This is a genomic window from Aquamicrobium segne (genome assembly GCF_042656785.1).
In the GTDB taxonomy this organism is placed as follows: Bacteria; Pseudomonadota; Alphaproteobacteria; order Rhizobiales; family Rhizobiaceae; genus Mesorhizobium; species Mesorhizobium segne.
Window position 1 is genome coordinate 57,007 of the sequence record NZ_JBHSLL010000011.1, and the last position, 41,370, is coordinate 98,376.

Consider the following 41,370-nt stretch of genomic DNA (forward strand, 5'->3'; position numbering starts at 1 on the left):
CCTCACCGGCGCGAATGGCCGCAGCACGACCAAATACCACGAGGTCAATCAGCGAATTGGACCCCAGACGATTGGCGCCATGCACGGAAGCACACCCCGCCTCACCCACAGCCATCAGGCCCGGTGTGACGCGATCAGGATCGTCAGCGGTCGGGTTGAGCGCCTCGCCCCAGTAGTTGGTGGGCACCCCGCCCATATTATAGTGAACCGTCGGCTGCACCGGGATCGGCTCACGGGTCAGATCAACACCGGCAAAAATCTTTGCCGATTCTGAAATTCCAGGCAGCCGTTCATGCAGAACCGCCGGATCGAGATGGTCAAGATGCAGGAAAATATGATCCTTGTTTCGGCCCACGCCGCGGCCTTCGCGGATTTCGATGGTCATGCAGCGCGAGACCACATCGCGTGAGGCCAGATCCTTGGCGGAAGGCGCATAACGCTCCATGAAGCGTTCGCCTTCGGAATTGACCAGATAGCCGCCCTCGCCGCGCGCGCCTTCCGTAATCAGGCAGCCTGCGCCATAAATGCCGGTCGGGTGGAACTGAACGAATTCCATATCCTGCAAGGGCAGACCGGCACGCGCCACCATGCCACCACCATCGCCGGTGCAGGTATGGGCCGATGTGGCCGAGAAATAGGCACGGCCATAGCCGCCAGTGGCCAGCACCACCATCTTGGCCGAGAAGCGGTGAATGGTGCCGTCATCAAGATTCCATGCCACCACGCCGGTACAGGTGCCGTCTTCATCCATGATCAGATCAAGGGCGAAATATTCAATGAAGAACTGCGCCTTGTGCTTCAGCGACTGGCCATAAAGCGTGTGCAAGATGGCGTGGCCGGTGCGGTCGGCAGCCGCACAGGTGCGCTGCACGGGCGGGCCATCACCGAAATTCTGCATATGGCCGCCAAACGGGCGCTGATAGATCTTGCCTTCCTCGGTACGCGAGAAGGGAACGCCATAATGTTCCAGCTCATAGACCGCAGCAGGCGCTTCACGCGCCAGATATTCCATGGCGTCCATGTCGCCCAGCCAGTCAGATCCCTTGACCGTATCGTATAAATGCCAGTGCCAGTGGTCCGGCCCCATATTCTTGAGCGAGGCGGCAATGCCTCCCTGGGCAGCCACTGTGTGTGAACGGGTTGGAAAAACCTTGGTGATGCAAGCCGTTTTCAGCCCCTGCTCAGCCATGCCAAGCGTGGCGCGAAGACCGGCGCCACCGGCCCCCACAACAACGACATCATATTGGTGATCGACATAATTATAGGCGGCCATGCTCAGCCTCCGAATGCAAGCTTGAGCAGCGCAAACACCGAGACGATGCCGATTGCTGCAGTAAAAAACGTATTGAGAAGGAAAAGCACAAGCTTTGCGCCTTCGCCGTGAACATAGTCTTCAATGATGACCTGCATGCCAAGGCGCATGTGATAAAGGCCGGACCCAAGCATGGCGATCATCACCAGCGCGACCGCCGGATGCGCAAGGGCTGCGCGCACTTCTTCATAGTCTGCGCCATTCATGACAATTAAAAAGCCGACGAAGAACAAAAACAGCGGAATATTGGCGACCGCAGTAACGCGCTGGCGCCAGAAACTCATGGTGCCATCACGGGCAGAACCCAGACCCCGCACTTTTGCCAAGGGAGTGCGCATATCCTTCAATGAAGTGCTCATGCCCAGCCTCCCCGCACCATCAGGCCAATGACCCAGACGGCAATCGTCAACACAACAGAGCCGATCAATGTCGCCCAGCCGAATTTCGAGGCCGTGTGCTTATCAAGCCCTTTGCCTGCATCCCAGATGAAATGGCGGATGCCGCCCAGCATGTGCAGCATCAGCGCCCAGGTGTAGCCAAGCAGGATGAGCCTGCCGACAATCGTCCCGAAGAACCAGTTGACGCACTCAAAAACTTCCTTCGACAGGGCAGCCGCACCCAGCCACAGTGCAACCAGAAGCGTGCCGACATAAAGCGCACTGCCGGTGATGCGATGCAAAATTGACATCGTCATGGTGATTTTTGGCCAATAGACTGACAGATGCGGCGACAAGGGCCGGGGCTTTGGCGGTGTGCGGGTAGCTGGTGAAGGGCTCATGGTTCCCCCAAACTGAGCTTTGCCAAAAACAATACCGTGACGCAAATTACATCATGGCCAGATTGGCAAGCAACTTAAGGACTGCCGCGTTCTAGAACGCTTTTTGCACCGCGTCAAAGCCGGAAAGCTGTTTCTTATTCATAATTTAGTCTGAAAAACTGATTTCTTTTAACTTCAACCGATTAGAAAAGCTCGCAAGTTCCGCATCAATGTTAAGTTGAGTAAATCACTCATCTTGTACAACTCAGCGGCGACTGACGCCCCTTCATGACAAGCGCTTCACGCCCGTCAAGAACAATGGCATCCACCCCAAGTCCATAGCGGCTGCGCTGATTGGCGGGCGAGGCTGGCAGTTCTTCTTCCTCATCCGGTCCCATGACACGGATTGATGTTCCCAGATTGCGAATGGTCATCAAGGAACCATCGGCGCAATTATAGGTGGAAAGACCCGGCTGGGCTGCTTCCTTCTCGGCAATAATGGCCATGGCATCCTGCTTGCCGTCAGGGCCGGTCAGCAATTTGTCCTCAGGAGCCTTCCCCCCCTGACTTGAAACACAAGCGGCAGCAATCAGCGGCAAGAAAATTATGGACAGCCTTGTCATGCGGCGCAGCTTCATGGAGCGTCCTTTTTTGAAAAGTGCAGATCAATCATGATCGTCTCTTTGCCCTTAACAAAGGTTAAAAAATAGTTAATTCTAACGCATGAGGCCGGGACAAGCATCGTTCCGCCATTTCGGGGGAGTGCCGATCATGCGTAAAAGCACCTGTATGGCCGCAGCCGCCATTGCTGGTTTTATCCTGTGCCAGCCAGCCATAGCCGGACAGCAGGGCGACCATATCTATGCCGATTCCTTTGGCAATCTCGTGGTTGACAGCACTGCCGGCTATAAGCGCATTGTCGTTGGCCAGGGCCACATGGCCAGACAGGTTGCCGCCTACACCGCCTCAAACGGGCCAAAAATCATCTATCTCGACAGGGTAGAAGAAAACAAGAAAACCTGGGCTACTGATTGCTACCGCCCACCGGTTTTCATCAAGGGCCGCAGCCATATGTATGGCCTGTCCGATGGCGAGATGCCGCAAATCAGCCCCTGTCAATAAAGGCAAGATACCCGCCACCATATGCAATAAAAAAGCCCCGCAAAAATACGGGGCTTTTTTTTATTGCTGCGGGTGGAAAAGTTATTTCCAGTCGCGAATATCGACAAAATGACCGGCAATGGCGGCAGCAGCAGCCATGGCAGGCGACACCAGATGGGTGCGCCCCTTAAAGCCCTGCCGTCCCTCAAAATTGCGGTTCGAGGTTGAAGCACAGCGCTCATAAGGCTTGAGCCGGTCATCATTCATGGCAAGGCACATGGAACAGCCCGGCTCGCGCCAGTCAAACCCGGCCTCGATGAAAATCTTGTCCAGACCTTCAGCCTCAGCCTGCTCTTTGACCAATCCAGAGCCGGGAACAATCATGGCACTGACAGTCGGGGCAACCTTCTTGCCCTTGGCCACATCAGCCACGGCCCGCAGATCCTCGATACGGCCATTGGTGCAGGAACCGATGAACACGCGGTCGATCTTGATGTCGGTGATGTTGGTGCCAGCCTCAAGGCCCATATATTCAAGGGCGCGTTTCTTGGAGTTGCGCTTGTTTTCATCTTCGATCAGGTCCGGGTCAGGAACCGTTCCGGTGACGGAAACCACATCTTCGGGCGATGAGCCCCAGCTCACAATTGGCGGCAGCCTGGCCGCATCCAGCACCACGACCTTGTCGAAATGGGCGCCTTCATCGGTCTTGAGCGTCTTCCAATATTCAAGCGCCATATCCCACGCCTTGCCTTTGGGCGCGCGCGGCTTGTCCTTCACATAGGCAAAAGTGGTCTCATCAGGCGCAATCAGACCGGCGCGGGCGCCACCTTCAATCGACATGTTACAGATCGTCATGCGACCTTCCATGGACAGCGAACGGATCGCCTCACCAGCATATTCGATAACGTAGCCGGTGCCGCCAGCCGTGCCAATCTCGCCAATAATGGCAAGAATGATGTCCTTGGCGGTGACGCCTTCGGGCAATTGCCCGTCAACGCGCACCAGCATGTTTTTTGCCTTGCTCTGGATCAGCGTCTGGGTGGCCAGCACATGCTCCACTTCCGACGTGCCGATCCCATGCGCCAGCGCACCAAACGCCCCATGGGTGGAGGTGTGGCTATCACCGCAAACAATGGTCATGCCGGGCAGGGTAAAACCCTGCTCAGGACCGATAATGTGGACGATGCCCTGACGGCGATCCTTTTCCGAATAATACTCAACGCCGAAATCAGCGGCATTTTTCGCCAGCGCTTCAACCTGAATGCGGCTTTCCTCATTCTTGATGCCGTGGATACGGTCCGGCGAGGTCGGCACATTGTGATCGACAACAGCCAGCGTCCGCTCCGGGTGGCGCAGCTTGCGGCCAGTCATGCGCAGACCTTCAAAAGCCTGCGGACTGGTCACCTCATGCACGAGATGGCGATCGATATAGAGCAGGCAGGTCCCGTCTTCCTGGCGGTCGACCACATGGTCATCAAAAATCTTGTCGTAAAGGGTGCGCGGTGCGCTCATGTTCATAAATCCAGCAATCATGGAAAGGATAAGGCCCTCAAAGCCGGGCCGACGAGGGTCAGGCGCGCCTTAGCGAAGCCGACTGGTCCGTGAACCTGAAACCCGCGCAAAAAACCGTGCCGGCAGGCGTTTTTTATCCTGCAGCACAAAGCTCTTATAGCTCGGGTTTCCAAACAGCTCTTCCATCCCCTGTTTCATACCAATATTTTGGCCGTGCGGCAATTGCCCTGTCTCAAAGCCAGCCCTGAAACGAAAAAGGCGGCCGGAGCCGCCTTTGGTCTGCTACACGCAAAAACTGCTTATTCAGCCGATGCAGTCTCAGCCGCAGCAGCTTCAGCAGCAGCCTTTTCAGCGGCTTCCTGTGCAGCCTTTTCAGCAGCCAGCGCCTGGGCAGCAGCAATCTTCTCAGCCTCGATGCGGGCCTTTTCAGCGTTGATGGCCTCGCGCTCGGCTTCGTTCAGCTTGCGGGCGCGCACGCCGGTATTTTCGGTAATACGTGCCGACTTGCCGCGGCGATCACGCAGATAATAAAGCTTGGCGCGGCGAACCTTGCCGCGGCGAACCACATCAACGCCCTCAACCATTGGCGAATAGACCGGGAACACACGCTCCACGCCTTCGCCATAGGAAATCTTGCGGACGGTGAAATTCTCATGCAGGCCAGCACCGGCGCGCGCAATGACAACACCTTCATAAGCCTGCACACGCGTGCGGGCGCCTTCGGTAATGCGCACATTGACGCGCACCGTGTCACCGGGCTGGAATTCGGGCAGCTTACGCTTTTCTTCGATTTTGGCGACCTGTTCGGCCTCGAGCTGACGGATAATATCCATCTTTAAATCCACTTCTTGTTCTTCCGACAGTCAGAGCGCCCTGCACTTGCCACAGCAGTTTTTTTCACCGCTGGGCTATGCCGTCAGCCCGCAAGGCATCTGGCAGGGGCGGCTACACCGTACCTCTATGTGACGGGTTGACCTGAACCAAAGGACACTTCATTCCTTCAATCCCGGTCGGGCGATACACTATTGCAAAGACTTTGTCACGGGGCAGTCTCTATCTTTATTGTCAGTTAGCACCAGCAGCCGCCGCCAGCGCAATCAGACCCAGTGCAATTACGGCCAGTTTCCAGAAATCCGCACGCCGCCTCAAACCGGGCAGGCCAAGCGGCCTGATGAGATGAACTGCCATCATGGCAAGGATCAGATAAGCAAAAATCTTGGTCATGGTCTGTTTGAGCAGCGGCTGTGCAATCTGTCAAAGCCTGTATTGAACCAGCTCATATATTATGATGCAGCTTGACATCAGCGTCCCGGCATAATCTTTCCTTGGCAGCAACCCAACGCCCATAACGGCGTTTTCCTTGGAATTTGGGAAAACCATGCTGACACTGCCCCAGACACTTTCTTTTTCCGTCATCATTTTGATGATGGCCGCCTTCATATGGGGGCGGCTGCGCTATGATCTGGTGGCTGTCCTGTCGCTGCTGACAGCCGTTGCTGTGGGCGTGGTGCCCTTCAATGAAGCGTTTTCCGGGTTCAGTGACGATATTGTCATCATTGTCGGCAGCGCCTTGCTGGTCAGCGCCGGTGTGGCGCGAAGCGGCATCATGGAATATGCGCTGCAACGCTATGTGCCCGGTGTCAGTTCGGTGCGCATGCAACTGGCGCTGCTGGTCATCACCGTAGCGGTTTTGTCGGCTTTTGTGAAAAATATCGGCGCATTGGCCATCATGATCCCGATTGCCTTTCAGTTTGCCCGCCGCTCCAATGTCTCGCCCTCTGTCTTTCTGATGCCGATGGCCTTTGCCTCATTGCTGGGCGGGCTGATGACCCAGATCGGCACCTCGCCCAATGTCGTTGTGTCGCGCCTGCGTGAGGAATTGACGGGCGAATCCTTTAGCATGTTTGATTTTACACCGGTGGGGCTGGCGCTGACGGCTGCCGGTTGCGTCTTTCTGACCCTGTTTTATTTTCTGGTGCCAACACGTGAGCGCAGCGACAGCGGCCTTGATACCGCACTGGCCATCGAAAACTATTCGGCTGAAGCCCATATTACCGCGGATTCAACGGTCGCCGGCAAACCGCTTTCCGCCCTGTTGAAAATTGCAGCAGACGAGGCGGCCATCACCGCCATATTGCGTGAGGGTGGCGTGCGCATCGCCCCCTTGCCGGATACGATACTGCATGAAGACGACATTGTGCTGATTGAAGGTGGGCAAGAAGCCCTCGACCGGCTGGTGGCACAAGCCAAGCTGCGTGTGGGTGTGGGCCGCACCCAGAAAACAACCGATGAAACCATGACAGTTGAGGCTGTGGTTACGCGCAATTCCAGCCTTATCGGCTGGTCGGCCCAGCATCTGATGCTTTATGACCGCTTCAATGTGAATCTTCTGGCCGTATCGCGCAAAGGCACAAGGCTCAACCAGCGGCTGGGCAGCATCACGCTTGATTTCGGCGATATTGTCATGCTGCGCGGTGACAGTCACACCCTGCCACAATTTCTGAAAGATTTTGAACTGCTGCCACTGGCTGAAAGACAGGTGCTTTTGGGCAGTGTCCGGCGCGGCCTGGTGCCGGTGCTGATCCTGATTGCCGCCATGGGCACCACCGCGCTTGGCTTGCTGCCCATTGCCCTGGCCTTTTTTGCAGCAGCCGTCGCCATGGTGTTGTTTCGCGCCATTCCCTTGCGCGAGACTTATGATGCCATTGACGGGCCAATTCTGGTGATGCTGGCCGCCCTGATCCCGGTCAGTGATTCCTTGCGAACCACAGGCGCCACCGATGTGATTGCCACTTTTCTTGCCGATTTCGGCCAGATACTGCCCGGCTATGGCGCGCTGGCCTTGATGCTGATTGTGGCGATGATGGTCACGCCCTTCCTCAACAATGCGGCAACCGTGCTGGTCATGGCCCCGATCGCTGCCGGTTTCGCCAGCAATCTGGGCTATCAGCCCGAAGCGTTTCTGATGGCGGTTGCCATCGGGGCCGGTTGCGATTTCCTGACCCCCATCGGCCACCAGTGCAACATGCTGGTCATGGGCCCCGGCGGCTATCAGTTTTCGGATTATCCGCGCCTTGGCCTGCCGCTGTCCCTGCTGGTGATTGCGGTCGCCATTCCCATGCTGATGCTGGTCTGGCCGCTATAAAACCGCTCGCTTTACGGTGCCGGAATACCGCCTGAAAGCACGGTGGCATAATCATCGGCATCAATATTGCCGCCTGAAATAACGCACACCACATTGCCCTTCACATGCGGGCTGGCAAGGGCGGCCGCCAGTGAGGCCGCACCCGCCCCTTCAGCGACCACCCTGGCTTTTGAAAACAGAATGCGCATGGCATCTGTTACCTGTTCAAGGCTGACGCTGACCGCCCCGTCAATCAGCTTCTGTGCCACCGGCCAGATTTGGGGAAGAAGCGAAGGCCCGCCAATGCTTTTGATAAAGGACGGATTCATCTCGACATCAACAATGTGGCCTGCCCTCAAGGCAGCCGCAACCGGGGCGGCATTCTCATCCTCACAGGCAAAAATTTTTGCTTCTGGCTTTAGATATTTCAGGGCGCTGGCCAGACCCGTAATCAGCGATCCACCCCCATAAGGTACAAAAACGGCATCAATGGCGGGCAAATCCTGCGCAATCTCCAGCCCGATCGTGCCATTGCCGTCCAGCACCGCCTGGTCGATCACCGGATTGATCAGCAGTTCCTCCAATAGGGGACGATCAGCTTCGGTAATGTAGCGCCACCAGTCATCCATGCCGATAAAACGCACCTCACCGCCTAGCCTGCGCACACCATCGATCTTGGTCTGTGGCGCGCCTGCAAACATGTAAGCGGCCATTTTTACGCCAAGCACATGACTGACATGGGCCATGCCATAGGCCATATTGCCCGAACTGATGGTCGCCACGCCTTTTGACAGGCTGGCGCGATCACGCGACAGCATTGCATTGAGCGCGGGCCGCAGCTTGAAAGCGCCGATAGGCGACAATGTTTCGAGTTTTAAAAAGATGCGCCGGTCTGGCAGATCAAGATTGAGCGGCACCAGCGGTGTCGGCTCCATCCAGTCAAGCAGACGAAGTCTTGCCGCCTCCATTGCCTGCATGGTGGGACGTTGCGGATGGCTCATGCTGTCACTTTCCTGGAATCATGGCTTCAGAATATGGGCCAGCGTCGTCTTCATCGCCATCGGCATGAATATAAGCGCGCAGCGTATGGCCGATATGCTCTTCCATCAATTGGCGTGAGCGCTCAATATCACGATCAAGTGCGGCTTCCATCAATGCTGTGTGATGGTCAATGCCCATGGCCTCACGCAAGGCCACAACGGCCTTTTCATAGCCTTGTTGCCGTCCTTTGGCGGCGCGCAGTGTGGGCGCAAGGCCAAGGAAACGGTGGTGACGGCGGAGCTGGTCGGAAATCGTGGCATGAAAGCGCAACAGCCAGTCCGAACGTGCCGCGCTCAACAAGGCGTCATGAAAGGCTGTGTGTTTTTCATCCCAGTCATCAACCGCCGCTTCCGAGGGGTCATCGGGCGCTATTGCGCAGCGTGACAGGCGATAATGGCTGGTGACAACCGCCGCCTCCCATTCGCCATCGCCATGGGCGACCGATTCCAGCAGAAGCGGCAATTCCACCACCATGCGCGCCCGCGCCAGATCTTCCAGTTCCCTGCGCGATACCGGCGCAACGGCAAAGCCGCGATTGGAAATGGCCGTAACCAGTTTTTCAGCTTCCAGCCGTGACAGCGCCTCGCGCAGCGGTGTCCAGCCAAGGCCGTAAGCATCCCGCAATGCGCCAAGCTTGAGCGAAGCGCCCGGCTTCAGGCGGGTGGTCAGAATATCGCGCCGCAGCAGGCGATAGGCCGCTTCCGTCTTGCTTGGAACAGGTGTTTTTTCCTCCATCGCGCCATCCGCCTGCATCCAGCCCTCCCGCCGCACCTGCCCGCTGCGCCTGTACGACATGTATCGCAAATATATATAAAAGGCCATTTTGCCAGATTATATATGATTTAAGTCTTCATCTTGATCTATATATATATGTTTGACAAGGCATCCGAAGCCGCTATGATCGCCGACCAAGGCGAGGAAAAGCGCCGAATACCTGCATTTTGGGAGGGTTACTAATGATCAGGTCAAAAACCGGCTTGCTGTCCAGCTTGGCCATTGCCAGCGCCATGCTGGCCAGCGTTGCAGCAGCCTCTGCCGATCCTGTGCGCATCGGCGTCGCCAATTTTGGCGAGCACTCGCAGCTTAACATTGCCATTGAAGGCTTCAAGCATGCCTTGACCGAGGCTGGCTATGAAGAAGGCAAAGACGTTACCTACACCGTCAGCCACACCAATTTTGACGCCTCGCTGGTGCCGCAGATGATCGCCAAGCTGCAATCCGAGCAGCCCGGCCTGATCTACACCGTTACCACCCCGGTTTCACAGATTGCCCAGAAGGCGCTGGCAGGCTCGGGAATTCCGATTGTCTTTACCGCAGTCACCGATCCGGTTGCCGCCAATCTGACCCCTTCATGGGATGAAGGCGGCGAAGGCATTACCGGCTCATCCGACCTTCAGGATCTTGCCGCAGTGATGCAGTTTACCCGCGAATTGATGCCTGAGGCCACCCGTCTTGGCATTCCCTACAATCCGGGCGAGGCCAATGACGTTGTGCTGGTTGAAAACGCACGTGAGCTTGCCAGTGCTGCGGGCTTTGAGATCGTTGCTGTGGGCGTTGACAATATCAACGACATCCAGCAGCGGGTTGCCTCTTTTGCCGGCAAGGCCGATGTCATCTATGTGCCGACCTCCAACCTGTTGCAGCCAGCCGTTGCAGCCGTTGCAGCCGCAGCCCGCCAGGCAGGCATCCCGATCGTCAACGCCGATGATGGCGCGGTTCGCGATGGTGTGGTCCCGGCAAGTTTTGCCGTCAACTACACCAAGGTCGGCGAGAACGCAGGTAAAATCGCCGTGCGTATTCTCAAGGGTGAAGATCCCAAATCCATCGCCCCTTCCAAGCCTGCCTATGAAGATCACGTCATGGTGATTTCACGTAAAGCGGCCAAGGAATTCGGCCTTGAAATTCCCGCCGCGCTTGATAATTGCGAGTGCTTCGTCGACTGACGAATAAAATCATCCAAAAAGGCGGTGCGCTGACAGTGCCGCCTTTTTCCTGAAACCGCTCAACGCGCAGGAGTAGCGGATGCTGGAAGTCAGATCCGCGCGCAAGATTTTTTATCAGGGGCAGCCCGACGAGAAAATTGCGCTCGACAATCTCGATCTCACCCTCGCGACAGGCGAATTTGGTGTTGTCATCGGCTCGAACGGAGCTGGCAAGAGTTCCATGCTCAACGCCATTTCAGGCTCGCTGGTTCTCGATTCCGGTAAAATCCTGATCGATGGCGATGATGTGACCGCCATGCCGGTACACAAGCGCGCCGCAAGGCTGGCGCGGGTCTTTCAAGACCCGATGCGCGGCACCGCCGCCTCCATGACCGTTGCCGAAAACATGTTATTGGCTGAATTGCGGGCAAAAAGCCGCTCCCTGCGCCCCGGTCTTGATGCGACCCGTCTCGCCCGCTATCGCGAGCGTCTTTCCGTGCTTGGGCTTGGTCTTGAAAACCGGCTTGACACCAAGGTTGAACTGCTTTCGGGCGGTCAGCGCCAATCGCTGTCGCTGATCATGGCGGTCAGCGACCGGCCCGCTGTCCTGCTGCTGGACGAACACACCGCAGCCCTTGATCCACGCACAGCCGATATTGTCATGCAGGCCACGATCCGCACCGTTTCTTCCCTCAAGCTGACCACCTTGATGGTCACGCATAACATGCAGCACGCTGTCGATTATGGTGATCGCGTCATCATGCTGGATTCTGGCAAGGTGAAGCTGGAAATTGCCGGTGAGGACAAAAAAAATATAACGGTGGCGGACCTGATCGGCCATTTCTCGGTCAAGACTGACCGCATGATGCTGGCGAGCTGAAAAGACCATGGGCTTTATTGAAACCACCTTGTCGAGCTTCCTCTCGCTCATTCCCGTCACGCTGGCGCAAAGCCTGATCTTGAGCTTTGTCGTGCTCGGCATCATGATCCCGTTTCGGATGCTGAGCTTTCCCGATCTGACCAGCGAAGGCGCTTTTCCGCTGGGCGGCTGCGTCTGCGGTGTCATGCTGGCAGCCGATTTTTCACCAATTCCTGCCATTGCAGGCGCGTTGGCTGCGGGCTTCATTGCCGGTTGCTGCACGGCATTCATCCATCTGCGCTTCCGCATTCACACGCTTTTGGCCGGTATTCTGGTCATGACCATGCTCTACAGCGTCAATCTGCGTATCATGGGCCGTTCCAACCTGTCCGTCTTTGGCAACACCACGGTCTATGACTGGGTGCCCGGCCTTCAGGCAGGCTTTCCGGCTTCCAAAATCGTGGTGGCCGGCATTGTGGTTCTGCTGGTCTTTGCCTTGCTTTATTTTTACTTCAAAACCGAAAAAGGCACCGCCATGCGCGCCGTCGGCTCCAATCCCGACATGGCCGAAGCACAAGGTATCAATGTCTGGGCAGCCACCATTGGCGGCATCGGGCTGGCTGGCGCATTTTCCGCCACTGGTGGTGCGCTGATGGTGCAAAGTCAGGGTTTTGCTGACGTCAATATGGGCATTGGTGTGCTGATCAACGGCCTGGCGGCCTTGATGATCGGCGAAGCCATTACCGGCAAACAGACAGTGCTGCGCCAGCTTCTGGCGCCCTTTGTCGGCGCAATCGTCTATTATCAGCTTGTCTCGCTCTGCCTTGCTGCCGGTATGCCGCCGCCCGACCTGAAACTGGCCACCGGGATATTTGTGCTGGTCATGCTGGCGCTGCCCAGCATCAAACGGGGCCGCGGCCCTGCCATGGCAAAAGAAACATTCCGGGAATAGGGTCCGTTACACCCGCAAGGTCCTTTTTTTTTGAAATGCATTCGCACCACCAGATGATCCAGTCTGGTGGTAAAATGCTTCAGGAGGTTTCATGTCCGTCCTTCCCGATCTTGCTGCGATTGAAGCCCTCGACGCAGCCGACCCCTTACGTTCATTCCGCAACCGTTTTGTGCTGCCCGAAGGCGTGATCTATCTTGATGGCAATTCGCTGGGGGCTGCGTCGTCTTCCGCGCTGGCTGAACTGGAGCAGGCTGCCCGTCAGGAATGGAGCCAGGGTCTTATCCGCTCCTGGAACAAAGCTGGCTGGTTTGATCTGGGACTCAAGCTTGGAGATCGCATTGCGCGCCTGATCGGTGCGGCTCATGGCCAGACTGTGGTTGGCGACACCACCTCAACCAACATCTACAAGGCCTTGCATGCAGCGCTTGCCTTACGCCCTGACCGCAAGGTCATTGTTGCCGAAAGTGGCTCTTTCCCGACCGATCTTTATATGGCCGAAGGTGTGGTCGCCACCCGTGCAGGCACCTCATTGAAGCTGGAAGGCGTTGATGCAGCGTCAATCGAAGAGTTGATTGATGAAAGCGTGGCCGTGGTTTTGGTCAACCACGTCAACTATAAAAGCGGCGCATTGCGCGATATGGCCGCGCTGACCAAACGCATCCACGATGCGGGCGCCATCGCCGTCTGGGATCTGTGCCACAGCGTTGGTGCCCTGCCGGTGGAGCTTGATGCTGCGCAAGTCGATTTTGCCGTTGGCTGCACCTATAAATATCTGAATGGCGGACCGGGGGCACCAGCCTTCATCTATGCCGCCCACCGCCATCACAACCATATCCAGCAGCCGCTGTCGGGCTGGTGGAGCCATGCCCGCCCCTTTGCCATGGAAACCACCTATGCGGGCGCTGAAGGTATCAGCCGTTTCCAGTGCGGCACCCAGCCAATCCTGTCCTTGCGAGCGCTCAAAGGCGCGCTCGATGACTGGGACGATGTCGACATGCAGGCGCTGCGGGAAAAAAGCCTGGCGCTGACCGATCTGTTCATTGCGCTGGTTGAGGCCCGCTGTGGTGCTTACGGCGTATCGCTTGAAACGACACGTGAGCGGGAACGGCGGGGCAGTCAGGTGTCTTTTGCCCATGAAAACGCCTATGAGGTGATGCAGGCGCTGATCGAACGCGGCGTGATCGGCGATTTTCGTGCACCTAGCACTTTGCGCTTCGGCTTCACCCCGCTTTACACCAGCTATCGCAATGTGTGGGATGCGGTCATCATCCTGGAAGACATTCTTTCAAGCGGCATCTGGAAAGAGCCGCGCTTTGCCGTGCGCACCACTGTGACCTGAATTTTGCCGACCTGAATTTTTCCGACCGGAGAAACCGCCATGCTCAGCCGCCAGATCAGCAACTGGGACGATGCCTATACCAATGGCATTCATATCCCCGACGGTGACCGCTGGCCACAAGCCTGGGAAGAACCGGCACATCAATTTCGCACGCAGCTTGTCGCACAGGGTCGCGCCCAGCTTGACCTTGCCTATGGCGACAAGAAACGCAACCAGCTTGATCTGTTTTTGCCTGAAGGCGCACCGCACGGGCTGGTTGTTTTCATACATGGCGGCTTCTGGACAGCGCTCGACAAAAGCTACTGGTCGCATCTGGCCGCCGGGCCTCTTGCCCATGGCTATGCGGTGGCCATGCCTTCCTACACGCTCTGCCCGGATATTCGCCTCTCAGGCATTGTCGATGAAATTGCCTGTGCCATTGCCTTTGCCGCCAGCAAGGTTGATGGCCCTCTGATGCTGACCGGTCATTCGGCTGGCGGACATCTGGCAGCGCGCATGGCCTGTATGGATGCCCCGCTGCCCAAGCCGGTGCAGGCACGTATCCGCCATGTCGTCTCGATCTCCGGCCTGCATGATCTGCGACCGCTGATCCATATTCCCTATAATGATACAATCCGGCTGGATGAGGAAGAAGCACAGGCGCAAAGCCCGGCACTGTTACAGCCTTGCAAAAATATACGCCTGACCTGCTGGGCAGGGGCGGCAGAGCGCGCCGAATTCCTGCGTCAAAATGAATTGCTGGCCAATATATGGATCGGCCTTGGTGCGCGTACTCTTGCCGTTACCGAGCCGGATCGCCACCATTTCAATATCATTGATGGTCTGGCTGAACCAGACCATCCGCTAACGCTGACACTGCTTGAAAATTAAAAACGGATTGTACGAAAAACTATTCGTCGTCCCCGCCTTCGTCGCTATCGGCACCTTTGAGGGCCGAAAGCTTGGCAAAGACGGCATCAGCATCCAGTTCCTCATCTTCACTGCGCGGTGCCTGTGCCTGCGCCTGCGCCTGAGGCTCCAGACGCTCGGTCAGTGAAGCCGGAAGCAGCGTTTCACCGGCATGCTGGGCCACTTCGCGATTACGCGAAGCCCGCTGCACTTCAATATCGAGGTCGATCTGCGAGGTCAGGCCCAGTGTCACCGGGTCCATTGGCGCCAGATTGGCCGAGTTCCAATGGGTGCGGTTGCGGATCTGCTCAATGGTTGCCTTGGTGGTGCCCACCAGCCGTGAAATCTGCGCATCCTTCAGTTCAGGATGGTTGCGCACCAGCCACAAAATGGCATTCGGGCGATCCTGACGCTTGGACAGTGGCGTGTAACGCGGGCCCCTGCGCTTGGTTTCAGGCACACGAACCTTCGGCTCGGACAGTTTCAGGCGATGATTGACGTCCTGTTCGCCCCGCGCAATCTCATCGCGGCTGAGCTGGCCGGTCATCACCGGGTCCATGCCCTTGATGCCCTGTGCCGACTCGCCATCGGCAATCGCCTTCACCTCAAGCGGGTGCAAACTACAAAACTGAGCGATCTGATCAAAGGACAGCCCGGTATTATCGACCAGCCAGACAGCGGTCGCCTTTGGCATGAGAAGCGTATTTGCCATTGAATAAAATCCTCTCGTTCGCCCGCGTCCCTTTACGCGGGCGGTGGTTTGCAGGCCACCAAAATTGGGAAAATCTGTTTTTCTATAGCTGTGTTCCAGCCCAAGAGCAAGAAAATCCGCTACAAAACACCTGACACACAAGCGCCGGAACAGAAAGCCGAGAGGATGCTTTTATGTCAGGAAGGTTAGCAAGGTCAGGAATTCCGCTTATGCGCACCGCAGCATAAAATAGAAGATGCAGGCACAAAAACAAAACCCGCCAGACAAGGTCTGGCGGGCCTGGAGCCGGAGGCGCTGTTACCAGCGCCAGACATCAGCTCTTCTAAAGCCTGTCTCCCGAACTGGGAACCAGTTTCGGGATAAAGACATGCGTAAAAACAAAGGTTTAAAGCGGGTCTCGTAAATCTGAAAGATTGCGACACGCTTTAAAACACTCTGTAATCAAAGAGCAGCGCGGGCTACCGAAGGAATTTCCGAGCGGCTGATGCCCAGATCATTAAGCTCACGGCTGTTAAGACGGTTCAGCGCACGCACGGTTTCACTGTAACGGCGCCAGTTCTTGTAAGATTGAATGATATTCATACTTGCCTCCATAAGGTGTAAATCTGATACACCTTATATAGGCTTTTCCAGCCCTTACTTGAATGGACGCTTTTGCATAGCGTCCATGCGATTGTGCATTGCAACATAAGCCGTCATGCAACCTCAAGCACAATCTTGCCGATTGCCTGACCGCTTTCCAGCCGCTCATGTGCCTGCTGTGCCTCCTGCAAGGGAAAGATCATATCCATGACCGGGGCCACACGGCGGCTGGCAAGCAATGGCCAGACTTCTGTTTCAAGGGCGAGCGCCAGCCTGCCCTTGAACACATCGCTGCGCGGTCTCAATGTCGAGCCTGTATGCACCAGCCGCTTGGCCATAAGCCGTGCAAAGTTTGCACTTGTCTTTGCGCCGCCCAGAACAGCAATCTGCACGATGCGCCCTTCAATGGCTGCTGCGATATAATTGCGCTCGACATAATCGCCTCCCACCATATCAAGAATGACATTTGCACCCTTGCCCTGTGTTACTTGCCTGACCACGGATACAAAATCTTCCTCGCGGTAATTTATCACGCGCTCTGCGCCGAGCTTGACACAGGCTGCGCATTTTTGTGCCGAGCCTGCCGTTGCGATGACGCGCGCCCCACGCGCTTTGCCAAGCTGGATGGCCGTGGTGCCAATGCCGGAAGAGCCGCCATGCACCAGCAATGTCTCGCCTGCCTGCAATCTGCCGCGCTCAAACACATTGTGCCAGACCGTAAAATAAGTTTCCGGCACGGCTGCCGCCTCGTGAAAACTGAAGCCTGAGGGCAGTGGCAGAACATGACTGGCATGAACCGCCACATATTGCGCATAGCCACCACCGGCTGTCAGGGCGCAAACAGGATCACCAATGCGCCAGCGCCCGGCATTTTCGCCCAATGCGGCAACCTCCCCGGCCACCTCAAGGCCCGGAAGATCAGAGGCTCCGGGCGGCGGCGGGTAAGACCCGTTACGCTGGGCAATATCGGGGCGGTTGACACCGGCTGCCCGCACTCGGATCAGGATTTCATCCGGCCCCGCCTGCGGCACGGGTCGAAGCTGCGGTTTCAGCACTTCCGGCCCGCCCGGTTGTGAAATTGCAATTGCCGTCATTGTTTGCGGCAGTTCAGTCTTGCCTGTCATATGAAGTCCTCCTGCCAGTCCTGACCTTAAAGCGTGTCGCAATCTTTCAGATTCACGTAACCCGCTTTAAGCTTTTGTTTTTACGCATGTCTTTATCTCGAAACTGGTTCTCAAGTTTCGAGAGACAGGCTTTAAAATGACCAAAGCTATTTTGGAAGATCGTGGCAAGGCAGGATTTGAAAAGAACAACCATGGCAATCTTCAGCTTCGTCAAAGCTGATCCGGGCCTTGCATCAAAAGCGAAGGCCATCGTCGTCAACCGGGGAGACGGCCACGCAAAAGCCTGAAACAATCTGTGTGAATATCATCGAACGTGATTCGCTATCGGGCTGCCCATGTTTTCAACCTACAGACCTGTCTTGTCGCTTCTGCGCGGCACCGCTTTCCTGCTTGCGGCCTCCGGCCTGCATGGTCTGCTTTTGCCGCTGCGCGGCCAGATGGAGGGATTTTCCACCACTGCGCTTGGCCTGATCGGCACCGCCTGGGCGGCAGGCTTTGTGCTTGGCTGCTATTTTGCCCCGCGTATTGTGCGCCGTGCCGGTCATGTGCGTGCCTTTGGCACCTTTGCCGCCTGTGCAGCCATTATCGCCCTACTCACCGGACTGATCATCGATGAAGTGGCCTGGATCATTTTGCGCGTCTTCACCGGCTTCGTCATGGCCGGCGCCTATATGGTCATCGAAAGCTGGCTGAACGAAAAATCCACCAATGAAAACCGTGGCACTGTTTTTGCCCTTTACATGATGGTCACCTATGCCTCCGTCATGAGCGGGCAGATGATGGTTGCCGTTGGCAATATCAGTTCTGCCTCGCTATTCATGATCACCGGCATTTTCTTTTGCCTTTCCCTCATTCCCACTGCGGTTTCTACAGCCTCCCACCCGCTCCCCCTTCAGGATGTGTCGCTCGACCTGAAAGGCCTTTACGCCAATTCGCCGGTGGCCGCCTTTGCCTGCCTGCTGCTTGGTGTGGCCAATGGCGCCTGGGGCACGCTTGGTCCCGTCTATGGCGCCCGCATCGGGATTACCACAGTTGAAATCGCGGTGATGATGAGCATTGTCATGATTGCCGGCGCCTTTTCACAATTGCCCGCCGGTCGCCTGTCAGACCGCACCGACCGGCGCTATGTGCTGGTGGGGGCCTCCATGGGTGCCGCCCTGCTTGGGCTGCTGATTTTCCTATTTCAGCCCCGCTCGGGCGCCATGGTCTTGACCATGACAGCAATCTACGGCGCTTTTGCCTATACGCTGTATTCAATCGCTGTCGCCCATGCCAATGACCATGCAAACCCGGAAGAATTCGTCAAAGTCTCCGGCGGGTTACTGATCCTGTACGGCTTCGGCACGATGATCGGCCCCATGCTGGCTGCCGGCATGATGGAATGGTGGCGGCCTGAAAGCCTGCTTTTAACCACAGCACTGGCGCATCTTGCCATTGCCGCCTACACCATGTTCCGAATCAGAAAACGGGCGCCCATCCCGATTGATGAGCGTGAGGCCTTCACCACCTTGCCTGTCGAGCGGTCGATTACGCCCCAGTCTCTGACGCTCGATCCGCGGACAAAAAATGAAACCAATGGTTGAGTATTAAATTTATTTGACGCACATTAAAGCATGATGCTTGCCTATGCTTTCGTCGCAATCGCCGATCCGAACCGGCGTTACATTCTGGAGGAGCTTCGGCGCCACCCGAGAACTGTGACTGAACTCGCATCCGGCCTGCCAATTTCAAGACCTGCGGTTTCCCAGCACCTGAAAGTTCTGCTTGATGCCGGCCTGGTCAGCGTGGAGGCGCAAGGTACTCGCCGTGTCTACAGCATCAGCAGTCCCGGCTTCACGCAACTGAACCTGTGGCTTGATCAGTTCTGGAGCGGCAACCTTGTCGCAAAATAAATATCAATGAAAAAGGCCACCCAGAGGCGGCCTTTTTAAAGCTTGTGTTTTTACGCTCGTCTTTATCTCGAAACTGGTTCTCAAGTCTCAAGAGACAAGCATTAAAAAATCAGCCTTCCTTCGGCGTCAACACCTGACGGCCACGATACATGCCGGTTTTCAGGTCAACATGGTGCGGACGACGCATTTCGCCCGAATTCTTGTCCTCGACATAGGTCGGTGCCTTCAGCGCATCGGCTGCACGACGCATACCGCGCTTGGACGGAGAGGTTTTTCGCTTTGGTACGGCCATTTATATGCTCCGCTCTTGTTCGACAGCCTGCTTTGCCCTTAGTGCCAAGGGCCATCTGCAAGGCCAAATTCCAGATGAAAGTGGCGTGCCTATACACGGCCTGCAGTCTTTTGACCAGCCGGGCACAGTAAATTTTTTAGCTCTGCGTTGATTTCAGGCAGCCTACATAGGCTCCTGAACGCGCACTACGGCGTTCTATCAGATTGGCCAGCCTGCGCAAGCCGGGCCCCGGCTTGGCCGGATTGCGCGCTTGCGGATTGGGCAATGTGACAGCCAGCAAAGCCGCCTGGCGGCGCGTCAGCTTTGATGCGGGCACGCCAAAATAATGCTGTGCTGCCGCCTCAATGCCGTAAATTCCGGGGCTCCATTCAGCGATATTGAGATAAATCTCCATGATCCGCCGTTTCGGCATCACCAGATCGACATAAATCGCCAGCGGCAATTCCACGGCTTTACGCAAGCTCGTCAACGGCTTTTGCCAAAGATAAAGATTTTTTACCGTCTGCATGGTGATGGTGGAAGCACCACGTGTGCTTTTGCCCGCCAGCGCATCATTGATGACGACCCGCAATTCGCCCAGATCCACCCCGTGATGCGCGCAAAACTGCCCGTCTTCAGACATGATGACCGAATGGGCAAGCACCGGCGCAATCTGATCGAGCGGCACCCAGCGGCGCTCATAGCCGGAAAAGCTGATCAAATCTTTCACCATCAGGGTCGAGACCGGATGCACGAAAGGCGGCAGATACAGCAAGGTCAGCACGACGGGGAACAAGACGACAAGCAAGACAGACTTCATTACCAGACGAAGCCAGTTGCCACGTTTGCCTGCACTTTTATGACGCAAAGCCATACTTCGTCCCTGATGGGTCAACCCTTCACCATTCTGCTTTATGATCGGTTCCGACATGATGCCGCTCCCCACCTGCCCCTCTCCCGCATAAAGGTGCTTGGCTGCTTGCGCAATGTTTGCGCGTCGGCTACCGCTCCTCATATGGAAAACGACGCCCGAATTGACTTTGAAAACCTGCTCGACAATCAGGCGCAGGCCATTGAAACGCTGCTGCGCGATATTTTAGGCGACGGCCCGCTGCCGGGCGAAATCATCCGCCCAAAACAGTTGATGGCCGCCATGCGCCATGGCGCGCTTAATGGCGGCAAGCGCCTGCGGCCTTTTCTTGTTGTGGAAAGTGCCGCCCTGTTTGGCGCAAAATCCCGCCAGCGCGAAGCCATGCGTGTGGCCGCAGCCCTTGAATGCGTACATTGCTATTCGCTCATTCACGATGATCTGCCAGCCATGGACGATGACGATATGCGCCGCGGCCAGCCAACAGTTCATAAGGCTTTTGACGAGGCTTCGGCCATTCTTGCAGGCGATGGCCTGCTGACTTTGGCTTTTGACATCATAGCTGACGATAGCGACGACAGAAGCCCCTCAGCCATGCCACCTGCCGCACGGCTTGCACTCATACGCGGTCTGGCGCGCGCTTCAGGCATTGGCGGCATGGTGGGCGGCCAGATGCTTGATCTTGATGCCGAACACAAAAAACCCGACGAGGCGGGCATTATCCGCTTGCAGGCGATGAAAACCGGGGCGCTGTTTCGCTATGCCTGCGAAGCAGGCGCCATTGTGGCAGGTGCCGCCGATGGCGACCGCGAACGGCTGGCCGAATTCGGCTCTGCCATCGGGCTTGCCTTCCAGCTTGCCGATGATCTTCTTGATCTGACGGCCGATGCCGACCAGCTTGGTAAGGCAACCGGCAAGGACGTGGCTGCCGGAAAGGCCACGCTGGCCGCACTTCACGGAGCAGACTGGGCGCGCCGCCAGCTTGACGGGCTGGTGGAGCAAGCCTTGGATCTGCTTGAACCTTTTGGCGAGCGGGCAGCCGTGTTGAAACAGGCCGCCCATTTCGTCTCCTGGCGTGAGCGCTAAAGCATTTTGTGAGCACAGATGGAATCATCTGGCGTCGCATAAATGCGGCTAAAAAGAAGCTGGAGCATTTTGTGAGTACAGACAGAATCGTCTGACGTCGCAATAATGCGGTTAGAGCCGGTCTCCCGAACCGGGAACCGGTTTCGGGGTCAAGACATGCGGTAGTGCTGGCAAAATAGCCTCCTGCAAAGCCCTGCCTGTGGCAGATGCAAGCTGCAACGGGCGCGCAACCACGGTTTCTTCACATATACGCCCGGCATCCATGACCACGATGCGTGAACAAAAGCGCTCGACCAGACGCAGATCATGGGTGACAAAAAGCCAGGCAACATGCGTGTCACGCGCAAGCCTGTCAAAAAGATCAAGCAATTGAACCTGCTGGTGCAGATCGACATTGGAAACAGCTTCATCAAGGATGACAAGGCGCGGTTGCGGCGCAAGCGCACGGGCAATGCACACACGCTGCAACTGCCCGCCACTCATTTGTTGCGGCAGCTTTTTCGTCTCGCCCGGCTCCAGCCCGACTTTCCATAAAAGTTCAGCCGTTCTTGCCGCACAGGCTTTAGCGTTTAGGCCAAGAAGATGACGCAGCGGTTCAGCAATGATCTCGCCAATGGTGCAGCGCGGGTCCACCGCCCCGAAGGAATCTTGAAACACCATTTGTACGGAACGGCGAAAAACTGCCCGCTCCGGCTTTGACAATCTGGCAAGCGGCTTGCCCTCAAACCGGACTTCACCGCTATCAGGCTTTTCAAGACCGGCCAAAAGGCGCACCAGCGTACTTTTTCCGCAACCGCTGCGCCCTAAAAGTGCAAGTGTTTCGCCAGCCTCCACCGCGATGGAAACCTGCTCAAGCGCCAGTTTCGGCTTTGCTGATCCCACCAGCGAAAGGCGGGAATAGCTGCGCGAAATATTTGTTGCCACCAACAGGCTCATGCAGCCCACTCCATGCCATAAAGCGACAGATGCGCATCAATCAACTGGCGCGTTGTTGGGTGTACCGGGCGCAAAAACAGGTCAGACACCGCTGCCGCCTCAACAATGCGACCGCTATCAATCACCGCAACCTGCTCAGCCAGCCGCGCCACAACACCCATATCGTGAGTGACAAGCAAAATGCCGAGCCCACGCTCCTGTTTCAGCCGCTCAAGCAGATCAAGAATGTCTCTTTGAACAATCAGATCAAGATCGGTGGTCGGCTCATCGGCAAACAGAAACGGCGCTTCACTCATCAGCGCCAGCGCAATCATCATGCGCTGCAACATGCCGCCGCTCATTTCAAACGGATACAGGTCAAAAATGCGCTGCGGCTCCGACAGGCCTGCGGCGATCATCGCCATTGCGGCACGTTCTTGCCAGCCGGGCAGATCAGCACCAATGGCGTGCAGTGTTTCATAAGCATGGCTGCACATTGTGCGCACTGGATTGAAAGCGCTGCGTGGATTTTGCAGGATTACCGCCACCTCACGCCCGCGCAAACTGGACGGGGAACGCACCTCACCATCAATCGAGATAACACCTGCCTTGCGCCATGTTCCGGGTGGCAAGACATCAAGACTGGCTGCACAGGTCAATGATTTTCCCGAACCACTGGGGCCAACCAGCGCCAGAACCTTGCCCCGTTCAACGCTCAGGCTGAGATTGTCAACCAGCTTCACACGCTGGCCTTGGCGCTGCGTCTCGACAGTCAAAGCCTTGATCTGCAATGTGCGCTGGCTCAATGCGAATGCTCCATTTTCAGATGCGGATCGAGCCGGTCGCGCAACGCATCACCTGCCAGATTAAACGCCATGACGGTGACAAACAGCGCCAGGCCCGGCCAGATCATCAGAAAGGGCTGCGTCCACACATATTGGCGGGCGTCACTGAGCATCACCCCCCATTCGGCGGCAGGCGGGGCAACCCCCAGACCCAGAAAGGAAAGGGCAGAGACATGCAGCATGATATGGCCGATATCGAGCGTTGCCAGAACGACAAGCTGCGATGCCGTTGCCGGTAAAAGATGACGGGTAAAAATACGAAAGTTTTTCACCCCGGCCAGGCGCGAGGCAAGAATGAAATCACGATGCTTCAGCGACAAGACAATGCCGCGCACCATGCGCGCATACCAGGCCCAATGCGACAGGACGATGGCGATAATGACATTGACCAGCCCGGTACCAAGCACACCGATCATGAACAGCGCCAGCACCAGTGTCGGGAAGGTCAAGAATACGTCCGCAATGCGCATGATGACCTGATCGGTCCGCCCGCCGATAAAACCGGATGCGCCGCCAATGGCCGCACCCAGCACAACAATCAGCAGCAAAGTGATAAAAACCGTTCCAATCGACAGACGCGCGCCCATCATCAAACGGGTCAGAATATCACGGCCCAGATGATCAGTGCCAAGAAAATGCTCAAAACCGGGCGGTTGCAGACGCTGCCCCAGATTGATGGCATCCGGGGCATAGGGGCTCAGCATCGGTCCCAAAATGGCGGCGGTGATGAGCGCGACAATCATGACAAGTGCAGGCCGCCCGCCTGCGCTTGAACGGGCAGAGCGGGCAGGAACGGCGCTTTGATGTTCAAGAACAAAATCGCTCATTCAACCCCCATGGCCGAAAGCCGGATACGGGGATCGGCCCAGGCTGAAACAATATCGACAACCAGATTGCAGATGACAAAAATGGCGACCATCAACAGCGTGAAACACTGGATCACTGGATAGTCACGGTTGAAAATTGCCGAGACGGCATAGCGCCCGACACCGGGCCAGCCAAAGACGCTTTCAATGATTAAAGTGCCGCCAATCAACTCGCCCGCATACATGCCAGTCGCGGTAATGACCGGCAGCAGCGCATTGCGCAGAATATGAGAGCGCTCAATGTGGGTCTCTGTCAGGCCGCGAAGCCTTGCATAAACAATATGGCGCTGGCCTGCGACTTCCAGCATGGAGGCTCGCAGCAGCCTTGCATTGATCGCCAGCGACATGAAGGACAAAGCAAGAGCGGGCATCACCATATGGCTCCAGCCGCCGCGTCCCATGGCAGGCAGCCAGCCAAGCTGAACCGAAAACAGCATCACCAACAAAAAACCAAGCCAGAAATTGGGCATGGAAACACCGAGAAAGGCAACCAGGCGCACAATATGGTCGGGCATCCGGTTACGATGTCTGGCCGCCCACATGCCCATCGGGATCGAGACAATGAGGGTAAAAGCCAGCGCCGCACCGGCAAGCTGCAAGGTTGCAGGCAAATAATAAAGCATGTCCGGCAGCACGGGGCGGCCCGACACATAAGATGTGCCAAAATCCAGATGCAGCGCCCGCCACAACCAGTCACGATATTGTGCCGTGAGCGAGGGCGTGAGACCCAGCATATCTCTGGCGGCCTGAATGCTGCTTTCCGTTGGCGGCACGCGCGACAGGCGTAGATAGTCCAGTGCCGGGTCGGAGCGCCCAAGTTGCAACAGGAAAAAAATCGCCATGGACGCCAGCAGCAACAGCAGCGGCAATAAAAGCAGGCGACGAAGAATAAATCCCATCATGAGCGCATCAGTCCAGTGCCGGCGCAAAACGCTCAAACGGAATTTCGCTCGATAGGGCGCTAAAGGAAATATTCTTGACGCCCGGGCGCCCCAGCGCCATGATAGCCACATAAGTGAGCGGCAGATAGATGGCTTCCTCATGCAGGCGGTTCAGGATATTTGCATACAGCGCCTGCCTTGTGGCCTCATCGCGTGAAAGCAGAGCCTGACCGATACGCGCGTCAAGCTGTGCCTTGTCGTGCAGGCCAAGTTGCGCCTGATAATCGGCATGAGAAGGGGTGCGCATCGAGCTTAAATGCGCATGCGGATCATAGGCCGCGCCAAAGGTCTGGCTGAAAATCATGCCAAAACGGCCATCATGCTGGCGCGCAGTTACGCTGCTTTCTTCTTCGCCGATCAGAAAAACACCAATGCCGATAGTGGCAAGCTGAGCCTGAATGATCTCGGCAATCGACTTGGAAATGGCGTCGGTGCCGGTGAAAACCAGATCAAGTTTCAGCGCCTCGCCATTCCGGCTGCGCAGCCCGCTTCCCGGCTCCAACACCCAGCCCGCTTCTTCCAGCAATGCGATGCTTTTTGCCGGGTCATAAAGATAGGGCGCAAGGCCGATATTGGCATAGGGCACATTCGGCGCATAAAGCGCATCGGCCCGGGTTTCGGTATTGTAGAGGATTGTTGCAATGATCGCATCCTTGTCAACGCCGTGATTGATGGCCTTGCGCACTGCCAGATCGCGTGTCGGTCCACTCTTGCTGTTGAGTGCAATCAGCCGCGTTTCCATTGGCCCGGACAAGGCGGAACTGATTTTTGGCATGGCCGCAAATCGCTGAAAATTATCCGGCGAGATTGGACCATCGACACCATAGATCAGATCGATATCGCCGATTTCAAAAGCGATTGCGCGGCTGTTGGGGTCAGATATCACCTTGACGTCAATCTCGTCATAGGCAGGCTTTTGTCCCCAATAGCGTTCATTGCGGATGAAAAGATCATGCTCACCGGGCCTGGTTTGTGAAAGCACCCATGGCCCGGTGCCGATGGGAGCAACAATGCCTTCCATGGTCCCGCCATTGATGAATTGCGACGGCGCAACAAAGCGAAACGGCCGCGGCAGCGCCAGTTCCTGCAACAGGGGATAATAAGGCTCTTTCAGCCGCAGCAGCACAGAATAAGGTCCGGTTACTTCAACGCTGGCAATCTGATTGGCCAGTTCGAGCCAGGAATGGCTTTCCCGATCCTTGAGGATGGCCTCGAAATTGGCGGCCACGGCCGCCGCATTGAAGGGCTCGCCATTGGAGAAGGTTACATCTTTACGCAGGTGAAATTGAGCGCTGCGCCCATCATCGAAAATTTCCCATGAGAGGGCAAGCCATGGCGCAATCGTGCCATCAGCACGGTAGCGCACCAGCGGTTCATAGACCATGGCTTGCGCAAACATCTGGTTGGGCGAATAGCCATGCGGATTGAGCGGGCCGACATTTGAAACCCATGAAAAATTCAACCGCTCCACGGCCATGGCCGGAGCCAGCATGGCGCAAGCTCCCATGCCAAGCCCGCCAATAATGGCAACCACACGCAACAACAGCCCGACCATGAAATACAACCTTTGGATGAAAGTATGACGATTTCATCAAAACAGCATATGTGTGACTCGTCCAGTCTTTTCGTGTTAAAGTTGCAATAAATCAGGAGGCGGCTCATGAAAAGAATCACCATCACCATGGATGATGACCTCATGGAAGAAATGGACCGGATGAGTGAGCGTAACGGCTACCAGACCCGCTCCGAAATCATCCGCGACCTTGTCCGGCTGGGGCTGCGCAGCGCAGCACTTGATGCAGGCGACATGCCGGACTGCGTTGGAATCCTGAGCTATGTCTATAACCACGAGGCCCGCGATCTGGCACAAAAACTGACCGCCTCACATCATGATCATCATGATATTTCAATCGTTTCCATGCATATTCACCTTGATATGGAAAACTGCCTTGAAATCAGCATCCTGAAAGGCGCAACAGATCTGGTGCGCAATTTCTCCAAAGCAATCATCGCGCAAAAATCCGTCTCCTACGGTGAATTGCGGATCGTTCCGCAGCGCTCGAAAACTTCCGCCTGAACGCATTGCATTTGCGCCCGACGCCAGGCTCTCCACAGACATGGCCTGACCCCAAGGCATCAGGCTTTCCTTACCTGAGTTTAAGGATAACATACAATCATGGATTGTATTTTTTAAACACTACCTGTAATTGTAATCAACCGCAGGCTATCAGCCCGGCAGAAACCAAAACTCAGAACCTCCAGGAGGCTTTGCGTGCATCTGACCCCCCGCGAAACAGACAAGCTGATGATTTACATGATGGCGACAATCGCTCAGCGGCGGAAGGATGATGGCTTGAAGCTCAATCATCCCGAAGCTGTGTCGCTGATCGCCACCGCTGCCCTTGACGGCGCACGCGCTGGCAAGACGCTCGAACAGGTCATGGAACTGGCCCGCAAGACGATCACCGTCAATGATGTCATGGACGGCGTTGCCGCCATGATCCCTTACGTGCAGGTCGAGGCTGTCTTCACCGATGGCAGCCGCCTTGTGACCGTTCACGACCCGATTCAGTAAGGCTTGATCCAGCAAAAAGGCGACAAAGATGGCTTCAACAAAAGCGACAGCACCGGTCGGCGGCCTGATACTGGCTGCCAGTGATATTGAAATCAATGCCGGCTATCCGACCACGCAGCTTAAAGTTCGCAATACCGGCGACCGGCCGATTCAGGTCGGCTCGCATTTTCATTTTTTTGAGGTCAATGCCGCGCTGGAATTCGACCGTGAACAGGCTTTCGGCAAAAGGCTCAACATTCCGGCCACCACGGCGCTGCGCTTTGAACCGGGCGATGAAAAGCAGGTGGTGCTCATTCCCTATCAGGGCAAGCAGCGTGTCATCGGCTTCAACGGTCTGGTCAATGGCTGGGTCGGCGATGAAAGCTATGACGACACCCGTCCTCGCCTTTCCGACGCCATGGAGCGCGTCGAGCGCTACGGCTTCAAAAACAAGCCGTAAGCCCGTTTTTTCAAATCCAGTATCGGACAGCTACGATCATGGTTAAAATTTCAAGACAGCAATATTCCGACCTTTATGGCCCCACCACCGGCGACAAGATCCGCCTTGGCGACACCGATCTTTATATTGAAATCGAGCAGGATCTGCGCGTTTACGGCGAAGAGGCCGTCTATGGCGGCGGCAAGACGCTGCGTGACGGCATGGGCTATGACAATGAACTGACCAGCGACAATGGCGCGCCGGACCTCATCATCACCAATGTGACGATTGTCGATGCGGTTCAGGGTGTCATCAAGGCAGATGTCGGCATCAAGAACGGCCTTGTCTGCGGCATCGGCAAGGCGGGCAACCCTTCAACCATGCCGGGGGTAACGGCAAGTCTTGCCATCGGGCCGGGAACCGACGCCATTTCCGGCGAGCATCTGATTCTGACGGCTGGCGGCATCGATGCCCACGTCCATTTCATTTCGCCACAGCAGGCGCAGGCCGCACTCAGCAACGGTGTGACCACGCTGTTTGGCGGCGGCATTGGCCCCAGTGATGGCACCAATGGCACCACGATCACGCCCGGAACGTGGAACATCGAAATGATGCTGCGCGCCTTCGATAGCTGGCCGGTCAATGCCGGGGTGCTGGGCAAGGGCAATTGCTCCAGCACCGCGCCGCTGGAAGAACAGCTTCATGCCGGGGCCATGGGCCTGAAAATTCACGAAGACTGGGGCTCGACGCCAGAGGCCATCCGCACCTCGCTGGCGGTTGCCGACCGCTATGATGTGCAGGTCTGTATTCATACAGATACGCTCAATGAAGCCGGTTTCGTCGAAAACACCATTGCCGCCTTTGAGGGGCGCACCATCCACACCTATCATACTGAAGGTGCCGGTGGCGGCCATGCGCCCGACATTATCCGCGTTGCCGGACAGCCTAATGTGCTTCCCTCCTCAACCAATCCAACGCTGCCCTATGGCATCAATTCGCAGGCCGAATTGTTCGACATGACGATGATCTGTCATAATCTCAGCCCCAAAATTCCAACCGATGTGGCATTCGCCGAAAGCCGGGTGCGGGCTGAAACAATTGCGGCTGAAAACGTGCTGCACGATCTTGGCGCAATCTCGATTCTGTCGAGTGACAGTCAAGCGATGGGTCGGGTTGGTGAAAACTGGTTGCGCACCATCCAGACCGCGCATCTGATGAAGTTGCGCCGTGGCGCTTATGGCGGCGACAAATCCGGCAATGACAATCAGCGCGTGTTGCGCTTCGTTGCCAAGGTAACGATCAATCCGGCGATTGCGCAAGGTGTCAGCAACATTATCGGGTCGGTCGAGGTCGGCAAGATGGCCGATCTGGTGTTGTGGGAACCGGCCTTTTTCGGCGCCAAACCCAAAATGGTCATCAAGGGTGGCATGATCTCATGGGCGCTGATGGGCGACCCCAATGCCTCGCTGCCGACGCCACAGCCGGTGAGCTATCGCCCGATGTATGGTGCGATGGGCTCGGCACTGGCAAGCACGCGCGTCACCTTCACCTCTCTTGCCGCCATGCAGGACGGCATTGTCGGGCGCTATGAATTGCGCTCGCAGGTGATGCCGGTTTCCGGCACACGCATTGTTGGCAAATCCTCCATGGTGCGCAATGCGAGCCTGCCGACCATCGAGGTCAATCCTGAAACCTTTGCCGTCACCGTTGATGGCGAACATGCAACCATTGAGCCGGCGACCAGCCTGCCGATGACACAATTGCATTTCTTCAGTTGAATGACCGCGCCATGATCCTCGTTGAAAAGATACTCGGACATATCCGGGATGGTCAGTGGCAGGACCATCGCCAGCGCAATGCTGTTGATCATCTGGTGCTGGAGCAGTGGGAAGCCCCAAAGAACCGGTTGCGCAAAGCCTCCAAAGGCGGGATTGAACTGGCGATCTCGCTGCCGCGCTCCACACATTTGCATGATGGCGATGTGCTGTATCACGATGTGGCGACCGACAAGATCGTCATTGCCCGCATTGCCATGAAAGAAGTCATGGTCATTGAAATGCAGGATCTTGATGGCTTGTCAGCCACCGAAATCCTGCAAATTGCCTTTGAGCTTGGTCATGGGCTGGGCAACCAGCACTGGCCCGCCATCATCAAGGGCACGGTGATCTATGTGCCCTTGTCGGTTGATCGCAAGGTGATGAGTTCGGTCATGCGCACCCACGCTTTCAAGCGGGCCGCAATGCGCTTTGAACCGGGCGAAGAGGTTGCGTCAAAACTCAGCGCCAGCGAAGTGCGCCTGCTGTTTGCCGGGGCCGACGCCACGCCGCATCACCACCATGGCGTACATTCTCATGGGCATGGGTATGAACATGAGCACGACCATTCTCACCCCCACGCGCATGATGGCGGACATTGACGCCATGGATATGGTGCTTCTGGCGCGATTATTGCAATTTTCAGATTCAACCCTGCCAATCGGCTCATTCGCCTTTTCGCAAGGGCTGGAATCCGCATTGCAAACCGGCCGGGTCAGCGATACGGCAAGCCTTGGCCACTATGTCGAGCTTTTGCTGCGCCAATCCGCCCATATGGACGGGATTGCGCTTCTGCATGCACATCGCGCCGCCCTCGCCGGTGATTATGCAGCGGTGTGTGAAGCCGATCACGCCTTGTGGGAGCGGCGCATCGGCGAAGAACAGCAATTGATGCTTGCCCGCATGGGACGCAAATTTGCTGAGCTTTCCTTGAAAATCGGCGATTTCCCGCTGCTGGCTGACTGGCTCACCGACATCAAAACCGCTTCCACTCCCGGCTGTTTTCCGGTTGGCCAGGCAATCGCGCTGGCACAGATGGGGGCAAGCGAATCTGACGCCTTCACCGTCCAGCATTATGGCGTGGCCTCCATGGTGTTAAGTGCTGCCCTTCGCCTGATGCGCATCGACCATCTCGATACCCAGCGCATTCTTTATGCGCAGCAGGAAAAGGCAGCACACCACTATCACGCGGTGCGCGATCTGGACCTCGAAGAAATGTCAGGCTTCGCGCCGGTTTTCGATGTTCTTGTCGCCCATCACACCAAAACGCATCTGCGATTATTCATGAATTGAGCACGAGAGCGCCATGAAGAAAATCACCCGCATCGGCATTGGCGGACCAGTTGGTTCAGGCAAGACAGCGGTGATCGAGACAATCACCCCGATCCTGATCGATATGGGCATCAAGCCGCTCATCATCACCAATGATGTGGTGACGACCGAAGACGCCAAACAGGTGCGGCGCACCCTGAACGGCATTCTGGTTGAAGAAAAGATCGTCGGCGTCGAAACCGGAGCCTGCCCGCATACGGCGGTGCGCGAAGACCCGTCGATGAATATTGCCGCCGTTGAGGAACTGGAAGAAAAATATCCTGACAGCGATGTCATTTTGATTGAGTCCGGCGGCGATAATCTGACGCTGACTTTCAGCCCGGCGCTGGCTGATTTTTATATCTATGTCATTGACGTTGCCGCTGGCGACAAGATCCCGCGCAAGAACGGCGCCGGTGTTTGTCAGTCGGATATTCTGGTCATCAACAAGACAGATCTGGCCCCTTATGTCGGGGCAAGCCTTGAGGTGATGGACCGCGATTCAAGGCTGATGCGCGGCAAAAAACCCTTTGTCTTCACCAATTGCAAAACCGGCGAAGGCATCGACACACTTATCGAACTGATCATGCATATGGCGCTGTTTGATGTGGCGCACAAACCAGTTTCTCAAGCAGCAGCCGGATAAGATAATGATGCTGCATGAAAATCTGGCACGCATTGACATTGCCCGCGAACTGAATGGTTTTCGTACCGAACCGGCGCAGATGCGTGCGGCAGGGCCGGGCAAGATCGGGCAATTGCGGCTGGGCTTTTCGCAGCGCGGTGAGCGCTCGGTGCTGCATGATCTTTATCGCGTCGCGCCCCTTCTGGTGCAGCAGGCGCTGTACTGGGATGAAGCCATGCCCGAATTGCCGATCTGCTCGATCATTTCGGTCGGCGGCGGCATCTTGCAGGGCGACCGCTACCGCATGGAAATCAGCGTCGATGAAGGCGCCTGCGCCCAGGTGACGACACAAGGGGCAAACCGCATTCATCGCATGGATGCCAATTATGCCTCTCAGCATCTCGATATACGTGCCAAGGCCGGGGCCTATCTTGAATATGTGCCCGACTTCACCATCCCCTATCGGGATTCGCGCTTCATCAATGAAACGGACATCACCGTCGATGAAAGCGCAACAGTGCTTTATGCTGAAATGATGATGAGCGGACGCAAGCATCATCATGAAAGCGAGCGCTTCGGCTTTGATCTTCTGTCGATGAAGGTGACGGCTAAGCGGCCGGGCGGGCAACGCCTGTTCACCGACAAGGTGCTGATCAACAAGGAAAATCCTACCATCGATTTTGCCGCCGTCATGGGCGGTTTTGATGCTTTCGCCAATGTCGCCTGCCTGACACCGCCAGAGGTCGCTTCGCGCATACATCAGCGCATCGAGGTCGATTTTCCGGATAAAAACCCGCGCAGCATTTCCGGCGTCTCACAGCTTCCCAATCAGGCCGGACTGATGTTTCGCGCCGTTGGCGTGGAATCTTATGACGTGCGGGCGCAAGTGCGGCGCTTCTGGCAGGTCGTGCGTGAGGAAGCCCGCGGGCGCACGCTCTCTGAACAGTTTTTATGGGCCTGATGAGACGCGAGGGACACGGATGATGTTGGACAAGAGCAATTTTCTGACCCCCAGCCTCAAAGGCGCCGGCCAGGTGTTTTTTATGGAAAATGCCCTGACCGGCCTCTTTTTCCTCATCGCCATTGGTTTTGCCTCCTACGCCACCGGTGTCTGGGCAACGACGATCGGGGCGGTGCTTGGGCTCATCATTGCCACGGTAACCGCCCGGGCGCTTGAATATGATGAGGCGTCGGTTCAGGCGGGGCTGTTTGGCTTTAACGGCATTCTGGTGGGTATAGCACTGCCGACCTTCATCGCAGCCTCACCGTTTTTGTGGCTTTATATCGTCATCGGTGCGGCGGTCAGCACAATTGTCACCGCCAGTTTTGCCGCCACCTTGACCAAAAGCTGGGGCATTCCCGGCTCCACTGGCCCGTTTGTCTTGACCACATGGTTATTGCTTGCCGGGGCCTATTCTTTCGGGTCGCTGCAGGTCACGGGCAATGCACCCAAACTCGCCAGCGACTATGTGCAAGGCACGGCCAGCATTCCGGCAGTGATGGAACTGCTCGACATCTTCTTTCGCAATATCGGGCAGGTCTTTTTGCTGGGCGACACCATTAGTGGCGTGATCATTCTTGTTGGCATTTTCATTGCATCGCGCCCGGCGGGCATTGCAGCAATGGCCGGGTCGGCCATTGCGCTTGTCATGGCCATTGTCATGCGCGCTGATCCCGCCACCGTCTCACAGGGGCTTTATGGCTTCAGCCCGGTCCTGACAGCCATGGCTGTTGGCGTCATCTTCATGAAAACCTCGACCAAAGTCGTGCTTTATGCCGGAATTGCCACGGTGATGACCGTTTTCGTGCAAGGCGCGCTTGATGTAATCATGGCGCCTTCCGGGCTGCCCTCCTTCACCGCTCCCTATGTGCTGACGATGTATCTCTTCATCGCACCCAAAAAACTCCTCAGCCCCCATCCGCACAAGCCCGTCGCCCATCACGCCACGGCTGACAAAAAAACGTCCTGAAGATTGGAGCCTTCCATGAGCAGCATCAATCCCGGCGATACCGCCTTTCTTCTGATCTGCACGGCGCTTGTGTGCATGATGACACCGGCGCTGGCGCTGTTTTATGGCGGAATGGTGAAACAGCGCGACGTGCTTTCGATCATGATCCAGAATTTCGTCTGTATCGGCGTTGTCAGTCTGATCTGGGTGTTTGGTGGTTTTTCGCTTGCCTTTGGCCCGTCGATTGGCGGCGTCATCGGCAATATCGGCACCTATTTCGGCATGTATCAGATCGGCGTCGAGCCAAACCCTGCCTATGCCAAAAGCGTGCCTTTCATTCTGGTCTTCGGCTATCAGATGATGTTTGCCATCATCACGCCGGCCCTGATGACCGGGGCCTTTGTCGGGCGCATCCGCTTTGGCCCCTATCTGATCTTCATCGCGCTCTGGACCATCCTGATTTATCTGCCTGTCGCCCACTGGGTCTGGGGTGGAGGATTTTTGTCAAAGCTCGGTGTTGTCGATTTTGCCGGTGGCATCGTCATTCACGCAACCGCAGGCGTTTCAGCGCTGGCTACGGCGGGCTATCTTGGCAAGCGCTGCGTGGCAGCGGGTGAAAGCACCAAATCGGCCCCCACCAGCCTGCCGCTGGTTGCGCTGGGCGCCGGGCTTTTGTGGTTCGGCTGGTTCGGCTTCAATGCCGGTGGGGCCTATGCGGCGGATGCGCTGGCAGCTTATGCCTTCACCAATACAATGCTGGCCGGTTCCATTGCCATGCTGGTGTGGATGTATTGGGAATGGCGCGAGACCGGGCGGCCATCCTTTTCCGGCGTGCTGGTTGGCGCCGTCACTGGCCTTGCCACCATTACACCTGCCTCTGGCTATGTCGAGCCAATCTCGGCGCTGCTGATCGGGGCAATCGGTGCGACCGCCTGCTATTATGCCAAATATATTCAGGAATGGCTGAAGATCGATGACACGCTGGAAGTGTTTCGCGCCCATGGCATTGGCGGCATTACCGGCTCGATCCTGATTGGCGTTCTGGCCAGTTCGCACATCAATGCGGTGTCGGCCGGGCTGTACCAGCTTCTTGTCCAGATTGCCGCCATCCTCACTGTCTGTGTCTATGCGTGGATCATCACCCATCTGCTTTTACGCGCTCTCGACAGGCTGAGCAATTTGCGCGTGCCGGAAAAGATGCAGGAAGAAGATCTTGATGCCGACCTTTATGGCGAACGGGCCTTCAACTTGTGGAACATGAAAGCAAGCGAAGACCGCTGATTCGGCCGGAGCAACGATCATGGATCTAACGCTGACCATTTTCCTGCTGGTCTATCTGGTGATGGGTCTTGGCACCTTGCCGGGCTTCAAGGTCGATCGCACCGGGGCTGCCGTCATCGGCGCAGTTGCCGTCATGGCAACCGGCAGCATCAGCGCAGCAAGCGCCTGGGCCGCGATCGACTATAGCAGCCTTGGCATGTTGTTTGGCCTGATGGTGGTCTCGGCAGCTTTTACCGTCTCCGGATTTTATGGCTGGACCACGCAGCGCGTTGCAGAATCCAATGTTTCCGAGCCGCTGCTTCTTGCCATGCTGATTGGCGCTTCAGGCTTGATGGCGGCTTTTTTGACCAATGATGTGGTGGCGGTGGCCATGAGCCCGCTGTTGATTTCACTCACCCTGTCACGCGGTTTGAACCCCATCCCCTTCCTGCTCGGCTTCTGCTTTGCCGCCAATGCAGGGGCGGCCGCCACCATCATTGGCAGCCCGCAAAACATGATTGCAGCGCAAAAGCTGCATCTGTCTTTTGCCGGGGTTTCAAAAATTGCCGCCCTGCCAGCATTGATCGCCCTGCCAATGATCTGGGCCATTATCTGCTTTCTTTATCGCGGGCGCTGGAAGCTGACAGCAAAACCAGCCCTCACCGCGCAAGCCGCCCCACAGGCCACCCCACTGGCCGCAACCCTGCCCGTATTTTCATTGGCCGAGACGCTGAAGGCCGCCATCATAGGTCTTAGTGTGATTGGCGCCTTCATCTTCACCGACTGGCCGCGCGAACTGGTGGCGCTAAGCGGCGCAGGGTTTCTTCTTTTAAGCCGCCGGATTTCATCAAAAGACATGCTGGGGCAGGTCGATGGCAATCTCCTGTTGCTGATTACCGGCCTGTTTGTTGTCAATGCCGCCCTTGCCGCCACCGGCCTGCCACAGATCCTGCTTGGGTATATGACCGAAAGCGGCATAGATCTGGGAGAGCCTTTGCCTTTGTTCTTCATCAGCGCCGTGTTAAGCAATCTTGTCGGCAACAATCCCGCTGTCATCCTGCTGGTGCCTTATCTCCACGCCGACAGCGACCCGAATGCACTGGGGGCGGCCTTGTCGCTTGGCACACATTTTTCCAGCAATCTGATCATCTTCGGCAGCCTTGCCGGGATCATCATGGTCGAGCGTGCTGCGGCTTTCGGCTTGAAAATCTCGTTTGGTGAATTCAGCCGCGCCGGGGCGCTGGTCACACTTGCCACCATGGGCTTTGCCAGCATCTGGATTTTACTAACATGAGTCGTGCCAGCAGGAAACTCATGAAAACAGGACAGTTCTGGCCAGCAAAGACCGGCAGCAGCGGACAGGCTAGCTATATCGTGCTGGCCGCACTTGTCGGTCTGCTGGCGGGAATAATTGGCTCATTATTTCATCTTGCCATCAATGCAGCCGTGCTTTGGCCTAATCATTTGCGGCAATGGCTCGATGGACCGTTGCTGGTGCTTTCCGCTGCCCTCATCACCATGACACTGACGCTTGCTGCCGTTTTCATGGTGCGCCGCATTGCGCCGGAAGCCAGTGGCAGCGGCGTTCAGGAAATTGAAGGGGCGATGGAAGGCTTGCGGGTTGTCCGCTGGGCAAAAATCCTGCCGGTCAAATTCTTTGGCGGCATCATCGCCATCGGCTCCGGGCTGGTGCTGGGACGCGAAGGCCCGACCATCCATATCGGTGCATCCATTGCCGCCATGCTGTCTTCCACCATCAGGTTGAGCAAAATCGAAAGACGCGGTCTTCTGGCAGCAGGTGCGGCGGCTGGTCTTGCCTGCGCCTTCAATGCGCCGATTGCCGGAATATTGTTTGTCATTGAAGAAACCCGCAAGCAATTTCCCTATAATTTTTTTACCTATATGGGCATTATCGCCGCCTCCCTGCTGGCCGTGCTGATGACGCAACTGATTGGCGGCATGGCGCCCGACATGACGCTTTTTTCACCGGAAATGCCGCTTGGCCTGCTCCCGGCCTTTGCCGCACTTGGCTGTGTTCTGGGCCTTGTCGGAGTTATCTTGAACACCAGCATCTTGCATGCCCTTAATTTTGCGGGATGGATGCATGAGCGGACACCTTATCTTTATCCGGCGTTGGCCGGTCTTTGTATCGGTGCGCTGTTCATCCTGTTGCCGAAAACCGTGACGGGCGGCGAAAGCGTCGTCATGGAGCTTGTGACTGAAAAACCGGCACTTTTGTTGCTGCTGGCGCTGGCGCTTATACGCTTTGCCACCATGGTCGGCAGCTATTCCTCCGGTGTTCCCGGCGGCATTTTTGCGCCAATCCTTGCCCTTGCCGCCTGTCTCGGGCTGGCTTTTGGCACAGTTGTTGAAAGCCTGCTGCCCAGTTTTGGCGGCGTTACCACGGCCTTTGCCATTGCGGCAATGGGCGGGCTGTTTACGGCTTCAGTGCGCGCTCCCATTGTCGGTATTGTGCTGACGCTTGAACTGACGGGCGCCTATCAATTGACCATGCCATTGCTGGCTACCTGCCTTGTGGCAAATCTCGTCGCACAATGGCTTGGTGGCAAACCGATCTATGAACAATTGCTGGAGCGCACGCTGCAACAAGAAAAATGCTCTATTGCTGATTGCGCTGATCCACCTGCCGTAAAATATGCGCCATGACTTCCAGCGCCTCACCTGCCGGTTTTTTTGATGGGGATGTGGCACTTTCCCCTCGCCGGGCCATATCGGCAATGAGACTGCGGCCAAACAGATCGCAATGACCTTCAGCCAGACCGGCCAGTTGCAGCCGAAGTGCATCAAGCTGAACGGCCGCATCCCTATCTGGTGCAGTCCCGGCAAATTCTCTGACCAGAATATGCGCCTGATGCACCAGCATTGAAATGCGGATCAGGGCACGGCGTGGTCGCGCTTGCGCCAGTCCGAAGGTCCATGGGCTGTGCATCGGTCCGATTGCGGCAACCACATCGGCCTGCGCCATCTCCAGCTTGCGGACAGCCGCCACAAGATTGGCATGATCGTCCCCGGAAAGGACAGCTTTTAAAAACAGGTCAAGTGTTTCCAGAAAATGAGCGACCGCTTCACCTGTGTGCCTGGTGGTGCTGAGCGGCAAAACAAAGAGCGAAACAAAAACACCGGCCGCAACACCGATCATCGTTTCCTCCAGCCGCAGCACCAGCAGCGCCGGGGTGAAGACGCCGATCAGCCCATAAATGAGCGCAATGGCAATGGTGATGAAAAAGGTCATCACGAAATAGGATAAGGACCCAAGATAAAAGGCCGCAAATATGCAAATCGTTGCCAATATGATTGTCAGATCAAGCGCACCACCAACCCATGTTGCCAGCCCAATGCCAATCAAGATGCCAATAGCGGTGCCAAACGCCCGATTGAGCGCACGCACATAAAGATCACCGCGTGAGCGCGTGTTGGAAAAGATCAGAAAAGCGGTCAACACCGCCCAAAACCAGCGCTCCGGCGATAAAGCCACCCCCCCGACCATGGCGATGGCCGAAGCGATTGTCACCTGACATGCCTGCCTGAATGTCTTATCCGATAAAAACTCGCCCCGATGCGGCAGAAACGCAACCTTGGCCCCATGATCATCCGCACCGGAAAAGGCAGCAGCGGGCAAACCCGCCACGGCCTGATGCGCCGCATCTGAAGCGTTTTTCAGCAATGATATTTTTTCCTGCATATCGGCTGAAAACTGGCCTGAATGAATTTCATCAGGCCCCAGTGCGCTGGCAAGGGCGTTTTCCAGGGTAAGCTGAAAATTAAACAGCCGTCGCAATGCAAAAACCGTCCGCTCATTGGCCAACGTCCCTGACGGCGTCAATGGCAGATAGCTTTCACATAACAGGATCGCATCGCGCGCCTGACGTTCAAGCTGGATGGCCTTTTTTCTGCCAGATTGCGGCCAGTTGCGCTTTGCCTCACGGGCCATCATGTCGGACAAAAGCACTGTGAGCCTTGTCGCCACCTGCAAGGCCTGACGACAATCAACTTCAGGGCGCTCCGGCAATACAAAATTGCGCACCAGATGGGCAATGACGCCCGAAACAACAAAAGCCAGCGCAATGGATTTGAGATCAATTTCATGCGGTTTTAGGAACGCACCGACCACTGCGCACATGAAAGTGAACATGCCCACCGCTTGCCAGCGCGCCTTGAAGCGGCGCGCATAGGTGGCCATGAAGATGACGACAAGCAAAAACCCGTTCACCAGCAACAATGAATGGTCAATCAGGGTCAACACCGCAAGCGCACAAAACCCAAAGGCAGCACAATAAAGCCGCGTTAACGCCCGCGTGGCCGGGGTCGTGTCCTTGATTGCTGTAATGCCTTGCAGGGCCGAAATCATCGCAATCGAATAGGCGGCAGGTGTCATCGGCACGTGTCGATGCAACAGCACCAGAGCCCCACAGACAAGACCGATTGTCAGCAGCGCCCGGCAGGCAAGTCGCAGCCGGACATAGCCCGGATCAGACAGCAGAAAATACTCAAGCAGGTTTTTTGATACATGAACCATGGCCATTACAGGTTGTGTATTATGGCAACCGGGCAATGAATACAACCTGTAGGTGTTGCGTTAATAAAGTTCGCTCTGCAACACTCACACAGAAAGCCTGATCATGCACCCATCAGACATCGTGTTTAAAGCGGGTCGCTTTTCTTTCAGATTCACGCGACCCGCTTCAAGTCTTTGTTTTTACGCATGTCTTTATCTCGAAACCGGTTCCCGGTTCGAGAGACAGGCTTTAAAGCCTGAAAGGCAACATTTGCCGCCACTCATTCGGCGGCGCGCGCCCTTGCCCCGGACCCAAAACGGTTTTCAATATAATCGGCCACCATTTTTTCAAAATCGGCGGCAATGTTGGGTCCGCGCAATGTTGCCGCCTTCTCGCCGTCAATAAAGACCGGCGCGGCAGGCGTTTCACCCGTGCCCGGCAGCGATATGCCAATATCTGCATGTTTGGATTCGCCCGGCCCGTTGACGATACAGCCCATCACCGCCACTTTAAGCTGCTCAACGCCGGGATATTTTGTACGCCACACCGGCATGTTGCGGCGAATATCTTCCTGAATCGTCTGCGCCAGTTCCTGAAACACGGTCGAGGTGGTGCGCCCGCAGCCCGGACAGGCGGCAACGATCGGCACAAACTGACGAAACCCCATGGTTTGCAGCAGTTCCTGCGCCACCTGCACTTCGCGTGTGCGGTCGCCGCCGGGTTCAGGTGTCAGGGAAATGCGGATGGTGTCGCCAATACCCTGCTGCAACAAAATACCCATGGAAGCCGATGAGGCGACAATACCCTTGGAGCCCATGCCGGCTTCCGTCAGACCAAGATGCAGCGCATGGTCACAACGCTTTGCCAGTTCAGCATAGACGGCGATCAGATCCTGCACACCGCTGACCTTGGCCGACAAGATGATGCGGTTCCGGCCAAGGCCGATTTCTTCTGCCATCCGGGCTGACAAAACAGCCGATTGCACAATGGCCTCGCGCAGCACATCCTGCGCGGTCATCGGGAAACCTTTTGCCTTATTCTCATTCATCAGCCGGGTGAGCAATTCCTGATCGAGCGAGCCCCAGTTGACCCCAATACGGACCGGCTTGTCGTGGCGGATCGCCATTTCAACAATATCGGCGAACTGCTTGTCTTTCTTGTCCTTGAAGCCGACATTGCCTGGATTGATGCGGTATTTCGCCAGCGCTTCGGCACAGGCGGGATGGTCGGCCAGAAGCTTGTGACCGATATAATGGAAATCTCCCACCAGCGGCACATGAATACCAAGCCGCAGCAGCCGGTCGCGGATCCTGGGAACGGCGGCAGCACTTTCGTCACGATCAACAGTAATGCGCACCAGTTCCGAACCGGCCTTGTGAAGGGCGGCGATCTGCGCAACCGTGCCGTCAACATCGACCGTGTCCGTATTGGTCATGGATTGCACCACAACGGGTGCATCGCCGCCGACCATGACGCCGCCAACATCAACGCCGACCGAAACGCGGCGTGGAAATGGAGAGGAAAAATACCCGGTCATGCCCCGGTCGCCTCTGACAAATTCTTCAGGCCATGCAGCATCCCAGGACGCTGCGTCAACCCTGTTACACAATTTTTGCGCGCCGACACGAAAAAACAGCGTATCGAGCCAGCTATGAGGTGAAGGACGCAGCCTCTCTTGTCAATGCTGTTGATGGGGCTGCTGATAGGCGCAGCCATGATTCACATGACAGAGCGTCCTTTGTGCGACGTCAGAACGCCCGTTGCTCTAGCTGTTCAGTCCCGTGTTTTGATGGTCAACAACGAAGCAAGACGCACATCACGGAGCGCCGTCTTGCCGGACACCGGCAGGAAAGACTTGCACTATTCGCACTTTCTAGTTTAGGCTACCGACTCATTTTCTTTGATCCATATTCGGATTGCGGCGAGTTGGACTGAAGCGAGGAAATTGTCGTCACGCTTGTCATAGCGAGTTGCGACCGCACGGAACTGTTT

The 41,370-nt window shown here is 56.4% G+C and carries 44 protein-coding genes and 1 pseudogene (1 of these 45 only partly in view); 23 read left to right on the forward strand and 22 right to left on the reverse strand.

All coding sequences use genetic code 11. From position 1 onward, the window contains the following. The 4 genes from sdhA to ACFPLB_RS02910 form a co-directional block, all read right to left on the reverse strand. A protein-coding gene (sdhA, locus tag ACFPLB_RS02895) for a succinate dehydrogenase flavoprotein subunit (protein ID WP_378227782.1) crosses the window boundary here: on the reverse strand, positions 1-1,273 show its 5' portion. The gene continues 536 nt to the left of window position 1, outside the view; the window shows 1,273 of its 1,809 coding nt (coding positions 1-1,273); its start codon is at positions 1,271-1,273; its stop codon lies beyond the left edge, outside the window. A gap of 2 nt (positions 1,274-1,275) precedes the next feature. Continuing rightward, positions 1,276-1,671 (reverse strand): succinate dehydrogenase, hydrophobic membrane anchor protein, encoded by a 396-nt coding sequence (gene sdhD / locus ACFPLB_RS02900; RefSeq protein WP_378227784.1) that lies wholly within the window; start codon positions 1,669-1,671, stop codon positions 1,276-1,278. Next, positions 1,668-2,090, reverse strand: coding sequence for a succinate dehydrogenase, cytochrome b556 subunit (gene sdhC, locus ACFPLB_RS02905; RefSeq protein ID WP_378227785.1), 423 nt, complete (start codon positions 2,088-2,090; stop codon positions 1,668-1,670). The genes sdhD and sdhC overlap by 4 nt, the downstream gene beginning before the upstream one ends. Before the next feature lie 230 nt (positions 2,091-2,320). Then, entirely contained in the window at positions 2,321-2,707 is a 387-nt protein-coding gene (locus ACFPLB_RS02910) for a hypothetical protein (protein ID WP_378227786.1), read from the reverse strand. A gap of 133 nt (positions 2,708-2,840) precedes the next feature. Here ACFPLB_RS02910 and ACFPLB_RS02915 point away from each other — a divergent pair, with 133 nt between their 5' ends. Next, entirely contained in the window at positions 2,841-3,191 is a 351-nt protein-coding gene (locus ACFPLB_RS02915) for a hypothetical protein (RefSeq protein WP_378227787.1), read from the forward strand. 81 nt (positions 3,192-3,272) lie between these two features. Here ACFPLB_RS02915 and leuC read toward each other — a convergent pair whose 3' ends face one another. From leuC to ACFPLB_RS02930, 3 genes are all read right to left on the reverse strand, one after another. After that, complete coding sequence (gene leuC, locus ACFPLB_RS02920; RefSeq protein ID WP_378227788.1) at positions 3,273-4,682, reverse strand: 3-isopropylmalate dehydratase large subunit; 1,410 nt, start codon at positions 4,680-4,682, stop codon at positions 3,273-3,275. A gap of 299 nt (positions 4,683-4,981) precedes the next feature. Next, positions 4,982-5,515, reverse strand: a complete 534-nt coding sequence (gene rplS / locus ACFPLB_RS02925) for a 50S ribosomal protein L19 (protein WP_378227789.1) — start codon at positions 5,513-5,515, stop codon at positions 4,982-4,984. Positions 5,516-5,747: 232 nt separating this feature from the next. Beyond that, a complete protein-coding gene (locus tag ACFPLB_RS02930; RefSeq protein ID WP_378227790.1) occupies positions 5,748-5,906 on the reverse strand; it encodes a hypothetical protein in 159 nt (52 codons plus the stop codon). Between the two features lie 157 nt (positions 5,907-6,063). On the opposite strand from ACFPLB_RS02930, the gene ACFPLB_RS02935 reads away from it, so the two are divergent. Then, positions 6,064-7,827, forward strand: coding sequence for an SLC13 family permease (locus ACFPLB_RS02935; RefSeq protein WP_378227828.1), 1,764 nt, complete (start codon positions 6,064-6,066; stop codon positions 7,825-7,827). Between the two features lie 11 nt (positions 7,828-7,838). On the opposite strand, the gene ACFPLB_RS02940 is transcribed toward ACFPLB_RS02935, so the two are convergent. Further along, the gene (locus tag ACFPLB_RS02940) at positions 7,839-8,807 is read right to left on the reverse strand and encodes a pyridoxal-phosphate dependent enzyme (RefSeq protein ID WP_378227791.1); all 969 of its coding nucleotides are present in this window, start codon (positions 8,805-8,807) and stop codon (positions 7,839-7,841) included. 4 nt (positions 8,808-8,811) lie between these two features. Beyond that, a complete protein-coding gene (locus tag ACFPLB_RS02945; protein WP_378227829.1) occupies positions 8,812-9,582 on the reverse strand; it encodes a GntR family transcriptional regulator in 771 nt (256 codons plus the stop codon). Positions 9,583-9,803: 221 nt separating this feature from the next. On the opposite strand from ACFPLB_RS02945, the gene ACFPLB_RS02950 reads away from it, so the two are divergent. The 5 genes from ACFPLB_RS02950 (at position 9,804) to ACFPLB_RS02970 (ending at position 14,789) form a co-directional block, all read left to right on the forward strand. Further along, positions 9,804-10,790: an ABC transporter substrate-binding protein gene (locus ACFPLB_RS02950; RefSeq protein WP_378227792.1), complete on the forward strand. Its 987-nt coding sequence runs from the start codon at positions 9,804-9,806 to the stop codon at positions 10,788-10,790. Positions 10,791-10,869: 79 nt separating this feature from the next. Further along, positions 10,870-11,649, forward strand: a complete 780-nt coding sequence (locus tag ACFPLB_RS02955; RefSeq protein WP_378227793.1) for an ABC transporter ATP-binding protein — start codon at positions 10,870-10,872, stop codon at positions 11,647-11,649. Positions 11,650-11,656: 7 nt separating this feature from the next. Next, entirely contained in the window at positions 11,657-12,580 is a 924-nt protein-coding gene (locus ACFPLB_RS02960; protein WP_378227794.1) for an ABC transporter permease, read from the forward strand. A 91-nt stretch (positions 12,581-12,671) separates the two neighbouring features. Then, on the forward strand, positions 12,672-13,919 hold the full coding sequence (kynU, locus tag ACFPLB_RS02965; RefSeq protein ID WP_378227795.1) for a kynureninase: 1,248 nt from the start codon (positions 12,672-12,674) through the stop codon (positions 13,917-13,919). A gap of 39 nt (positions 13,920-13,958) precedes the next feature. Continuing rightward, positions 13,959-14,789 (forward strand): alpha/beta hydrolase, encoded by an 831-nt coding sequence (locus ACFPLB_RS02970; protein ID WP_378227796.1) that lies wholly within the window; start codon positions 13,959-13,961, stop codon positions 14,787-14,789. A 19-nt stretch (positions 14,790-14,808) separates the two neighbouring features. Here ACFPLB_RS02970 and ACFPLB_RS02975 read toward each other — a convergent pair whose 3' ends face one another. The 3 genes from ACFPLB_RS02975 to ACFPLB_RS02985 form a co-directional block, all read right to left on the reverse strand. After that, positions 14,809-15,519, reverse strand: coding sequence for a DUF1013 domain-containing protein (locus ACFPLB_RS02975; protein ID WP_378227797.1), 711 nt, complete (start codon positions 15,517-15,519; stop codon positions 14,809-14,811). A 441-nt stretch (positions 15,520-15,960) separates the two neighbouring features. Next, the gene (locus tag ACFPLB_RS02980) at positions 15,961-16,101 is read right to left on the reverse strand and encodes a DUF1127 domain-containing protein (protein WP_378227798.1); all 141 of its coding nucleotides are present in this window, start codon (positions 16,099-16,101) and stop codon (positions 15,961-15,963) included. A 113-nt stretch (positions 16,102-16,214) separates the two neighbouring features. Then, positions 16,215-17,225 (reverse strand): NAD(P)H-quinone oxidoreductase, encoded by a 1,011-nt coding sequence (locus ACFPLB_RS02985; RefSeq protein WP_378227799.1) that lies wholly within the window; start codon positions 17,223-17,225, stop codon positions 16,215-16,217. A gap of 161 nt (positions 17,226-17,386) precedes the next feature. Between ACFPLB_RS02985 and ACFPLB_RS02990 the strand changes: the two genes are divergently transcribed. From ACFPLB_RS02990 to ACFPLB_RS03000, 3 genes are read left to right on the forward strand one after another with little or no spacing between them, the layout of a single operon-like run. Beyond that, positions 17,387-17,512: a hypothetical protein gene (locus ACFPLB_RS02990; RefSeq protein ID WP_378227800.1), complete on the forward strand. Its 126-nt coding sequence runs from the start codon at positions 17,387-17,389 to the stop codon at positions 17,510-17,512. A gap of 48 nt (positions 17,513-17,560) precedes the next feature. Next, positions 17,561-18,808 carry an MFS transporter gene (locus ACFPLB_RS02995; RefSeq protein WP_378227801.1) on the forward strand — a complete coding sequence of 416 codons (1,248 nt, stop codon included), beginning with the start codon at positions 17,561-17,563 and terminating at the stop codon, positions 18,806-18,808. Between the two features lie 30 nt (positions 18,809-18,838). Further along, on the forward strand, positions 18,839-19,117 hold the full coding sequence (locus ACFPLB_RS03000) for an ArsR/SmtB family transcription factor (RefSeq protein WP_378227802.1): 279 nt from the start codon (positions 18,839-18,841) through the stop codon (positions 19,115-19,117). A gap of 109 nt (positions 19,118-19,226) precedes the next feature. Here the strand turns inward: ACFPLB_RS03000 and rpmF are convergent, their stop codons facing one another. Both rpmF and ACFPLB_RS03010 read right to left on the reverse strand, forming a co-directional pair. Continuing rightward, positions 19,227-19,409, reverse strand: coding sequence for a 50S ribosomal protein L32 (rpmF, locus tag ACFPLB_RS03005; RefSeq protein WP_378227803.1), 183 nt, complete (start codon positions 19,407-19,409; stop codon positions 19,227-19,229). Positions 19,410-19,545: 136 nt separating this feature from the next. Further along, a complete protein-coding gene (locus ACFPLB_RS03010; RefSeq protein ID WP_378227830.1) occupies positions 19,546-20,208 on the reverse strand; it encodes a biosynthetic peptidoglycan transglycosylase in 663 nt (220 codons plus the stop codon). Positions 20,209-20,403: 195 nt separating this feature from the next. Between ACFPLB_RS03010 and ACFPLB_RS03015 the strand changes: the two genes are divergently transcribed. Further along, positions 20,404-21,342 carry a polyprenyl synthetase family protein gene (locus tag ACFPLB_RS03015; RefSeq protein ID WP_378227804.1) on the forward strand — a complete coding sequence of 313 codons (939 nt, stop codon included), beginning with the start codon at positions 20,404-20,406 and terminating at the stop codon, positions 21,340-21,342. Positions 21,343-21,453: 111 nt separating this feature from the next. Here ACFPLB_RS03015 and nikE read toward each other — a convergent pair whose 3' ends face one another. The 5 genes from nikE to nikA all read right to left on the reverse strand — a co-directional run bounded on the left by nikE (position 21,454) and on the right by nikA (position 26,464). Further along, positions 21,454-22,278 carry a nickel ABC transporter ATP-binding protein NikE gene (nikE, locus tag ACFPLB_RS03020; protein WP_378227805.1) on the reverse strand — a complete coding sequence of 275 codons (825 nt, stop codon included), beginning with the start codon at positions 22,276-22,278 and terminating at the stop codon, positions 21,454-21,456. Then, the gene (locus tag ACFPLB_RS03025; protein ID WP_378227806.1) at positions 22,275-23,063 is read right to left on the reverse strand and encodes an ATP-binding cassette domain-containing protein; all 789 of its coding nucleotides are present in this window, start codon (positions 23,061-23,063) and stop codon (positions 22,275-22,277) included. Before ACFPLB_RS03025 ends, nikE begins: the two co-directional genes overlap by 4 nt. Further along, positions 23,060-23,845, reverse strand: coding sequence for a nickel ABC transporter permease subunit NikC (gene nikC / locus ACFPLB_RS03030; protein WP_378227831.1), 786 nt, complete (start codon positions 23,843-23,845; stop codon positions 23,060-23,062). The genes ACFPLB_RS03025 and nikC overlap by 4 nt, the downstream gene beginning before the upstream one ends. Before the next feature lie 80 nt (positions 23,846-23,925). Next, positions 23,926-24,870, reverse strand: a complete 945-nt coding sequence (gene nikB / locus ACFPLB_RS03035; RefSeq protein WP_378227807.1) for a nickel ABC transporter permease subunit NikB — start codon at positions 24,868-24,870, stop codon at positions 23,926-23,928. 7 nt (positions 24,871-24,877) lie between these two features. Next, positions 24,878-26,464, reverse strand: coding sequence for a nickel ABC transporter substrate-binding protein (nikA, locus tag ACFPLB_RS03040; protein WP_378227808.1), 1,587 nt, complete (start codon positions 26,462-26,464; stop codon positions 24,878-24,880). Between the two features lie 105 nt (positions 26,465-26,569). On the opposite strand from nikA, the gene nikR reads away from it, so the two are divergent. The 12 genes from nikR (at position 26,570) to clcA (ending at position 37,528) form a co-directional block, all read left to right on the forward strand. Beyond that, positions 26,570-26,986 (forward strand): nickel-responsive transcriptional regulator NikR, encoded by a 417-nt coding sequence (gene nikR, locus ACFPLB_RS03045; protein WP_378227809.1) that lies wholly within the window; start codon positions 26,570-26,572, stop codon positions 26,984-26,986. 195 nt (positions 26,987-27,181) lie between these two features. Then, positions 27,182-27,484: an urease subunit gamma gene (locus ACFPLB_RS03050; RefSeq protein ID WP_378227810.1), complete on the forward strand. Its 303-nt coding sequence runs from the start codon at positions 27,182-27,184 to the stop codon at positions 27,482-27,484. 28 nt (positions 27,485-27,512) lie between these two features. Continuing rightward, on the forward strand, positions 27,513-27,923 hold the full coding sequence (locus ACFPLB_RS03055) for an urease subunit beta (protein ID WP_378227811.1): 411 nt from the start codon (positions 27,513-27,515) through the stop codon (positions 27,921-27,923). A gap of 38 nt (positions 27,924-27,961) precedes the next feature. Beyond that, a complete protein-coding gene (locus tag ACFPLB_RS03060) occupies positions 27,962-29,680 on the forward strand; it encodes an urease subunit alpha (RefSeq protein WP_378227813.1) in 1,719 nt (572 codons plus the stop codon). A gap of 11 nt (positions 29,681-29,691) precedes the next feature. Then, complete coding sequence (locus ACFPLB_RS03065) at positions 29,692-30,318, forward strand: urease accessory protein UreE (RefSeq protein ID WP_378227815.1); 627 nt, start codon at positions 29,692-29,694, stop codon at positions 30,316-30,318. Between the two features lie 10 nt (positions 30,319-30,328). Beyond that, a complete protein-coding gene (locus ACFPLB_RS03070; protein ID WP_378227833.1) occupies positions 30,329-31,009 on the forward strand; it encodes an urease accessory protein UreF in 681 nt (226 codons plus the stop codon). 13 nt (positions 31,010-31,022) lie between these two features. Further along, positions 31,023-31,673: an urease accessory protein UreG gene (gene ureG, locus ACFPLB_RS03075; protein WP_378227816.1), complete on the forward strand. Its 651-nt coding sequence runs from the start codon at positions 31,023-31,025 to the stop codon at positions 31,671-31,673. Positions 31,674-31,677: 4 nt separating this feature from the next. Then, positions 31,678-32,613 (forward strand): urease accessory protein UreD, encoded by a 936-nt coding sequence (locus ACFPLB_RS03080; protein WP_378227817.1) that lies wholly within the window; start codon positions 31,678-31,680, stop codon positions 32,611-32,613. A 19-nt stretch (positions 32,614-32,632) separates the two neighbouring features. Then, positions 32,633-33,622 carry an urea transporter gene (gene yut / locus ACFPLB_RS03085; protein WP_378227818.1) on the forward strand — a complete coding sequence of 330 codons (990 nt, stop codon included), beginning with the start codon at positions 32,633-32,635 and terminating at the stop codon, positions 33,620-33,622. A gap of 15 nt (positions 33,623-33,637) precedes the next feature. Beyond that, on the forward strand, positions 33,638-34,882 hold the full coding sequence (locus ACFPLB_RS03090; RefSeq protein ID WP_378227819.1) for an ammonium transporter: 1,245 nt from the start codon (positions 33,638-33,640) through the stop codon (positions 34,880-34,882). A gap of 19 nt (positions 34,883-34,901) precedes the next feature. Continuing rightward, positions 34,902-36,155: an ArsB/NhaD family transporter gene (locus ACFPLB_RS03095; RefSeq protein WP_378227820.1), complete on the forward strand. Its 1,254-nt coding sequence runs from the start codon at positions 34,902-34,904 to the stop codon at positions 36,153-36,155. A gap of 20 nt (positions 36,156-36,175) precedes the next feature. After that, positions 36,176-37,528 (forward strand): H(+)/Cl(-) exchange transporter ClcA, encoded by a 1,353-nt coding sequence (gene clcA, locus ACFPLB_RS03100; protein ID WP_378227821.1) that lies wholly within the window; start codon positions 36,176-36,178, stop codon positions 37,526-37,528. On the opposite strand, the gene ACFPLB_RS03105 is transcribed toward clcA, so the two are convergent. The 3 genes and pseudogenes from ACFPLB_RS03105 to ACFPLB_RS03115 all read right to left on the reverse strand — a co-directional run. Then, positions 37,482-39,398, reverse strand: a complete 1,917-nt coding sequence (locus ACFPLB_RS03105) for an FUSC family protein (protein ID WP_378227822.1) — start codon at positions 39,396-39,398, stop codon at positions 37,482-37,484. The two genes, clcA and ACFPLB_RS03105, sit on opposite strands and share 47 nt — an antisense overlap. 260 nt (positions 39,399-39,658) lie before the next feature. Next, positions 39,659-40,915: a flavodoxin-dependent (E)-4-hydroxy-3-methylbut-2-enyl-diphosphate synthase gene (gene ispG, locus ACFPLB_RS03110; RefSeq protein WP_378227823.1), complete on the reverse strand. Its 1,257-nt coding sequence runs from the start codon at positions 40,913-40,915 to the stop codon at positions 39,659-39,661. A gap of 341 nt (positions 40,916-41,256) precedes the next feature. Beyond that, a pseudogene (locus ACFPLB_RS03115) lies at positions 41,257-41,370 on the reverse strand (IS5/IS1182 family transposase); the annotation flags it as partial.

Bases quoted from the DNA above. Each gene is read 5' to 3' on its own strand.
- ACFPLB_RS03055 (WP_378227811.1), top strand. From the start codon at position 27,513: ATGGCTTCAACAAAAGCGACAGCACCGGTCGGCGGCCTGATACTGGCT.
- ACFPLB_RS02995 (WP_378227801.1), top strand. From the start codon at position 17,561: ATGTTTTCAACCTACAGACCTGTCTTGTCGCTTCTGCGCGGCACCGCT.
- ACFPLB_RS02910 (WP_378227786.1), bottom strand. From the start codon at position 2,707: ATGAAGCTGCGCCGCATGACAAGGCTGTCCATAATTTTCTTGCCGCTG.
- ACFPLB_RS03090 (WP_378227819.1), top strand. From the start codon at position 33,638: ATGAGCAGCATCAATCCCGGCGATACCGCCTTTCTTCTGATCTGCACG.
- ACFPLB_RS03010 (WP_378227830.1), bottom strand. From the start codon at position 20,208: ATGAAGTCTGTCTTGCTTGTCGTCTTGTTCCCCGTCGTGCTGACCTTG.
- ACFPLB_RS02930 (WP_378227790.1), bottom strand. From the start codon at position 5,906: ATGACCAAGATTTTTGCTTATCTGATCCTTGCCATGATGGCAGTTCAT.
- ACFPLB_RS03000 (WP_378227802.1), top strand. From the start codon at position 18,839: ATGATGCTTGCCTATGCTTTCGTCGCAATCGCCGATCCGAACCGGCGT.
- ACFPLB_RS02955 (WP_378227793.1), top strand. From the start codon at position 10,870: ATGCTGGAAGTCAGATCCGCGCGCAAGATTTTTTATCAGGGGCAGCCC.
- nikE (WP_378227805.1), bottom strand. From the start codon at position 22,278: ATGAGCCTGTTGGTGGCAACAAATATTTCGCGCAGCTATTCCCGCCTT.
- ispG (WP_378227823.1), bottom strand. From the start codon at position 40,915: ATGACCGGGTATTTTTCCTCTCCATTTCCACGCCGCGTTTCGGTCGGC.
- nikR (WP_378227809.1), top strand. From the start codon at position 26,570: ATGAAAAGAATCACCATCACCATGGATGATGACCTCATGGAAGAAATG.
- rplS (WP_378227789.1), bottom strand. From the start codon at position 5,515: ATGGATATTATCCGTCAGCTCGAGGCCGAACAGGTCGCCAAAATCGAA.
- sdhC (WP_378227785.1), bottom strand. From the start codon at position 2,090: ATGAGCCCTTCACCAGCTACCCGCACACCGCCAAAGCCCCGGCCCTTG.
- clcA (WP_378227821.1), top strand. From the start codon at position 36,176: ATGAAAACAGGACAGTTCTGGCCAGCAAAGACCGGCAGCAGCGGACAG.
- ACFPLB_RS03070 (WP_378227833.1), top strand. From the start codon at position 30,329: ATGGTGCTTCTGGCGCGATTATTGCAATTTTCAGATTCAACCCTGCCA.
- ACFPLB_RS03060 (WP_378227813.1), top strand. From the start codon at position 27,962: ATGGTTAAAATTTCAAGACAGCAATATTCCGACCTTTATGGCCCCACC.
- yut (WP_378227818.1), top strand. From the start codon at position 32,633: ATGATGTTGGACAAGAGCAATTTTCTGACCCCCAGCCTCAAAGGCGCC.
- kynU (WP_378227795.1), top strand. From the start codon at position 12,672: ATGTCCGTCCTTCCCGATCTTGCTGCGATTGAAGCCCTCGACGCAGCC.
- sdhD (WP_378227784.1), bottom strand. From the start codon at position 1,671: ATGAGCACTTCATTGAAGGATATGCGCACTCCCTTGGCAAAAGTGCGG.
- ACFPLB_RS03095 (WP_378227820.1), top strand. From the start codon at position 34,902: ATGGATCTAACGCTGACCATTTTCCTGCTGGTCTATCTGGTGATGGGT.
- nikB (WP_378227807.1), bottom strand. From the start codon at position 24,870: ATGATGGGATTTATTCTTCGTCGCCTGCTTTTATTGCCGCTGCTGTTG.
- ACFPLB_RS02970 (WP_378227796.1), top strand. From the start codon at position 13,959: ATGCTCAGCCGCCAGATCAGCAACTGGGACGATGCCTATACCAATGGC.
- leuC (WP_378227788.1), bottom strand. From the start codon at position 4,682: ATGAGCGCACCGCGCACCCTTTACGACAAGATTTTTGATGACCATGTG.
- ACFPLB_RS03080 (WP_378227817.1), top strand. From the start codon at position 31,678: ATGATGCTGCATGAAAATCTGGCACGCATTGACATTGCCCGCGAACTG.
- ACFPLB_RS02950 (WP_378227792.1), top strand. From the start codon at position 9,804: ATGATCAGGTCAAAAACCGGCTTGCTGTCCAGCTTGGCCATTGCCAGC.
- ACFPLB_RS02985 (WP_378227799.1), bottom strand. From the start codon at position 17,225: ATGACAGGCAAGACTGAACTGCCGCAAACAATGACGGCAATTGCAATT.
- ACFPLB_RS02945 (WP_378227829.1), bottom strand. From the start codon at position 9,582: ATGGAGGAAAAAACACCTGTTCCAAGCAAGACGGAAGCGGCCTATCGC.
- nikC (WP_378227831.1), bottom strand. From the start codon at position 23,845: ATGATTGTCGCGCTCATCACCGCCGCCATTTTGGGACCGATGCTGAGC.
- ACFPLB_RS02975 (WP_378227797.1), bottom strand. From the start codon at position 15,519: ATGGCAAATACGCTTCTCATGCCAAAGGCGACCGCTGTCTGGCTGGTC.
- ACFPLB_RS02980 (WP_378227798.1), bottom strand. From the start codon at position 16,101: ATGAATATCATTCAATCTTACAAGAACTGGCGCCGTTACAGTGAAACC.
- ureG (WP_378227816.1), top strand. From the start codon at position 31,023: ATGAAGAAAATCACCCGCATCGGCATTGGCGGACCAGTTGGTTCAGGC.
- rpmF (WP_378227803.1), bottom strand. From the start codon at position 19,409: ATGGCCGTACCAAAGCGAAAAACCTCTCCGTCCAAGCGCGGTATGCGT.
- ACFPLB_RS03015 (WP_378227804.1), top strand. From the start codon at position 20,404: ATGGAAAACGACGCCCGAATTGACTTTGAAAACCTGCTCGACAATCAG.
- ACFPLB_RS02940 (WP_378227791.1), bottom strand. From the start codon at position 8,807: ATGAGCCATCCGCAACGTCCCACCATGCAGGCAATGGAGGCGGCAAGA.
- ACFPLB_RS02915 (WP_378227787.1), top strand. From the start codon at position 2,841: ATGCGTAAAAGCACCTGTATGGCCGCAGCCGCCATTGCTGGTTTTATC.
- ACFPLB_RS03065 (WP_378227815.1), top strand. From the start codon at position 29,692: ATGATCCTCGTTGAAAAGATACTCGGACATATCCGGGATGGTCAGTGG.
- nikA (WP_378227808.1), bottom strand. From the start codon at position 26,464: ATGGTCGGGCTGTTGTTGCGTGTGGTTGCCATTATTGGCGGGCTTGGC.
- ACFPLB_RS03105 (WP_378227822.1), bottom strand. From the start codon at position 39,398: ATGGTTCATGTATCAAAAAACCTGCTTGAGTATTTTCTGCTGTCTGAT.
- ACFPLB_RS02960 (WP_378227794.1), top strand. From the start codon at position 11,657: ATGGGCTTTATTGAAACCACCTTGTCGAGCTTCCTCTCGCTCATTCCC.